The organism is Paenibacillus sp. TY11 (genome assembly GCF_059772165.1).
The window spans coordinates 1-56,626 of sequence record NZ_JCBAIQ010000002.1 but is presented as its reverse complement, the minus strand read 5'-3'; the positions used below and the strand labels follow the sequence as shown (position 1 = coordinate 56,626).

At 47.5% G+C, this 56,626-nt stretch carries 61 protein-coding genes and 1 rRNA gene (1 of these 62 cut by a window edge); 60 read left to right on the top strand and 2 right to left on the bottom strand.

All coding sequences use genetic code 11. The features are described from left to right. From rpsA to hbs, 12 genes are all read left to right on the top strand, one after another. Positions 1-973, top strand: the 3' portion of a protein-coding gene (rpsA, locus tag AC6EJC_RS02400) for a 30S ribosomal protein S1 (protein WP_013371699.1). Its footprint begins 254 nt before the window's first position; only the last 973 of its 1,227 coding nucleotides appear in the window; its start codon lies off the left edge, out of view; the stop codon is at positions 971-973. Between the two features lie 147 nt (positions 974-1,120). Further along, positions 1,121-2,443 (top strand): ribosome biogenesis GTPase Der, encoded by a 1,323-nt coding sequence (gene der, locus AC6EJC_RS02395; RefSeq protein WP_444952570.1) that lies wholly within the window; start codon positions 1,121-1,123, stop codon positions 2,441-2,443. A gap of 11 nt (positions 2,444-2,454) precedes the next feature. Then, positions 2,455-3,063 (top strand): glycerol-3-phosphate 1-O-acyltransferase PlsY, encoded by a 609-nt coding sequence (plsY, locus tag AC6EJC_RS02390; RefSeq protein ID WP_444952569.1) that lies wholly within the window; start codon positions 2,455-2,457, stop codon positions 3,061-3,063. Further along, a complete protein-coding gene (locus AC6EJC_RS02385; RefSeq protein ID WP_444952568.1) occupies positions 3,056-4,096 on the top strand; it encodes an NAD(P)H-dependent glycerol-3-phosphate dehydrogenase in 1,041 nt (346 codons plus the stop codon). The genes plsY and AC6EJC_RS02385 overlap by 8 nt, the downstream gene beginning before the upstream one ends. A 158-nt stretch (positions 4,097-4,254) precedes the next feature. Continuing rightward, positions 4,255-4,530, top strand: a complete 276-nt coding sequence (locus AC6EJC_RS02380; RefSeq protein ID WP_013310741.1) for a stage VI sporulation protein F — start codon at positions 4,255-4,257, stop codon at positions 4,528-4,530. Between the two features lie 178 nt (positions 4,531-4,708). Further along, positions 4,709-5,341, top strand: coding sequence for a hypothetical protein (locus AC6EJC_RS02375; RefSeq protein WP_444952567.1), 633 nt, complete (start codon positions 4,709-4,711; stop codon positions 5,339-5,341). 60 nt (positions 5,342-5,401) lie between these two features. Beyond that, positions 5,402-5,752 carry a 2Fe-2S iron-sulfur cluster-binding protein gene (locus AC6EJC_RS02370; protein WP_444952566.1) on the top strand — a complete coding sequence of 117 codons (351 nt, stop codon included), beginning with the start codon at positions 5,402-5,404 and terminating at the stop codon, positions 5,750-5,752. A gap of 425 nt (positions 5,753-6,177) precedes the next feature. Then, the gene (spoIVA, locus tag AC6EJC_RS02365) at positions 6,178-7,656 is read left to right on the top strand and encodes a stage IV sporulation protein A (protein ID WP_444952565.1); all 1,479 of its coding nucleotides are present in this window, start codon (positions 6,178-6,180) and stop codon (positions 7,654-7,656) included. A 516-nt stretch (positions 7,657-8,172) separates the two neighbouring features. After that, a complete protein-coding gene (locus AC6EJC_RS02360) occupies positions 8,173-9,288 on the top strand; it encodes a sugar ABC transporter substrate-binding protein (protein WP_444952564.1) in 1,116 nt (371 codons plus the stop codon). Between the two features lie 67 nt (positions 9,289-9,355). Then, the gene (locus AC6EJC_RS02355) at positions 9,356-10,873 is read left to right on the top strand and encodes a sugar ABC transporter ATP-binding protein (protein WP_444952563.1); all 1,518 of its coding nucleotides are present in this window, start codon (positions 9,356-9,358) and stop codon (positions 10,871-10,873) included. Further along, complete coding sequence (locus AC6EJC_RS02350; RefSeq protein ID WP_444952562.1) at positions 10,870-11,856, top strand: ABC transporter permease; 987 nt, start codon at positions 10,870-10,872, stop codon at positions 11,854-11,856. The genes AC6EJC_RS02355 and AC6EJC_RS02350 overlap by 4 nt, the downstream gene beginning before the upstream one ends. A gap of 247 nt (positions 11,857-12,103) precedes the next feature. Next, complete coding sequence (hbs, locus tag AC6EJC_RS02345) at positions 12,104-12,376, top strand: non-specific DNA-binding protein Hbs (protein ID WP_013310732.1); 273 nt, start codon at positions 12,104-12,106, stop codon at positions 12,374-12,376. A 71-nt stretch (positions 12,377-12,447) separates the two neighbouring features. Here the strand turns inward: hbs and AC6EJC_RS02340 are convergent, their stop codons facing one another. After that, entirely contained in the window at positions 12,448-12,621 is a 174-nt protein-coding gene (locus AC6EJC_RS02340; RefSeq protein ID WP_444952561.1) for a hypothetical protein, read from the bottom strand. 157 nt (positions 12,622-12,778) lie between these two features. Between AC6EJC_RS02340 and mtrB the strand changes: the two genes are divergently transcribed. The 31 genes from mtrB to AC6EJC_RS02185 all read left to right on the top strand — a co-directional run bounded on the left by mtrB (position 12,779) and on the right by AC6EJC_RS02185 (position 39,127). Further along, the gene (gene mtrB / locus AC6EJC_RS02335) at positions 12,779-13,009 is read left to right on the top strand and encodes a trp RNA-binding attenuation protein MtrB (RefSeq protein ID WP_013310730.1); all 231 of its coding nucleotides are present in this window, start codon (positions 12,779-12,781) and stop codon (positions 13,007-13,009) included. A gap of 98 nt (positions 13,010-13,107) precedes the next feature. Beyond that, the gene (locus tag AC6EJC_RS02330; protein ID WP_444952560.1) at positions 13,108-13,659 is read left to right on the top strand and encodes a hypothetical protein; all 552 of its coding nucleotides are present in this window, start codon (positions 13,108-13,110) and stop codon (positions 13,657-13,659) included. Positions 13,660-13,775: 116 nt separating this feature from the next. Then, positions 13,776-14,645, top strand: coding sequence for a heptaprenyl diphosphate synthase component 1 (locus tag AC6EJC_RS02325; protein ID WP_444952559.1), 870 nt, complete (start codon positions 13,776-13,778; stop codon positions 14,643-14,645). Between the two features lie 9 nt (positions 14,646-14,654). Beyond that, a complete protein-coding gene (locus AC6EJC_RS02320) occupies positions 14,655-15,383 on the top strand; it encodes a demethylmenaquinone methyltransferase (RefSeq protein WP_444952558.1) in 729 nt (242 codons plus the stop codon). Continuing rightward, on the top strand, positions 15,376-16,248 hold the full coding sequence (locus AC6EJC_RS02315) for a UbiA-like polyprenyltransferase (RefSeq protein WP_444952557.1): 873 nt from the start codon (positions 15,376-15,378) through the stop codon (positions 16,246-16,248). The genes AC6EJC_RS02320 and AC6EJC_RS02315 overlap by 8 nt, the downstream gene beginning before the upstream one ends. Continuing rightward, positions 16,248-16,907 carry a UbiX family flavin prenyltransferase gene (locus AC6EJC_RS02310; protein ID WP_444952556.1) on the top strand — a complete coding sequence of 220 codons (660 nt, stop codon included), beginning with the start codon at positions 16,248-16,250 and terminating at the stop codon, positions 16,905-16,907. Before AC6EJC_RS02315 ends, AC6EJC_RS02310 begins: the two co-directional genes overlap by 1 nt. Beyond that, positions 16,864-17,730, top strand: a complete 867-nt coding sequence (locus AC6EJC_RS02305) for a menaquinone biosynthetic enzyme MqnA/MqnD family protein (protein WP_444952555.1) — start codon at positions 16,864-16,866, stop codon at positions 17,728-17,730. Before AC6EJC_RS02310 ends, AC6EJC_RS02305 begins: the two co-directional genes overlap by 44 nt. Then, positions 17,727-18,701, top strand: a complete 975-nt coding sequence (locus AC6EJC_RS02300; RefSeq protein WP_444952554.1) for a polyprenyl synthetase family protein — start codon at positions 17,727-17,729, stop codon at positions 18,699-18,701. The genes AC6EJC_RS02305 and AC6EJC_RS02300 overlap by 4 nt, the downstream gene beginning before the upstream one ends. Before the next feature lie 110 nt (positions 18,702-18,811). Further along, positions 18,812-19,255: a nucleoside-diphosphate kinase gene (gene ndk / locus AC6EJC_RS02295; RefSeq protein ID WP_444952553.1), complete on the top strand. Its 444-nt coding sequence runs from the start codon at positions 18,812-18,814 to the stop codon at positions 19,253-19,255. Positions 19,256-19,285: 30 nt separating this feature from the next. After that, the gene (locus AC6EJC_RS02290) at positions 19,286-20,086 is read left to right on the top strand and encodes a CheR family methyltransferase (protein WP_444952552.1); all 801 of its coding nucleotides are present in this window, start codon (positions 19,286-19,288) and stop codon (positions 20,084-20,086) included. A 231-nt stretch (positions 20,087-20,317) separates the two neighbouring features. Next, positions 20,318-21,487, top strand: a complete 1,170-nt coding sequence (aroC, locus tag AC6EJC_RS02285) for a chorismate synthase (RefSeq protein ID WP_444952551.1) — start codon at positions 20,318-20,320, stop codon at positions 21,485-21,487. 1 nt (position 21,488) lies between these two features. Then, the gene (gene aroB, locus AC6EJC_RS02280) at positions 21,489-22,583 is read left to right on the top strand and encodes a 3-dehydroquinate synthase (protein WP_444952550.1); all 1,095 of its coding nucleotides are present in this window, start codon (positions 21,489-21,491) and stop codon (positions 22,581-22,583) included. Between the two features lie 2 nt (positions 22,584-22,585). Beyond that, complete coding sequence (aroH, locus tag AC6EJC_RS02275) at positions 22,586-22,960, top strand: chorismate mutase (protein ID WP_444952549.1); 375 nt, start codon at positions 22,586-22,588, stop codon at positions 22,958-22,960. Positions 22,961-23,341: 381 nt separating this feature from the next. Further along, a complete protein-coding gene (gene trpE, locus AC6EJC_RS02270) occupies positions 23,342-24,892 on the top strand; it encodes an anthranilate synthase component I (protein ID WP_444952548.1) in 1,551 nt (516 codons plus the stop codon). 34 nt (positions 24,893-24,926) lie between these two features. Next, complete coding sequence (gene trpD / locus AC6EJC_RS02265) at positions 24,927-25,973, top strand: anthranilate phosphoribosyltransferase (protein WP_444952547.1); 1,047 nt, start codon at positions 24,927-24,929, stop codon at positions 25,971-25,973. Continuing rightward, on the top strand, positions 25,963-26,757 hold the full coding sequence (gene trpC, locus AC6EJC_RS02260; protein ID WP_444952546.1) for an indole-3-glycerol phosphate synthase TrpC: 795 nt from the start codon (positions 25,963-25,965) through the stop codon (positions 26,755-26,757). The genes trpD and trpC overlap by 11 nt, the downstream gene beginning before the upstream one ends. Then, on the top strand, positions 26,754-27,425 hold the full coding sequence (locus tag AC6EJC_RS02255; RefSeq protein WP_444952545.1) for a phosphoribosylanthranilate isomerase: 672 nt from the start codon (positions 26,754-26,756) through the stop codon (positions 27,423-27,425). Before trpC ends, AC6EJC_RS02255 begins: the two co-directional genes overlap by 4 nt. Next, a complete protein-coding gene (gene trpB, locus AC6EJC_RS02250) occupies positions 27,422-28,618 on the top strand; it encodes a tryptophan synthase subunit beta (protein WP_013310713.1) in 1,197 nt (398 codons plus the stop codon). The genes AC6EJC_RS02255 and trpB overlap by 4 nt, the downstream gene beginning before the upstream one ends. Beyond that, positions 28,615-29,421 (top strand): tryptophan synthase subunit alpha, encoded by an 807-nt coding sequence (trpA, locus tag AC6EJC_RS02245; protein ID WP_444952544.1) that lies wholly within the window; start codon positions 28,615-28,617, stop codon positions 29,419-29,421. The genes trpB and trpA overlap by 4 nt, the downstream gene beginning before the upstream one ends. A 58-nt stretch (positions 29,422-29,479) precedes the next feature. After that, a complete protein-coding gene (gene hisC, locus AC6EJC_RS02240; RefSeq protein WP_444952543.1) occupies positions 29,480-30,583 on the top strand; it encodes a histidinol-phosphate transaminase in 1,104 nt (367 codons plus the stop codon). A 26-nt stretch (positions 30,584-30,609) separates the two neighbouring features. Continuing rightward, entirely contained in the window at positions 30,610-31,698 is a 1,089-nt protein-coding gene (locus AC6EJC_RS02235) for a prephenate dehydrogenase (protein WP_444952542.1), read from the top strand. Between the two features lie 15 nt (positions 31,699-31,713). Then, positions 31,714-31,911, top strand: a complete 198-nt coding sequence (locus tag AC6EJC_RS02230) for a hypothetical protein (RefSeq protein WP_444952541.1) — start codon at positions 31,714-31,716, stop codon at positions 31,909-31,911. 586 nt (positions 31,912-32,497) lie between these two features. Beyond that, on the top strand, positions 32,498-33,094 hold the full coding sequence (locus tag AC6EJC_RS02225; protein ID WP_013310707.1) for an RNA polymerase sigma factor: 597 nt from the start codon (positions 32,498-32,500) through the stop codon (positions 33,092-33,094). Next, positions 33,091-33,717, top strand: coding sequence for an anti-sigma factor (locus AC6EJC_RS02220; RefSeq protein ID WP_444952540.1), 627 nt, complete (start codon positions 33,091-33,093; stop codon positions 33,715-33,717). Before AC6EJC_RS02225 ends, AC6EJC_RS02220 begins: the two co-directional genes overlap by 4 nt. Before the next feature lie 70 nt (positions 33,718-33,787). Continuing rightward, positions 33,788-34,390 carry a histidine phosphatase family protein gene (locus AC6EJC_RS02215; protein WP_444952539.1) on the top strand — a complete coding sequence of 201 codons (603 nt, stop codon included), beginning with the start codon at positions 33,788-33,790 and terminating at the stop codon, positions 34,388-34,390. Between the two features lie 165 nt (positions 34,391-34,555). After that, positions 34,556-35,674 carry a hypothetical protein gene (locus AC6EJC_RS02210; RefSeq protein ID WP_444952538.1) on the top strand — a complete coding sequence of 373 codons (1,119 nt, stop codon included), beginning with the start codon at positions 34,556-34,558 and terminating at the stop codon, positions 35,672-35,674. A gap of 52 nt (positions 35,675-35,726) precedes the next feature. Beyond that, the gene (locus tag AC6EJC_RS02205) at positions 35,727-36,233 is read left to right on the top strand and encodes a gamma carbonic anhydrase family protein (RefSeq protein ID WP_444952537.1); all 507 of its coding nucleotides are present in this window, start codon (positions 35,727-35,729) and stop codon (positions 36,231-36,233) included. A 22-nt stretch (positions 36,234-36,255) separates the two neighbouring features. Beyond that, complete coding sequence (locus tag AC6EJC_RS02200) at positions 36,256-36,435, top strand: IDEAL domain-containing protein (protein WP_013371655.1); 180 nt, start codon at positions 36,256-36,258, stop codon at positions 36,433-36,435. Positions 36,436-36,609: 174 nt separating this feature from the next. Beyond that, the gene (locus AC6EJC_RS02195; protein ID WP_444952536.1) at positions 36,610-37,257 is read left to right on the top strand and encodes a DUF1405 domain-containing protein; all 648 of its coding nucleotides are present in this window, start codon (positions 36,610-36,612) and stop codon (positions 37,255-37,257) included. A 47-nt stretch (positions 37,258-37,304) separates the two neighbouring features. After that, a complete protein-coding gene (locus AC6EJC_RS02190) occupies positions 37,305-38,201 on the top strand; it encodes a GNAT family N-acetyltransferase (RefSeq protein WP_444952535.1) in 897 nt (298 codons plus the stop codon). Between the two features lie 80 nt (positions 38,202-38,281). Next, positions 38,282-39,127: a sporulation protein YpjB gene (locus tag AC6EJC_RS02185; protein ID WP_444952534.1), complete on the top strand. Its 846-nt coding sequence runs from the start codon at positions 38,282-38,284 to the stop codon at positions 39,125-39,127. A gap of 77 nt (positions 39,128-39,204) precedes the next feature. On the opposite strand, the gene AC6EJC_RS02180 is transcribed toward AC6EJC_RS02185, so the two are convergent. After that, on the bottom strand, positions 39,205-40,074 hold the full coding sequence (locus tag AC6EJC_RS02180; RefSeq protein ID WP_444952533.1) for a YitT family protein: 870 nt from the start codon (positions 40,072-40,074) through the stop codon (positions 39,205-39,207). A gap of 214 nt (positions 40,075-40,288) precedes the next feature. On the opposite strand from AC6EJC_RS02180, the gene AC6EJC_RS02175 reads away from it, so the two are divergent. The 17 genes from AC6EJC_RS02175 to AC6EJC_RS02095 all read left to right on the top strand — a co-directional run. After that, entirely contained in the window at positions 40,289-40,618 is a 330-nt protein-coding gene (locus AC6EJC_RS02175) for a nucleotide pyrophosphohydrolase (RefSeq protein WP_007430805.1), read from the top strand. A 50-nt stretch (positions 40,619-40,668) separates the two neighbouring features. After that, complete coding sequence (locus AC6EJC_RS02170; protein WP_444952532.1) at positions 40,669-41,187, top strand: tetratricopeptide repeat protein; 519 nt, start codon at positions 40,669-40,671, stop codon at positions 41,185-41,187. Positions 41,188-41,218: 31 nt separating this feature from the next. Then, the gene (gene dapB, locus AC6EJC_RS02165) at positions 41,219-42,022 is read left to right on the top strand and encodes a 4-hydroxy-tetrahydrodipicolinate reductase (protein WP_025723092.1); all 804 of its coding nucleotides are present in this window, start codon (positions 41,219-41,221) and stop codon (positions 42,020-42,022) included. 57 nt (positions 42,023-42,079) lie between these two features. Then, complete coding sequence (mgsA, locus tag AC6EJC_RS02160; RefSeq protein ID WP_444952531.1) at positions 42,080-42,517, top strand: methylglyoxal synthase; 438 nt, start codon at positions 42,080-42,082, stop codon at positions 42,515-42,517. Continuing rightward, complete coding sequence (gene bshB1 / locus AC6EJC_RS02155) at positions 42,514-43,206, top strand: bacillithiol biosynthesis deacetylase BshB1 (RefSeq protein WP_444952530.1); 693 nt, start codon at positions 42,514-42,516, stop codon at positions 43,204-43,206. The genes mgsA and bshB1 overlap by 4 nt, the downstream gene beginning before the upstream one ends. Positions 43,207-43,296: 90 nt before the next feature. Beyond that, positions 43,297-44,460, top strand: a complete 1,164-nt coding sequence (gene bshA, locus AC6EJC_RS02150; protein WP_444952529.1) for an N-acetyl-alpha-D-glucosaminyl L-malate synthase BshA — start codon at positions 43,297-43,299, stop codon at positions 44,458-44,460. 55 nt (positions 44,461-44,515) lie between these two features. Beyond that, positions 44,516-45,838: a CCA tRNA nucleotidyltransferase gene (locus AC6EJC_RS02145; RefSeq protein ID WP_444952528.1), complete on the top strand. Its 1,323-nt coding sequence runs from the start codon at positions 44,516-44,518 to the stop codon at positions 45,836-45,838. Further along, positions 45,831-46,805, top strand: coding sequence for a biotin--[acetyl-CoA-carboxylase] ligase (locus AC6EJC_RS02140; protein ID WP_444952527.1), 975 nt, complete (start codon positions 45,831-45,833; stop codon positions 46,803-46,805). The genes AC6EJC_RS02145 and AC6EJC_RS02140 overlap by 8 nt, the downstream gene beginning before the upstream one ends. 347 nt (positions 46,806-47,152) lie before the next feature. Continuing rightward, entirely contained in the window at positions 47,153-48,052 is a 900-nt protein-coding gene (gene panB, locus AC6EJC_RS02135; RefSeq protein WP_444952526.1) for a 3-methyl-2-oxobutanoate hydroxymethyltransferase, read from the top strand. Further along, positions 48,049-48,987 (top strand): pantoate--beta-alanine ligase, encoded by a 939-nt coding sequence (gene panC, locus AC6EJC_RS02130; RefSeq protein ID WP_444952525.1) that lies wholly within the window; start codon positions 48,049-48,051, stop codon positions 48,985-48,987. Before panB ends, panC begins: the two co-directional genes overlap by 4 nt. Beyond that, complete coding sequence (gene panD / locus AC6EJC_RS02125; protein WP_444952524.1) at positions 48,980-49,363, top strand: aspartate 1-decarboxylase; 384 nt, start codon at positions 48,980-48,982, stop codon at positions 49,361-49,363. The genes panC and panD overlap by 8 nt, the downstream gene beginning before the upstream one ends. Positions 49,364-49,445: 82 nt before the next feature. Continuing rightward, positions 49,446-50,093, top strand: coding sequence for a tetratricopeptide repeat protein (locus AC6EJC_RS02120; protein WP_444952523.1), 648 nt, complete (start codon positions 49,446-49,448; stop codon positions 50,091-50,093). A gap of 156 nt (positions 50,094-50,249) precedes the next feature. Continuing rightward, positions 50,250-53,117: an ATP-dependent DNA helicase DinG gene (gene dinG / locus AC6EJC_RS02115; RefSeq protein WP_444952522.1), complete on the top strand. Its 2,868-nt coding sequence runs from the start codon at positions 50,250-50,252 to the stop codon at positions 53,115-53,117. 45 nt (positions 53,118-53,162) lie between these two features. After that, positions 53,163-53,816, top strand: coding sequence for a redox-sensing transcriptional repressor Rex (locus tag AC6EJC_RS02110; protein ID WP_444952521.1), 654 nt, complete (start codon positions 53,163-53,165; stop codon positions 53,814-53,816). After that, on the top strand, positions 53,803-55,104 hold the full coding sequence (locus tag AC6EJC_RS02105) for an amidohydrolase (protein WP_444952520.1): 1,302 nt from the start codon (positions 53,803-53,805) through the stop codon (positions 55,102-55,104). Before AC6EJC_RS02110 ends, AC6EJC_RS02105 begins: the two co-directional genes overlap by 14 nt. 37 nt (positions 55,105-55,141) lie before the next feature. Continuing rightward, positions 55,142-55,666 (top strand): cell wall elongation regulator TseB-like domain-containing protein, encoded by a 525-nt coding sequence (locus AC6EJC_RS02100; RefSeq protein WP_444952519.1) that lies wholly within the window; start codon positions 55,142-55,144, stop codon positions 55,664-55,666. A gap of 845 nt (positions 55,667-56,511) precedes the next feature. After that, positions 56,512-56,626: ribosomal RNA gene (locus AC6EJC_RS02095) — 16S ribosomal RNA — on the top strand; the annotation flags it as partial.

Genomic DNA, 56,626 nt, shown 5'->3' with positions numbered 1-56,626 from the left:
CGATGGCAAGGAAAAACTTGTTCTGTCCAAACGTGCAATCGACAGTGAAAACGCTTGGGAAAAGTTGGAGCAACTGTTCGAAAGCAAAGAAGTATTTGAAGTCGTTGTAAATGATGTCGTTAAAGGCGGCATCGTGGTAGACGTGGGTCTGCGCGGATTCATCCCTGCATCCATGGTAGAACGTCATTTCGTTGAAGATTTCAGCGATTACAAAGGCCGCACATTGCGTGTTGTTGTAAAAGAACTGGATCGTGAAAACAACAAAGTGATTCTTTCTCAAAAAGACGTTCTGGAAGCAGAATTCGAAGCCAACAAGCTTAAAGTAATGGCTGAGCTGAAAGAAGGCCAAGAAATCGTAGGTACGGTTCAACGTCTCACTCAGTTCGGTGCTTTCGTAGATGTTGGCGGCGTGGACGGTCTGGTTCACGTATCTGAAATTGCTTGGACTCATGTCGATAAGCCTTCTGATGCAGTTTCTGAAGGAGATCAAGTAAAAGTAAAAGTCTTGAAAGTAGATCCTGAAAAAGGAAAAATCAGTCTGAGTATGAAAGCTGCACAGCCTGGTCCTTGGGAATCGGCTGCTGGACAATTCAACAACAATGACATCGTAACTGGTGTTGTAAAACGTCTGGTTAACTTCGGTGCATTCGTTGAAATCGCTCCTGGTGTGGAAGGTTTGGTTCATATTTCCCAAATTTCCCACAAACACATTGGAACTCCACAAGAAGTTCTGGAAGAAGGACAAGAAGTGAAAGTTAAAATTCTTGAAATGAATCCTTCCGAAAAACGTGTTAGCCTGAGCATTAAAGAAACTGAGGAAGCTCCTGAAGCTGCTCCAAAAGCAGAAAGAGCACCACGTGCATCTCGCGCGCCTCGTGAGGAACTGAATAATCCTAACGTTTCCCTCAACAATTCCGGTCTGAGCATTACGCTTGGCGAGCGTTTTGGAGATAAGCTGAACAAATTTAAATGAGTTTAAATCAATACATTTTATAATAAGCATAACGTACACCATCGGCGGACCCAGAGGGTTCGCCGATTGTTGTTACGTGACCATATCGCCAATAAGTATGTTTTTTGCTATGATGATAGCGGAAGAATTGACAGGAGGAGTGAATTTATGGCAAGACCCGTTGTGGCTATCGTTGGTCGTCCGAATGTGGGTAAGTCCACTATTTTTAATCGGATTATCGGGGATCGTTTGTCCATCGTGGAAGATAAACCCGGAATCACTCGTGACCGTATATACGGTATATCGGAGTGGAATGGCAAATCCTTCAGTATTATTGACACCGGCGGCATTGAGATTGATGGTGAGGATGTCATTCTGAAATCCATCCGTATGCAGGCCGAACTTGCAATAGAAGAAGCAGATGTTATTGTATTCATGAGCGATGCGAAAGCAGGAATTACGCAGTCGGATGAAGAGGTAGCTCAAATGCTATATCGTTCGGGTAAACCGATCATCGTAGCTGTAAACAAGGTGGACAACCTCAATCGCGCCGATCTGATCTATGAGTTTTATTCTTATGGATTTGGTGATCCAATTCCTGTTTCTGGTAGTCATGGCACAGGGATAGGTGACTTGTTGGATGCAATTACGTCCAATTTGCCTGAGCTAGAAGAAGATCACTATGATGAAGACGTTATTCGTGTCGCTTTGATCGGCCGCCCGAATGTAGGTAAATCTTCACTCGTTAACGCCATTCTGGGAGAAGAACGGGTTATCGTTAGTGACATTGCAGGCACGACGCGCGATGCAATTGATACGCCTTTTGAAAAAGACGGTCAAAAGTATGTACTGATTGATACGGCAGGTATGCGTAAACGTGGTAAGGTATATGAAACGACAGAAAAATATAGTGTAATGCGTGCCATGCGTGCCATTGAGCGTGCAGATGTTGTACTGGTCGTTATTAACGGCGAGGAAGGCATTATTGAGCAGGATAAGCACATTGCTGGCTATGCTTATGAAGCGGGTAAAGCGTCGCTGTTTGTCGTTAACAAATGGGATGTCGTGGACAAGGACGATAAAACGATGCACCAGTTTGAAACGAAAATTCGCGATCACTTTCTGTTCATGACATATGCTCCGATTGTGTTCTTGTCTGCAAAAACGAAGCAACGCCTGCAAAAGCTGCTTCCTGTTGTACAGCATGTGGCACAGCAGCATGCCTTGCGTATTCAGACACATTTACTGAATGATGTGATTTCCGATGCGGTTGCCATCAATCCTCCACCAACAGACAAGGGACGTCGTCTGCGCATTAACTATGTGACCCAGGTTGCTGTTAAGCCGCCTACGATGGTTGTATTCGTAAATGATCCAGAAATAATGCACTTCTCTTATGAGCGTTATCTGGAGAACAAAATTCGCGCCGCCTTCAATTTTGAAGGAACTCCAATTCGTATCTTTACACGGCGCAAGTCTGACGAAAGTTAGGAGCGAATAGGTTGATTTTACAGATCGTTGCCATCGTACTCAGTTACTTGCTTGGCTCTGTCAGCTTTAGTTTGCTGTATGGAAAATTAAAAGGAATCGACATTCGCCAGCATGGAAGCGGCAATGCCGGTGCGACGAATACGCTGCGTGTGCTTGGAAAAGGCCCAGCTATTCTGGTACTGCTGCTGGACGTACTAAAAGGGGTTATTGCAGTGCTGATAGGGCACTGGTTAGGCGGAGAATCATCCTGGGTACCGGGTTTGTGTGGCATTGCGGCGATTGCGGGCCATAACTGGCCGGTATATTTTCACTTCCGCGGAGGAAAAGGGATTGCGACCGCTATTGGTGTATTGGTATCGCTTGCCTTATTGCCCGCATTATATGCCGGAATCATTGCGATACTTGCAATCGTAATGACGCGTTACGTATCCCTAGGATCACTGATTTTTGTCATTTTGACCCCTTGGATATTACTCGTGCTTGGTTATGCATGGCCGTTATTCTGGACGGCTCTAATCATTTGCCTGTTCGCTGTGTGGAGACACCGTACCAACATAGTCAAGCTAGCGCGAGGGAATGAGAATAAGCTTGGCTCCAAAGGAGGAGATCGTCTTGTCTGAGAAAATAGCTGTGCTGGTCGCGGGAAGTTGGGGAACTGCCCTGGCTTCTGTTCTTGCGGCCAATAACAACGATGTCTCTGTCTGGACGAGAAATGAGCAGCAAGCAGCTGAAATCAATGAGAAGCATACGAATGAGCATTATTTACCGGGATCCATTTTGTCTGACCGCATTTCAGCTACAACTGATATGCAGACAGCGGTATCTGGTGCTAAAGCAGTGATAATCGTATCTCCTTCGGCTGCTGCTCGTCAGGTAGCACGTAGTCTGAAAGTTCATTTTACCAAGGATATGTTGGTAGTGCATGCCATTAAAGGCTTTGAAACAGAAACCCTCAAACGTATGTCCACGGTGATCTCGGAAGAACTGGAAATCGCGGAGGGTGATATTGCTGTGCTCTCTGGTCCGAGTCATGCGGAAGAAGTGGTGAGGAAATGTCCTACAACGGTCGTTGTAGCCTCCTCCAATGAGAAGGCTGCACAGGCTGCACAGGGGCTGTTCATGAACTCCTATTTCCGCGTCTATACAAACCGTGATTTGCTCGGTGTGGAACTGTCCGGGGCGCTAAAAAATATTATCGCACTGGGTGCGGGAATGTCAGACGGACTTGGCTTCGGTGATAATGCCAAAGCGGCTTTGTTGACTCGTGGATTGGCTGAGATTACCCGTGCCGGAGTTGAAATGGGAGCTAATCCATTAACCTTTGCCGGGCTAGCTGGCATTGGCGATCTAGTTGTCACTGCAACGAGTCGTCACAGTCGCAACTGGCGTGCAGGGTCATTATTGGGACAGGGCCAACAGCTTGATGCTGTGCTGGAATCTATGGGCATGGTCGTTGAGGGTATTCGTACGACAAAAGCGGCATACGCTATCTCGCAAAAATTAGGCGTTCAGATGCCTATTACAGAGGTGTTGTATGGGGTACTGTTTGAAGGACGTGACGTCCGTAAGGCCGTTGAGGCGCTGATGGGTCGCGATCCTAAGACCGAGATGGAAGTCATGCCGCTTCAAACGTGGGAGCAATGGCATTCCTAAAGGCTTTAAAAAATATAAAGGCTGTCTCATGAGTAGATTTTTCTATGATGAGATAGCCTTTTTTTAGTTAGGCGTTTGGCATGTCTTATGTACGCTTAATCACCTTTTGTCTCCGCCACTCATAGACTGATTTGAGCAATGGCGGAGGAGGGGAGATTGTGAATAAAAACTTTCCGAAAGATGCATTGAAGGCCATTAACAAAAAAGGCGGCAAAAACATATCCGAAAATGCAGTGAAAAAGCTGGCAGGCACGGTAAAGGCGGACACGCTTCAAAGTGAAGCGCAGTTGCGTCAGCTTATAAAGCAGGTGTCTGCGATGGCCAACATTCCGGTGTCGGAAGATACAGTAAGGGATATTGTCGGTGCCGTCAAAAAGAGCGGAATGAATCCTTCCAATATGGAAGCGTTGATGAAAATGATGATGAAAAAATAAAACACTGGCCGCACGCTGGCTAGTTTTATTCACCGTGAACCGGGAAGGTTCGCGGTTTTTTTTATATTTTGAAGCAGGTAACCTCTTTTTCAGTACACAAAATATCGAACTGCGATGTCGAACATGTTATAATGATGCCCATCAGGAAACGGGAAGAAAGAGAGTAAAGGAGGAAACGATGTTGAAGGAGGCAATATCATCAGTGTTAGTAGACAGGCTTCCTCACGATCTGGCAGTTGCGCTGAGTAGCTTGGCTGAGAGTTGGTCAACGGTGTCGGTTCCGTGGATGCTGGGAGGGAGCTGTTCGCTACTTGTGCAAGAAGTTGAACTGGATCGCCTGCCTCGGGACATTGATATTTATGCGGATATTCATGCAGCAAAGCTGCTTCATGCGCACCCCCTGGGTGTGAATATAGACCGGCAGCAGGTTGACCGTAGCGGCTCTTACATTTCATTGCTGAGTCACTATGAGCTGGAGGGATTTCCAGTCGAGTTGGTGGGGGGATTTGAGGTATTATGTGGCGGAGCTTTATACCGCTTAGAGATCGAGCGGCTACTTTGGTCGGCTGGGGTTCAGCTTGAGCTGGGGAGTGCTTCACTACGTCTGATGCCGCTCAGTCATGAGCTGTTATTCAATCTGTCGCGAAATCGACCCGACCGATATAAAGCGATTGCAGATGTCATGAAGCGCGACCCGCAACGTCATATAGTAGTACTGAAGCAGCTACTGGTCAGTAACATCTGGAATGAGGAGCAGTTGGACAAGCTTGCAGAACTTCTGCCTTGGCCAGAGTTGCACTGCATAATCTAGATGAGCAATGAAATATAAGCAGCGTGTGTGTTAAGAAGAAAGACGAATGGAGGACCGTTCATGAATGTGCAGATTACATTCAAGCCGTCAGGCAGGCGCGTACAGGTCGGTCAGGGTACGTCATTGCTCCAGGCTGCCCGTAAAGCAGGTGTATATATTCCCACTCGTTGTGACGGAAAAGCAGCCTGTCTGATGTGTAAGGTACAGATATCACCGGAATGGGCTGAATTTGCAGGCCGTCCCAACGATGCAGAGCAGCGTAAGCTGGGACCTTTACTGGATGAAGGAATACGCTTATCCTGTCAGGCTCGTGTTCAAGGTGATGTGGAGGTAACCATACCGGAGGATCGGCTCAAGGCGGCTATCAGGCGGCAACTGGAGCGACAGGCGATGGATGACGAACTGTGGTAATGTCGATTATATCAGAAGAATAAGAAAACAAAGGATGTTTTCCGACGACTAGAAACAGTCAGGGAAACATCCTTTTTTTTGTTAAGTCTAGTGACGAAGTCATGGGAGAGCCTTGCCCCGCATATATTAGGTGAGTGGACCCAAACGTAAAATATCGTTTCTGCAGTGATCGCTGTGACGTAATCTATTTTTCAAAAAACTAAACATATTTTACGGAGGGGATACATATGATGGTATCAGTCCAAATGCATGTACGAGTTTACGCCGTTTCGCCGATTCCATCAGTCTCCTGAATCTCGGCGGCGGACGACTTCCGGGCATTTTAAAGGCTGTTCTGCCGCATCTGGGATCAAGCAGTTGGTTGAACACGAAGCGGATGCTCTTTAAGCATTTTTCCTTCGGAGACTTTTGAGGAGGGGATTTCATTGGAGAAAGTGGACATTTTTAAAGACATTGCCGAACGCACCGGAGGAGACATTTATCTTGGGGTCGTCGGCGCAGTCCGAACAGGAAAATCAACGTTTATCAAGCGGTTTATGGAGACGATTGTACTGCCAAACATTACAAGTGAGGCGGACCGTGCCCGTGCTGTAGACGAGTTGCCGCAAAGTGCGGCAGGGAAGACGATCATGACGACGGAACCTAAATTCGTACCGAATAATGCCGTCCAGATCAAAGTAACGGAAGGACTGGACGTGAATGTACGTCTGGTTGATTGTGTAGGATACGCAGTAGAAGGAGCAAAAGGTTACGAGGATGAAAATGGCCCAAGGATGATCTCCACGCCATGGTTCGAAGAACCAATTCCTTTTCAGGAAGCGGCGGAAATTGGTACACGCAAGGTTATTCAGGAGCATTCGACGCTCGGTGTGGTAGTTACCACAGACGGCACCATTGCTGAAATCCCGCGTAGCTCTTATGTAGAGTCGGAGGAACGCGTCATTGAGGAGTTGAAGGAAGTTGGCAAGCCATTTGTTTTGGTTATCAACTCCACGCATCCGCGTAGCGATGAAACACTCCAACTTCGTAGTGAGCTGGCTGCCAAGTATGATATTCCAGTCATGACACTCAGTGCGGCGACCATGACGGAAGATGATGTTACAGGCGTACTTCGTGAAGTATTGTATGAATTTCCGGTGCACGAGGTGAATGTGAACCTGCCGAGCTGGGTCATGGTACTGAACGAAGAGCACTGGCTGCGTAGTAATTATGAAAATTCCGTTCGCGATACGGTTAAAGATATTCGACGCCTGCGTGATGTAGATCGGGTGGTCGGCCAGTTTATGGAATATGAATTCATCGACAGGGCCGGATTGAGCGGGATGAACATGGGGCAGGGCGTAGCTGAGATTGATCTGTATGCGCCCGATGAGCTGTATGACCAGATTTTGGTTGAAGTCGTCGGGGTAGAGATTCGCGGCAAGGATCATTTGCTGCAAATGATGCAGGATTTTGCCCACGCTAAACGGGAATATGACCGATTTGCCGAGGCGCTGGAAATGGTCAAGACAACGGGATATGGCATTGCTGCTCCGTCGCTGGCCGAGATGGCCCTGGACGAACCGCAGTTGATTCGTCAGGGCACAAGGTTTGGTGTGCGGCTCAAAGCGACGGCACCTTCCATTCACATGATCCGTGTCGATGTGGAATCGGAATTTGCTCCGATTATTGGGACGGAGAAGCAAAGTGAGGAGCTTGTGCGCTATCTGATGCAGGATTTTGAGAATGATCCAATCAAAATTTGGGAGTCAGACATTTTCGGACGTTCGCTGCATTCCATTGTGCGTGAAGGTATTCAGGGCAAGATCGCCATGATGCCGGACAATGCACGCTACAAGCTTCAGGAAACGCTGGGTCGCATTATCAATGAAGGCTCCGGTGGTCTCATTGCTATTATTCTTTAAGCGTAATCAAATGAAAAGGGGCAAGAAAAATACCGTGGAGAGCAGACTGCTCTCTACGGTTCGCAGAAAATAAAGTATTAGACTAACCCCCAAAACGAGACAGCGGCAGCTAAGGACGAGAAAATAATGTCCTAGACTGCCGCTGTTTTATTGAACGAACGTTTCTCGTTAGCGGAAAGTAGTTTTTATTGCAGTGATTTGATATCTAAGGTATGGGTGACGATCATTGCCGGAAACGGCAAATACTCATGATCTGGTGCGCTTGCTCCAGCGCCTTTAAAAAGACACCTTTATACAGCAACCGTTTCCCGGAATTCAATCGGGGACGGTTGTTTAATTTTTTCTAAAATCTATTTAGATTATAAAACGAAATTTAATCCCAATTGTCGTGTTTTGTCATATAAAGTCGGAAATTTCCCTATATTTCATAAAACCTATTTACATACTTGGTTTAACGCGATATATTAAGTATCAAATTTGAATCATATTGTGGATTGAACGAGGGGGAACAAAATCATGAATATCCAAAAAGAGCTCCAAAAAAACAAGAAGGTAGGGCTGGGTGCCATCATGCTACTCGTGCTGGTTTTGCTGGTCACTGCATGCGGCGCGCCGAAAACAGAGAGCGGCGCTCAAGGGACAAGCACTGAGGGAACGAACACAGCAGACGGAAAAACGGATAGTTTAAGTCTAAAGGGTAAACGGGTTGCGTTGATCATGGAGTTTAACACGGGCACGTTCTCGCAGCAGTATGTTCAAGGTGTGGAAGAGGAAGTTAAGAAATTTGGTGGTACGCTGACCAAGTTTGTGGCAGATAACGATAAGGCTAAAATGGCTTCTCTGCTTGATAGTGCGATTAACCAGCAGTTTGATGTCATTTTGACTGATCACGGTGATGCGTTGCTTGAGACAGGACTGAAAAAAGCAATTTCCCGCAATATTCCGGTTATCGTATTCGATGCTGCGGTCAATGTTCCGGGCGCGGTAGTGCTCTCACAGGATGACCAAAGCATGGCTGAGCTGACGCTGGAGCAAATGAAAAAGGATATCGGTGGCAAAGGCAACATTGTGAAAGTATGGGTTGCAGGGTTTGCACCGATGGAACGTCGTCAGGTTGCTTATGATGCATTTTTGAAATCCAATCCGGATATTAAAGAAATTGCGACTTTTGGTTCGGCTCAGAATCCTGCTTTGGATACGCAAGCCAAAATGGAAGCTGTGTTAAAGCAATATCCTAAGGGCGAAATTACAGCAGTCTGGACGGCTTGGGATGAATTTGCCAAAGGTGCAGCCCGTGCGATACAACAAGCTGGACGTACGGAAATTAAAGTCTACGGCATTGATATGAGCGATGAAGATTTGCAAATGATTCAGGACCCTAAAAATCCTTGGGTGGCTTCAGCAGCCGTAGATCCAACAGATATCGGGCGTGTACAAGTGCGCTATGCATACCAGAAGCTGCACGGAGATAACCCAGAGGAGAAAGTCGTACTGAAGGCGGTATATGTGCAACGCGAAGAGTTGCCGGATAAGCAAATTTCCACATCCGAGTTGTCTCAATATGTGAAAGGGTGGGGCGAGAGTGAGCAAGGCTACAAGGATTGGATGAAGGAATATGAAACGTCCAAATAAAATTGATGCACTATGCAAAGGCGCGCTTCGGCGCGCTTTTATCATAAGCAGGCGTGAGGGGGGCACCATGAGTTCACAAGTATATACATTGGAGATGAAGAAAATCAGCAAACAGTTTGCTGGTGTAGATGCGCTGCGAGCCGTGGATTTTACGGTGCAGGGTGGCGAAATTCATGCTCTGCTGGGCGCCAACGGCGCAGGTAAAAGCACATTGATGAAAATTTTGTCCGGTGCGTATCGTTCCGATCAGGGAGCTATCGTAGTTGGTGGCAAGGAACTGAAGATTAGTTCGCCGTGGGAGGCCAAAAGAGCCGGAATTCACTGTGTGTATCAGGAGGTCGATTCGGCGCTTGTGCCTCAGTTAACTGTCGCTGAAAACATTGTAATGGACGATTTGTCTGCACCTGATGGTCGATGGTGGGCTGCACCGGCTTCCATGCGCAGACGAGCACGTGAGGCATTAGCACGTCTGGAGGTTGATATAGATGTACGACGATACGTGTCTGAATTGACGTTGGCAGAAAAACAGCTTGTACTTATCGCACGTATGCTGACACAGCAAGCGAATACCATCATTTTTGATGAGCCTACGGCTCCGCTCAGCGAGGAAGAAACGCGGCGTTTGTTTCGCACAATCCATACACTCAAGGATGAGGGGGTTGCATGTATCCTCATCACGCACCGATTGCCTGAGGTCATCAAACACAGTGACCGTGTTACGGTGATGCGTGATGGTGAGCGCGTGTTCACGGGGCCTGCCTCTGATTTAAGTGTAGGAGACATCGTTACGCATATGCTTGGGAAAACATTTGAAGAGGAATTTCCAAAAACAGAGGTACCTATTGGTGAAACGGTATTGGAAGCGAGAGGGCTCCGCAAGGGCTTACGAGTTCACGGCGTTGATTTACAGGTCAGACGCGGCGAAATTCTCTCTATTGTGGGCTTGGTCGGTGCGGGCAAGACGGAGCTGTCACGACTTCTTACAGGAGCAGACAAGCCGGATAAGGGGGAGCTGACCTTTAAAGGTCGCTCCATTCGTTTGAGAGAGCCTGCGGACGCAGTAGCTCAAGGAATTGTGTCCATACCCGAGGAGCGGCGTAAGCAGGGTGTGCTGATTGAGGAGAGTGTGGAACGAAACCTAAGTCTTCCGCTCTTGGGCAAGCTGAGTGTCCTTGGCTTCATCAGTCGGCATAAAGAACGTAATAACGGTAATGGGATTGTCGCCTCTCTCGGTATTAAGACGCCATCGCTGCGCCAAAATGTTAAATATTTGAGTGGTGGGAATCAGCAAAAGGTTGCGATAGGGAAATGGCTTCATTCCGGAGCGGATGTATTTGTTTTTGACGAGCCAACCAAGGGTGTGGATATAGGGGCAAAAAGTGATATTTTCCGTATCATTGGTGAGTTGGCAGCGCAAGGAAAAGCGATCATTTATTTAACCTGTGAATTTGCTGAAGGGATTGGCATTGGTGATCGAATTGCAGTGATGTATGATGGCAAAATTATAAAGGAATTTGCGCGGGGCGAAGTGGAACAGGAACAGCTTCTGTTGTATGCCAGCGGCGGTGAAGAGGTGCACTCATGAAGGAAAAATGGTTAAACGTCTCATTTCGTTACGGTGCCGTAGTTGTCATTTTAGGTGTGTTGGCGTTTTTTTCATCCACATTACCTTATTTCTGGACGTATGATAATTTAATGGACATTCTTGGCTCGATTGCCATTGTGACTTTTGTTGCCATTGGTGTGACGTTGTCACTTATCGTGGACGGTTTTGACCTGTCGGTTGGAGCTACGGTATCTTTGACGACAGTCGTTTCAGCTTCTTTGATGGTCTGGTATGAACAGCCTGTTGCGGTGGTCATTATTGTGTCTCTGGTCGTCGGGGCTTTGGTTGGACTATTGAATTCATTATTGATCATTAAACTGCGTATCCCCGATTTGCTCGCAACTCTAGCAATCATGTATATTGTAAGTGGGATTCACAAAACGTACGCACAGGGCTATACCATATACAATCATATGCAGTTTCCCGATGGCAGCAAGGCGCCGGGGGAGATATCTCCTGCATTTCTTTTGCTGGGGCAAGGTAAATGGTTGGGTATCCCGATTTCGGTTATTTTACTGTTGCTGGCTGTGGCGGCGGTGCATGTTTTCTTGACCTACACGAAGCATGGGCGTCAAATGTATGTAACTGGTGGGAACGAGGAAGCTGCTCGTCTGTCGGGCATACGGGTAAAAAAAGTCCGTACACTGGCCTATGTTGCTTCAGGTGTATTTGCGGCGATTGCCGGTATTTTGTATGCCTCGCGAGTAGGCTCGGGCCAAATTGACGCTGGTTCCCCCTTGCTCATGGAGGCGGTAGCTGCAGTTTTCGTCGGTTTTTCGGTCTTTGGTGCCGGTAAACCCAATGTCATTGGTACATTTATTGGTGCGGTGTTGATCGGCGTGTTGGTTAATGGACTGACGATGATGAATGTGCAATATTTTGCCCATGATATTGTCAAGGGAGTAGTGCTGGTGCTTGCGCTGGCCGTTACTTTTTACGTGTTAAACCGTCGTCGTACTTGAAATTGTCTGTGGACTGTATTACTATAAACCTTGTTCCACGCAAGAAGGGTGCCATAAAACGCCAGTTTCGGCCTATATTGCGGAGGTTAGGTATATTCTATGTATATTTAACGACGAAACGGAAACAGATGATAACATTATGGAAGGCAGTATGCCGCCCGGGTTATTTTATACAGGCGACTTCATATCGGTCAATAACACCGATAACCTTAATGCTGGACTACACTTGAATTGGGAGGTGAATATTATGAATAAAACGGATTTGATCAATCAGGTTTCTGAAAGCACTGAATTGTCCAAAAAGGACGTAACCAAAGCAATCGATGCTGTATTTGAGGCAATCTCTGGAGCGCTGCAAAGTGGAGACAAGGTGCAACTGGTAGGTTTCGGGAACTTTGAGGTTCGTGAACGTTCCGCACGTAAAGGACGTAACCCGCAAACAGGAGAAGAAATCGAAATCCCTGCGAGCAAAATTCCGGCATTTAAACCGGGTAAAGCGCTCAAAGACGGAATTAAATAAGATTTCTTACATATTCCCATTGCGCTGGAAAGACCGTGAATTTGATTCACGGCCTTTTCTTTTTGTCCTGTTTACTTCGTGGTAGAGGTGCTATGGATTGAAGAAGAGGAAGTTGTCCTGCCGTTCCGCGAGGCATAAGCGATCAGCACTAGGGGTTCACCTGTCAGCTCGGCAAATTCATGCTCCAACTGTTGAAGCCTTTCGATCTGGGCAGGACTGAGATTAGCGGGACGATAGTTTTTCATCAGAGTTGCTCCTTTCGTTAACGGATGGGGCTGCACGGATAGTATGGCTCGGGACGCGCTAATTGTTGCAGGTAGCGCGGGAAGCATGTGGTTGACAAAACAAGCTTGAATCTCCATCATAAAAAGTATAGCTTCGGCTCTCAGGGAGGAAAAGGACATGGAAGATAACGTGACGGGTAGTAGTGAGTACGTCGTAATTAAAGCGAAAAGCAACGGATGTCAGGTTTTTGGTCTGACCAGAGGTCAGGATACACGCCTGCATCATTCAGAAAAATTGGACAAGGGCGAGGTACTGATCGTCCAATTTACGGATCATACTTCTGCCATTAAAATTCGCGGCAAGGCCGTTGTGATGACCAAGCACGGGGTTGTAGATACGGAGGATTAAAATGCAGGCATAGCCTGCTTTTTTTTGTTGTACAATGAGAGTGAGGACCTTTACCGTAGCAAACCCACATTATGGGGTAGAGGTCAGGGGAGGCTCTGATGAAACCTTGGATTGTACTCGGTGGCTCCATTCTTATAACCACCGCAGTAGCTGTATTGCTGCCGTCCTTACAGGTGCTGGACTCGGGAACCGCAGCAGTTCGTGAGACACAGGCGACGATTTCGACCCAGCAACGGGTGTTGCTGACGGATGACAATCTGGTGGATACGCTGAACGAGCTTCCATTGACCACACCGATTGTAAGCGTAAGCTGGGAACATTCAGTCCTGACCCTGGATGTCAAGCTGTCCAAGGAAGAGACCACACCGCTAGAGATTTATCAAAACATGGCAGAGCTTGCCGCTTTTAGCTTTTACGGAACGACGAATGTGCGGCAATTGCTGCTTCGGGTGGTGACGCAGGACGAATGGTCAGGAGAACGTCATTTGCTGCTGGCATCCGATATACGCCGGAACGAGTGGACGAACGAGGCATTGGAACAGCTGAGAAGCCGGGAAGGCGCGGAATTGCCAGAGGATTTGAAATCCCGCTTCCGCGTTACAGTAACGCCCATGTGGCAAAACAGGTTTAACGGTGTATATACAGACTAGATGTTTCTGCCGCTGGACCTACAGTACTTTAGTCGCGAATCATTTTAAATTGTGATATAATATAAGGCATTGCAATTATTTGAGTATACCAGAAAGTCATGGCTCGGAGGCTTAGGATGAAACCGTATCGCGTACCCCAATTAGCAAGGAAATATGTGGAATACGACATGATTCAACAACATACGGAAATGCCGGCTTTTCCTGACAGCCGTACCCGTTTGCTGTTTGTGTTTTTGAACCGGAATGCGCAGGAGCTGCATGCCAGTGAGGACGAACTGTACGCATTGGTTACCTCACTTGTGCAGATGGGGCTAGATACGCATGATATGATTGATACTTTATCCGGTATACGGAGCCCGGAGGAGATGCGTTCCAGACAGCTGAAAGTGTTAGCCGGGGACTATTTCAGCAGCCGTTTTTATCAGCTGCTCGCACTGGCAGGCCGGATCACAGCCATTTCAAAGCTGAGTGATGCTGTATGTGAGGTGAACGCAGGGAAAATGAGTCTGTACTGGGGAATGAAGCATTTCCGATTGGATGCAGCTCAGTATTTATCTCAGATGGTTCGTTTTAAAAAGGAGCTTTTTTTATCATTTACTTCACTTGTAGCAGAACAGGATCAGGAAGTTTGGAAGCAGCTTCTCAACGAATTTGCCCTCTGTGATACGCTAGTGGAAGAATGGGACAAGCGGGCAGAACCGGACAAGTCCCGTTTCGGATATATGTTCTGGCATGTTCACGGTAACGGGGACCGGAATGAGCAGGCGGAGCTTTCAGAGAGTGGTACTGACACTGAAGCATGGCGTAAGCTTGTTCTGAAATACAAAGCCGAGGATGCGATACTGGACAAGCTTCGCACGGCTGTTACACACATCCGGCAGATCCTGTCAGATGATCAAAATACGGGGATCGAGGAATTTGAATGCATGCTTGAGCCTTTCCTGAAGCTGCTAAATAGTCCGCACCCGGTTGTGAGGGAAGGTTAGGTGAACGTCATGGGATCAAGCGACACCAAGCCGAAAGAGCAATTCGTTCATGGCGTGTTTGAAAGTATAGCAAGCAAATACGATTTGATGAACGATATACTGAGCTTTCGCAGACATAAGGCTTGGCGGAAATTTACGATGAAAAAAATGAACATGCATCGCGGCGATACGGCAATCGATCTTTGCTGTGGGACATGTGACTGGACGCTTGCGATGGCGCGTGCAAGTGAAAGTGGTCACATCGTAGGACTGGATTTTAGTCAGAACATGCTTAATGTTGGCGAGCGTAAGATTACATCAGAATCCCGCGAAAAGCAAATTAAGCTTGTTCGGGGCAACGCGATGGAACTACCCTTTGAAGACAATTCATTTGATTATGCGACGATTGGTTTCGGTCTGCGCAACGTGCCTGATCTTCGCCGCGTGTTACAGGAGATGCAACGAGTCGTCAAACCTGGCGGGCAGGTCGTATGTCTGGAATTGTCCAAACCTACTTGGCAGCCGTTCAAGGGAATTTACTACACATATTTTCAACACATCTTGCCCATGCTCGGCAAATTGTTCGCCAAACGTTATGAGCAGTACAAATGGCTCCCTGATTCGTTGGCGCTTTTTCCAGGAAGGGATGAGCTGGCTGGTATCTTCCGTGAAGTCGGATTGAAGGATGTTCAGGCTCATTCTCTCACCGGAGGCATTGCGGCATTGCATATTGGAATCAAGGAGAGTCAGCATGTTTAAGAAAATTGCTATTTTTTTGGAAATGATTAAAATTGAACATACGTTATTTGCGCTCCCATTTGCATTCATGGGGGCTGTATTAGGGTCAGTTGTCGTAACAGGCAACCTTCCCTCATGGCCGCAGATCGGCTGGATTCTGCTGGCTATGGTTGGTGCGCGTAGCGCAGCTTTCGGCTTCAATCGTATGATTGACCGAGTGATTGACGGAAAAAATCCACGCACTGCAGGACGTGCCATCCCGGCGGGGCTGCTCAAATCGAGCGAAGTGGTGATTTTTATTATCGTCAGTTTGGTGTTGTTATTCTGGGCATCATTCAAATTAAGTCCGCTGGCGTTCAAGTTGTTCCCGCTGGCCTTTTTTATGCTTGTTTTTTACTCTTACACCAAGCGCTTCACTTGGCTTTGCCATATTGTACTCGGTCTAACAATTGGTTTGGCGCCGCTAGGCGCGTGGGTTGCAGTAACGGGACAAATGGATTTGACTGCTATCGTATTATATCTCACAATTGCATTTTGGACGGCTGGATTTGATGTCATTTATGCTTGTCAGGATATTGATTTTGACCAGAACGAGGGAGTTTATTCTATTCCTGCCCGTTTTGGTGTAGCAGGGGCGCTAAACATCGCTCGGGCATTCCATGTCATTACGGCGATCGGATTTATTGTGCTGTTCTTTATTGCAGATTTAAGCTGGTGGTATCTGGCGGGCATGATTATTTCATATATTATTTTATTTTATGAGCACTATATCGTATCTCCGAAAGATCTGAGTCGTTTGCAGACGGCATTCTTTACAATGAACGGTGTACTTAGCATTGTCGTATTTGCTTTTACATTGATTGATTTGGTGGTGCGTCAATACTAATGAATAATCAGGTGAGCGACCATCAAGGCAAACGAATCGTTATTGGCATTACAGGCGCGAGCGGAAGCATTTATGGTGTACGACTGGTAGAGACACTGCTGGACTTGCAATACACAGTTCACCTGATCGTTTCCAATGCTGGCTGGCGGGTACTGAAAGAGGAGCTGGGCTGGAATGTGACTGACCGGGAAGGGGCTTTGAATGATAAATTCGGAGGCCGTCCCGGTTCTCTTGTATACCATCCGTTCACAGATATCGGAGCTTCGATTGCGAGTGGCTCCTTTCTAGTGGATGCGATGATTATCATGCCTTGCTCAATGGGGACGTTGTCTGCAGTAGCGCACGGTTCGTCCGATAATCTCATGGCGCGTGCAGCGGATGTGATGATGAAGGAAGGTCGTCCGCTGATCCTTGTGCCTCGTGAGACGCCTCTACATGCCATTCATTTGGAAAATATGCTTAAGCTTGCGAGACTCGGCGTCAAAATGATTCCGGCTATGCCGGCTTTTTACTTTCATCCGAAGACGCTGGATGATATTGTGCTGTTCCTCGTAGGCAAAGTATTGGACAGCTTGCGTATAGAACATCAACTGTTTACGAGATGGGGGGATTCCGATGCCGACACCGGACACCAAGACAATCACAATCGGAAAAATTAAATATACAAACGCTTGGCCTATTTTTCATTATTTTAATCCTTCTGAGCTTCTCCATTCTGCGGAGATGGTTTCTAAAGTTCCGGCTGAATTGAATCGAGGTATGCTGAATGGGAGTTTGGATATCAGTGCGATGTCCTCCTTTGCGTATGCATCAGGTGCTGAGGAAATGCTATTGTTGCCGGATTTATCCGTCAGTGCAGACGGTCCTGTGCAATCCATTTTACTATTTTCACGCAAGCCGCTAAACGAAATCAAAAACGGAACAATTGCACTGACGAATACGTCTGCTACATCCGTGAATTTGTTGAAAATTTTGATGCAAAAGGCATGGGAAGGCCAGCCTTCCTATTTTGACTGTGAACCGGATCTTGACTTAATGTTGGAACAGGCAGATGCAGGGCTACTGATTGGAGATCACGCGATCAAGGCATCTTGGCGAAGTGAAGGTCTGTATGTAACGGACCTCGGCGAAGAGTGGAAACGCTGGACGGGGTACAGTATGACTTTTGCTGTATGGGCAGTACGACGTGCTGTTGCTGCTCAGAATCCCGCTGCGGTGGCTGAAATTGCGAGTGCGTTCCGCGCAAGCAAGCAACGCAGTCTGTCGGACCTGACGTCTGTTATTTCTGAAGCTTGCAAGGAAATTGGAGGTCTGCGAGATTATTGGGAGCGCTACTTTACTAATCTGTGTTATGATTTTGGAGAGAAGCAACAACAAGGTTTAGAGCTTTATTTTCAGTATGCGCATGAACTGGGATTGCTTGACCGACGAGTGAAGCCGCTTCTCTGGAGTGACAATACGCTGACACGGGTGAAAGAATGAAACGATTGGATTTGTTCGGTTTATTAAAGAAGGATATGAACTTCATAGAAGAAGAGTTGTACCGCAGTATCGACAGTACGGAGCCGTTGATTAATGATACGTCGCTTCATCTGCTTAAAGCAGGGGGCAAGCGTTTGCGTCCCGTATTTGTATTGCTGGGAGGCAAGTTTGGAGAATACGATCTGGACAAGCTCAAGCGCATAGCGGTACCTCTGGAACTGATTCATTCTGCCTCTCTCGTTCACGATGATGTGATTGACGATGCGGAAATGAGACGCGGTCAACCCACCGTGAAGTCCAAATGGGACAATCGGGTGGCTATGTACACCGGAGACTACATATACGCACGTGCGCTCTCTATTGCTGCTGGACTGCCGAATCCCGACATTCACCGGGTACTGTCTAAGGCGCTGGTGCAGATGTCCATTGGTGAAATGGAACAAATCCGCGATTTTTTTAATGTGGATCAGAGTGTGCGTAATTATTTGCTTCGCATACGGCGCAAAACGGCATTGTTGATTGCGGTTAGTTGCCAGTTGGGAGCTATGGCTGCAGGGGCAAGGGAAAGAGTCAATTCCCTGTTGTACAGCTATGGCTATAACGTAGGTATGGCATTTCAAATTCAGGATGATTTGCTCGATCTGTGTGGCACGGAAAAAAAGATCGGCAAGCCGCCGGGCAGCGATATGAGACAGGGGAATATTACGCTTCCGGTTATTTATGCGCTCGAACAGCCTGAGCTGCGCGCCGATCTGCTGGCTGAAATCCGCCGCATTCAGGATGGGGACGGGCAAGGAGATGCACGTAAAGCGGTGGATATGATCAAAAAAAGTGAAGGAATCACTAAAGCAGAAATTCTCGCCGACCGATATATTAATAAAGCGCTGAACGCGCTGGACTTACTTCCAGATGTCAAAACAAAAAAGACGCTACGCGATATTGCTCATTTTGTAACACGCCGCTCCTACTAAAGTTGTGTTTTGGGTTTGCTGTGACAAAATACTTTAACCGTTTCCAACCTTTCTGTTACAATACAGATTAGTACTGTATAAATACATTAGATTGGATTGGGAGTGAGCCGATGGATCGTACGTTTTTGATGGTTAAACCGGATGGTGTACAACGCGGACTGATTGGACGTATCATCAGTCGTCTGGAAGACAAAGGCTTCAAAATGACGGCTGGCAAGCTTGTGCAAGTATCTAGAGAACAGGCGGAACGGCATTATGCGGAGCATGTGGGCAAGCCTTTTTTTGAAGAGCTTGTAGGTTTTATCACATCAGGCCCTGTATTTGCCATGGTTTGGGAAGGGGATAACATCGTTACGCTTTCCCGCTTGTTGATCGGTAAAACACAAGTAACCGAAGCTCTTCCGGGCACAATTCGGGGAGACTTTGCTGCTCATACACCGTTTAACCTCATTCATGGTTCAGATTCACCGGAGAGTGCGGAGCGTGAGATTGCAAATTTTTTCACGCGGGAAGAATCGATTCGGTATGAAAAAAGTGTGGCAACCTGGATGTAAGTTTAATTACGTATGAAGAAGGATGGTAGCATGACGGATATGGAACTGGGTCAGACGGACCCCGATTACACAGCGTTTATCCGCAAAATCAAGGACAGTACAGGTATTGATCTTGCACAATACAAAGAAGCACAGATGAAAAGGCGGTTAACGACGCTTCGCAACAAAAACGGGTTTCCCAGTTTTGTTTCTTTTTATGATGCCATGATGAAGGAAAAACCTTTATTTTATGAATTTCTGGATCGTATGACGATCAATGTTTCGGAATTTTGGCGAAATCCCAATCGGTGGGAAGTGCTGCGGGATACAATTTTGCCACAGCTGCTTGTGGGGAAGCAGAAGCTTAAGCTGTGGAGTGCGGCCTGCTCGACTGGTGAAGAGCCTTATAGCCTGGCTATGGTTCTCGATGGTAGAGGGATCTTGGGGAATTGCTCCATAACAGCTTCCGACATTGATGATGGTGCATTGGCTAAAGCCAAGGAAGGCAAATATTTGGAACGTTCGCTCAAGGATGTGCCTGAGCAGGTAGCTAGCAAATATTTTAAGCCGGATGGCGCAATGTTTCGGATTGATGACCGTTTGAAACAGGCCGTTAAATTTCAAAAGCAAAACTTGCTGCTGGATCGGTTTGAGGATGGCTATGATCTTATTATCTGTCGTAATGTTATGATTTATTTTACAGAAGAGGCCAAGCATAAGTTGTACCAAAAGTTTGCAGCCAGTCTTCGTCCCGGCGGTGTGTTATTTGTCGGTAGTACAGAGCAAATCTTTTCTCCTAACCAATATGGTCTGGAATCGACGGAAACCTTTTTTTATCGCAAAAAAGCATAAGCCTGCACATATCATCCGTAGTTTCGTAGAAAGTTATTTTTTATCATTGAGTACATGAATGGTTGGCTTAGCAGTAACGCACGTCCTTTGGCCCCTTTGGCTAAGGGGCGTGTTTTTGTTTATCTGCATAGACGTGGCTTTTCTTGTCAAAGAAAGGTGCGTATACTATAATGAAGCACAGTTAAAGATTTTAGCGATGCACAGTTTAACAGTTTAAAGGGGGAACGCGTCATGAGTTTACGTTATCTAACCGCGGGGGAAACGCATGGTCCCCAGCTAACTGCCATTGTAGAGGGTATGCCGAGCAATTTAAAATTGGATTTTGAGGAATTGAATTTTCAGCTGCACCGTCGTCAGAAAGGATATGGACGGGGTCGGCGTATGCAGATTGAAAAAGATACGGCGAAGATTGCTGGAGGCGTGCGTCACGGTTATACCACGGGTGCACCGATTGCGCTGGTTGTGGAAAATAACGATTGGAAGCACTGGCAGAACATTATGAATATTGAGCCTATTGAAGGCAGTGATGAAGAAAAGCGTCGGGTTCACCGGCCACGTCCGGGTCATGCGGATTTGAATGGTGGAATGAAATACAACCTGAAGGATCTTCGTAACGTACTGGAGCGCTCCAGTGCGCGTGAAACAGCAATTCGTGTGGCATGCGGCGGTTTGGCCCGTCAATTGCTGGCTGAGCTTGGAATCAAGGTGGCAGGTCAGGTTATCCGAATTGGGGAAATCGAAGCTCCTTACCGCGATTTGCCGATTGACGAGCTGATTGCCGTGACAGAAGCCTCTTCGGTGAGAGTAACCGATCCAGAAACCGAAAAGAAAATGGAAGCGTACATTGACCTGATCAAGCAAGAAGGTGATTCAGTCGGTGGGGTAGTGGAATGTATCGTGGAAGGTGTTCCGATTGGTCTGGGCAGTCATGTACAGTATGATCGGAAGCTGGATGCACGTATTGCACAAGGAGTCATGTCGATTAATGCTTTTAAAGGCGTGGAAATCGGCATCGGCTTTGAAGCAGGAGAGTTACGCGGTTCACAGGTGCATGACGAGATTCTGTATGATGAGGAACGTGGATATCACCGTCGTACCAATCGTTTGGGCGGTTTTGAGGGTGGTATGACGAATGGAATGCCAGTTGTGGTTCGTGGCGTAATGAAGCCGATCCCAACACTGTACAAACCGCTGCAAAGCGTCGACATTGATACGAAGGAAGCGTTCACCGCACAGGTTGAGCGTTCGGATGCATGTGCAGTGCCAGCGGCAAGCGTAGTCATGGAGCATGTCGTAGCTTGGGAGATTGCGAAAGCTTTGCTTGAAAAATTCGGCGGGGATTCGATTGAAGAGATCCGTGCGAATATTGCATCCTACGAAGAACAACTGGGACGGTACTAAGATGAGTACGCTGACGGTACAACTTGGGGAACGTTCTTATCCCATTCATATCGGACGTGGGCTGTTACATCGAGCCGGAGAGTTGTTGAAGAAACGAGGGATTGCGCAAAAAAGTCCATTGTTGATTGTTTCTGACGAACATACAGCGGGATTCTACTTGGCAACACTGGAGAACAATCTTCAGGTATCCGGCTATAAGACGGTATCCTTTGTCGTTAAGCCAGGTGAAACCTCCAAGTCGCTTGCTGTATTTGAGCAGGTAATAACAGCAGCCATTGAGGGCGGTTTGGATCGCAATTCAGCTGTTATCGCACTTGGTGGTGGTGTGGTGGGTGATTTGGCCGGATTTGTAGCAGCCTCTTTTATGAGAGGCGTCAAGTTTGTACAGATCCCAACCACGATCCTTGCCCATGATAGTAGCGTGGGCGGTAAGGTTGGCATCAATCATCCTTTGGCAAAAAATATGATAGGAGCCTTCCACCAACCAGAACTCGTGCTGTATGACGTAGATACGTTGTCAACATTACCTCCTCGTGAGGTATCCGCCGGGCTCGCTGAAATGATCAAGCACGGCTTGATCTGGGATGCTGATTTCGCCCAGTGGTGCCGTGACCATGCGGCTGATTTGCTTGCGCTGGATGCGACAGCCCTAGAGTACGGACTGGAGAAGGGATGTTCCATAAAAGCCGAAGTCGTGTCGCGCGATGAACGAGAAAATGATTTACGTGCTATTTTAAACTTAGGCCATACGATTGGTCATGCGATTGAAGCAATTGCGGGATATGGTGAGTTTTTACACGGGGAAGCCATTTCTATTGGTATGGTCGGCTCTGCACTTCTGGGTGTGAAGCTGGGGGCAGATCCTTCTTTGGTAGACGAAACGAAGGTTATGTTGTCTTCGCTACGGCTACCGACCTCCCTTCCGTCACATCTCGATACAGATCGGCTACTGGACGCGATGATGCATGACAAAAAGTTCAAAGAAGGCAGCATTACTTTTGTCGTCCCACGTAGCATCGGGCACGTGGAGGTTGTGAAAGATATTTCCGTCTCTGACATCCGACAAGTCATTGAACAGTTAAAAGAGGAGGCGTAACGATGTACAATCGGGGAATTCGTGGCGCGACGACCGTAGCGAATAATGAAGAAAACGAAATTTTGGAAGCAACAAGCCAACTACTGGAGGAAATTGTATCCTACAATGAGATTCAGCCGGAGGATATTAGTAATGTATGGATTACGGTGACTCACGACCTAGATACTGCCTTTCCAGCTAAGGCCATCCGTCAGCTTGACGGCTGGGATATGGTTCCGCTCATGTGTGCATTAGAAATTCCTGTGGCAGGTAGTTTGCCCAAGTGCATCCGTTTGATGGTACAGGTGAACACCGATAAATCCCAGCGGGAAATCAAACATGTATATTTGAACGGAGCGCAGACGCTAAGACCGGATCTGGCTTCCCAAGGGAAATAACCGCCCGTTTTTTAAGTTGATGGTTGCCAAAGTAACATCCTATGAGATATAGTGTGTGTAGCAGAGTTGAGTAGAGTTAGCCAGAGCCAGAGTTGAGATGAGAAGAGTGCAGCCTTAGCCAATTCCATATGAGATTACAGAGACCGGCGGTAGCGGGTAAGCTTTTGTCGATGAAGAGATATTCTTCTACAGAGAAGCTTATTTGAGGCAACCCGCGGTTATGCAAAAGGGATGAGTGTATACTTTTTCTATTTGCTGTAGTCATTTTACATATGGTAGCATTCTTATAATTTCAATAACTGACAGCCTCTACCTTCCGGGTAGAGGCTTTTTTATATTCTCTCCTTTGGTTCTGCGCCAATTTGGAAAGGAAGTGATCTCATGTTAACGCCGCATGTGGAGCAAGTGATAACGATGGCGAATGAATTTAACCTGATTCCTGTGTACAAAAAAGTGCTGGCTGATATGGAGACGCCGATTCGGATTTTCCGTCGGTATGCCGAGCGGGACCGTGCCTTTCTGCTAGAGAGTGTAGAGGGAGGCGAACAGTGGGCGCGACATTCATTCATCGGTACAGACCCGTTTCTAATGGTGTCGGGTAAAAAAGGTCGTTTGATTTTGGAACAACACGGTAAACGGCAAATATTAAACGACAAGCCGATTGAAGCGCTCAAAGCGTTGCTTCGCAAATACCGTAGTCCGAAACTGAAAGAAATGCCTCCATTTACAGGCGGGGCTATCGGATTTTTTGGATATGACTTGCTTCAATACTATGAAAAGCTGCCAGAGCATTCGGTAGATGATTTGAATATGGATGATATCCGTTTTATGTTCTGCGATCAAGTGATTGTCTTTGATCATGTGAAACAGCAAATTTTGCTGGTCGGCAATGTTCATGTAGGCGAAGGGTTCCGCGATGAGGACATTCGTGCTGCTTATGCGGATGTGGAACGCAGGTTGGAGGAAACGGCGCAGTATCTGCGCAAGCAGACCCCACCAGAACGATTAGGATCAGCTTCCATTCCGGATGATGTGGAACTGGGTGAGATTCAATCCAATGTGACGAAGGAACAGTTTATATCAAACGTGGAGCAGGCGAAGGAGTATATCCGCTCCGGTGATATTTTTCAGGTTGTACTATCCCAGCGTTTTCACATTGATACAGAGGCCTCTCCTTTACAGGTATACCGCGTGCTGCGCACGATGAACCCGTCGCCATATATGTATTATTTGAAAATGGATGACGAGATCATCGTGGGCACTTCGCCGGAGGCACTCGTCAAGGTGGAAAACGGCCGGGTAGAAACCCGTCCTATTGCAGGAACGAGGCCGCGTGGTGTAACGGAGACAGAAGACGAGGCGCTTGCTGAAGAACTGTTGAAGGATGAAAAAGAGCGTGCAGAGCATCTGATGCTGGTCGATTTGGGAAGAAATGATCTGGGTCGCGTATCACAGTTTGGCACAGTCAAATGCGATACGTTCATGGAGATTGAACGCTATTCCCACGTCATGCACATTGTATCCAATGTGTCGGGTGAGCTACGTGAGGACAAAGATTTCTTTGATGCTTTCCTGTCTTGCCTGCCAGCCGGCACCGTATCGGGGGCTCCAAAGCTACGGGCCATGGAGATTATTGCCGAGCTGGAGCGGGAAGCACGCGGACCCTATGCAGGGGCGATTGGATATTTGGGTTTCTCGGGCAATATGGACGCTTGCATTACGATTCGCACGATTGTATTTAAAAAGAACCGGGCCTATGTCCAGGCAGGCGCTGGAATTGTGTGGGATTCGGTTCCGGAAAGCGAGTATCAGGAGACGGTAAACAAGGCAAAGGCATTGCTGAAAGCAATCCGCACGGCAGAAGCGATGTTCCCGGCAACGACACAGCCCTATAACAGCGTCATCAACCAGGATTATTTGTACACTCCGTAACACACAAAAATCTGATTTTGAGGAGGAGACGACAATGGAACGACATGACATGATGCAAGTGGGGTTAAGCCGAATCATTGAGGGGCAGCATCTTTCGCGTTCGGAGGCCCGTAGCGTGATGGAACAGATTATGAGTGGGAGTGCTACACAGGCGCAAATTGGCGGGCTGCTGACGGCTCTTCGCCTCAAAGGGGAAACGGTAGATGAAATCACTGGTTTTGCCGAGGCTATGCGTAGCTACGCTAGTCCAGTGCAAGCTGAAGAAGGCAGCGGTCGTTTGCTGGACACATGTGGCACTGGAGGTTCGGGTATTCACAAGTTTAATATTTCCACGATATCCGCGATCATCGCAGCTTCGGTTTCTGTACGGGTAGCAAAGCATGGCAACCGTTCTGCAAGTGGCCGTGCCGGGAGCGCTGATGTGCTGGAGGCATTGGGAGTCAACATTCATTTGACGAGTGATCAGGCTAGGTCATGTCTGGACCGAATCGGCATCTGCTTTTTATTCGCACAGCTGTATCATCCGTCTATGAAGCATGCCGCCGCGCCGCGCCGCGAGCTGGGTGTGCGGACGGTATTCAATATGCTTGGTCCTTTGACGAATCCGGCTGGTGCGGATCGGCAGTTGTTGGGCATTTATGACGCCGGAAAAACGCAAGTGATTGCAGAGGTACTGAATCAGCTCGGCTCCAAACGGGCCATGGTTGTCAGTAGTCTGGATGGACTCGATGAAATTAGTATTTCAGCTCCGACACGAGTATCCGAGCTGAAGGACGGAAAGGTTCACACGTTCGAGCTTCATCCGTCGGATCTGGGCTTGCAGACGCATTCTCTCGATCAGGTGCTGGGCGGCGATGCACAGGTTAACGCAGGTATTATACGACGAATTTTGAATGGAGAGCACGGAGCTTATCGGGATGTTGTATTAGCGAATGCAGGAGCGTGCATTTATGTATCAGGCGCAGCAGCTACCCTGACGGACGGAGTAGCACGAGCGGCAGAAGCCATTGACTCTGGACTGGCACTGTCCAAGCTGGATCAATTAATACAGGCAACGGGGGAATATCAATATGTATCTTGATAAAATTGTGGTGACGAAGCGACAAGAAGTGGAGCAGCTTAAGGAGCATTTTCAAATAAATAAAGCTGAACGATTAATTGCTGATTTACCTGCGACGAGAGGATTCGAAAATGCGATCGAGATCGGACGCAACCGTCCGCTCGGACTGATTGCTGAGGTGAAGAAGGCTTCACCGTCCAAAGGGTTGATCCGACCGGATTTTCATCCGGTGGACATTGCACGTGCATATGAGGGAGCAGGAGCCGATTGCATTTCTGTACTGACAGATGTGACGTATTTTCAGGGGAGCCCTGAATATTTACAGCAAATTCGCGATCAGGTGAAGATTCCGCTGCTGCGAAAGGATTTTATCATTGATGAACGGCAAATATATGAAGCTCGTCTGCTGGGAGCGGATGCGGTGCTGTTGATTGCCGCTATACTGGAACCGCGTGTATTAGGCTCCTTTTTACAAATCGCCAAGGACCTGGGGCTGGACGCATTGGTAGAGGTGCATGACAGTGAGGAGCTTAAAGCGGTGCTGGATCTGGGGACAGCAACCTTGATTGGCGTGAACAACCGAAATCTGCGGACATTTGAAACTCGTCTTCAGACGACAGAGGAGCTGATCTCACTGATTCCTAAAGGGGTTACGTTCATCAGTGAGAGCGGCATTGCGGGACCGGAAGATGTAAAGTATCTGCATTCGGTAGGTGCACACGGCATCCTGGTAGGGGAGCATCTGATGCGTAAGAAAGATGTAGGACAGGCTGTAGCCGAATTGATGGACGGGGTTAAAGCATGAACAAAACGGGCGTAAAAATTTGTGGACTTCAAAGCGTTGAAGTGCTAAAATCTATGGTAAACTTACCGGTCGATTATATAGGTTTTGTGTTTGCCGACAGTAAGCGCCGGATTGACGGCGCACAGGCTGGGGAGCTGCTTCGCGTATTGGATGAATGGACCCCAGGCAGCAGACCGCGCAGCGTGGGCGTATTTGTGAACCCTAGTGACGCACTGTTAAATGATGTGATAGAGAAAGCACCATTGGATGTCATTCAGTTGCATGGACAGGAGAGTCCGCAGCGCTGTCGGGAGATCAGGGAGCATTTTGGCACACAGGTATTCAAGGCATGGTCTGTGGACAGTCAAGGGCAGACTGAACGCTCGGCGGACGAATTGGATGCCTATTTCGGGACAATTGACGCTTTACTGCTGGATACATACGATCCCCTTTATGGTGGCGGCTCCGGAAAAACGTTTGCGTGGGATCGAATTCCTGCCTATCAGGCTTGGACCCATCAACATGGAATACCTTTGTTTGTAGCCGGCGGGCTGACTGCCGATAATGCGGAAAAGCTAGTTCATGAGTATCATCCCGATGGGCTGGATGTATCCAGCGGTGTAGAGACGAACGGTTTCAAGGACATTGCAAAAATCACAGCATTCGTAGAAAGGGTGAAGCAGGCATGACACAATTACCTGATAACAACGGACGTTTTGGAACATTTGGAGGACGTTTTGTACCGGAAACGTTGATGAACGCACTGATTGAATTGGAGGAATCCTACCGTAAGTACGCGGATGATCCCGAGTTTAAAGCAGAGTTGAACGGGCTTCTAAAGGACTATTCTGGTCGGGAAACGCCGCTTTATCATGCGGAGCGTCTGAGTCAGCATTTGGGCGGGGCTAAAATTTACTTGAAGCGCGAAGATTTAAATCATACCGGTGCTCACAAAATCAATAATGCATTAGCTCAGGGATTGTTGGCGAAGCGTATGGGTAAACAGAAGGTCATTGCTGAGACAGGCGCAGGACAGCATGGTGTCGCGACAGCGACTGTGGCTGCGTTGCTCGGATTGGAATGCAAGGTGTTTATGGGCGAAGAGGATACTGTTCGCCAGCAGCTAAACGTCTTTCGGATGCAGCTTTTGGGTGCAGAGGTCATTCCGGTGACATCGGGTACACGTACACTTAAGGATGCCGGGAATGAAGCTTTGCGTTACTGGGTCAGCCATGTCCATGATACGTTCTATATTTTGGGTTCAGCTGTCGGCCCGCATCCTTATCCGATGATGGTGCGGGACTTCCAACGTGTGATTGGTGATGAAACACGTCGCCAGATCCTAGAGAAGGAAGGCAGACTTCCGGATGTCATCGTGGCAGCGATCGGTGGCGGAAGCAATGCCATCGGCATGTTTTATCCTTTTATTGAGGATCAGGGTGTCGCTTTGATTGGCGTGGAGGCCGCTGGAAAAGGTGTCGAAACGGAATTCCATGCAGCTACGATGACCAAGGGAACACAAGGGGTCTTCCAAGGCTCTATGAGCTATCTGCTTCAGGATGAGTACGGACAAGTGCAGCCTGCGCATTCCATCTCGGCTGGACTGGATTATCCAGGTGTTGGACCGGAGCATTCATACCTGAAAGATATTGAGCGGGCCAAGTATGTTCCGATTACCGATCAGGAAGCGCTGGATGCGCTTCAGCTTCTCTGCCGTACCGAAGGAATACTTCCTGCATTAGAGTCGGCACATGCAGTTGCACAGGTCGTCAAGCTGGCACCTACCTTGACGGCAGATGATATTATCGTTATTTGTTTGTCTGGACGCGGGGATAAAGATGTGGACTCCATTATCAAGTATTTGGGAGGAAATCCGTCATGAATTTAATTGATCAGGCGTTTGGTCGCCTTAAAAATGAAGGTAAAACGGCATTAATTCCTTTTCTGACGGTAGGCGACCCGGATGTGGATACTACAATAGAGATCATTCGGCAGTTAGAGTCGGCCGGAGCTGACATATTGGAACTGGGTGTACCCTATTCCGACCCGCTGGCTGACGGTCCTGTAATTCAGCGCGCGTCTGAGCGTGCACTGAAACGGCAAATTTCCATCCGCACGTGCATGGAGACAGCTTCTCTGGCTAGGGCGGCAGGTTCAAGCCTGCCTTTTATTCTGTTCACGTATTATAACCCTGTATTACAGATGGGCATGGATGCTTTCTTTGCAGGCATGCAGGAGCACGGTATCAGCGGTCTGATTATTCCGGACCTTCCGCTTGAGGAAGCGGAGGAGCTGGGAGGACGGGCAGCAGAGGTGGGTGTGCATCTGATTCCTCTGGTGGCTCCAACTTCTGAACAGCGGATCGAGCGAATTGTCCGTCAGGCCCGAGGATTTGTATACTGTGTATCTTCGCTGGGTGTAACCGGGGAAAGAGCTTCCTTTTTTGAAGGTATAGAGGGCTTTATCGCACAGGTCAAACGTCATACGGATATTCCGGTAGCGGTGGGCTTTGGCATCTCCACTCGAGAGCAGGTAACTCGGTTTTCAAACATTTGCGATGGAGTTGTGGTCGGCAGTGCTATTGTACGTCAGGTGGAGGAGGCCATTCCATTGCTGGATGATTCTGCGCGCAGGGAAGAAGGTCTTTTGCAAATTCATAATTTTGTGGCACAATTAAAGCAGTAATGGGTGTCAAAATAGAGAGTAATAAATATAGTTCTGATTGGATAGAGGAGGTAGGGGCATGCAACCTAAACCGCATATTGTACATTTGCCAGTATATCAGCCCGGTAAACCGATTGAAGATGTGAAACGTGAGCTGGGACTCGATGAAGTCATCAAGCTCGCCTCGAACGAGAATCCGTACGGTAGTTCTCCCAAAGTATTGCAGGCCATTCAGCAGGAGTTTGCTAACATTAGTGTGTATCCTGACGGAAGCGCGGTAGCTTTGACACAGGCACTGGCTAAACGGACGGGTTTAAAAGAGGAACAGTTTATCTATGGCTGTGGCTCTGACGAAATTATTGCGTTGATTACGCGTGCTTTCCTCCTTCCCGGGGAAGAAAGCATCATGGCCGATCAGACATTTTCTGTATACAAAAGTAACGTGGAAATTGAGGGAGCGGTTGCTGTAGAGGTGCCTTTGCGTGACGGTGTACATGATTTGGATGCTATGCTGTCCCATATCAATGATCGTACGAAAATTATTTGGATTTGTAATCCAAATAACCCGACGGGCACGATTGTACCCGAAGCAGAGCTGATTGCGTTTTTGGACCAAGTACCAAAGCATATCATGGTTGTACTGGATGAAGCCTACGCCGAGTTTGTGACGGATCGCTCGTATCCAGACGGCATTCGTTTGTTGCCAGCGTATGAAAACCTGGTTGTACTGCGCACCTTCTCCAAAATCTATGGGCTTGCTTCGCTGCGCATTGGTTATGGTATGGGAGCCGAGTCAATCATTCGCTTGATAAATCAGGTTCGTGAACCGTTTAATACATCACGGGTAGCACAGGCTGCGGCCATTGCTGCCTTGGAAGATCAGGAATTTGTTCAAGAATGCCGGGATCGTAATGCAGAGGGCAGAGCTTATTTGCAAAATGAGCTGAAGCGTCTGGGACTGGAGTATTTCCCGGCACATGGTAATTTTATTATGCTGGATGTACGTCGTCCATCCGGTGAAGTATTCCAGGAGTTGCTTCGTAAAGGTGTGATTATTCGCGCAGGTCATCACAAATATCCGACATATATTAGGGTGTCGGTTGGATCACAGCCGCAAAATGAGTTGTTTATTCGTGCGCTGGAACAGGTCCTGGGGGCGGAAGCGGCGAAAGTACGCCTATAATTTCCGCAGATGGGATTTGATAATTGATGAAGATTGCCATTTTCGGCGTGGGACTGATTGGTGGGTCCCTCGCACTTTGTTTTAAAGGGAAGCCGGATATTACGGTTGTCGGCCATGCTCATCTCCCTGAACTGATGGAACCGATGTTAAGCCGTGGTGTCGTGGACACCGCGACTCTCTCGGTTGAAGAAGCGGCAGCGGATGCCGATTTTATTTTTTTATGCGTACCTGTGGGCTTACTGGAGCATTATCTCGAACTGTTAAGCAAGCTACCCCTTAAAGCGGGTTGTATTATCACTGATGTAGGCAGCACGAAATCGGCAATCGCCAAAAAAGCAACGGAAATTTCTTTGCGCAACGCTTACTTTATCGGGGGGCATCCGATGGCCGGCTCGGAGCGTTCCGGTGTAAAGGCTGCTTCCGCGTTGCTGTTTGAAAACGCATATTATGTACTCTCCCCGATAGAGGGTGTGCCTGAGGAAGCATACAGTTCGCTGGAACATTTATTAAAATATACGGGTGCTCATGTTGTGCGTGTCCAACCTAATATGCATGATGACATTGTCGGTGCGATTAGCCATCTTCCGCACATTATTGCAGCGGCGCTGGTGAATCAGGTACGAAAGCACAATGATGAAAATCCGTTGTACCGTACATTGGCTGCCGGGGGGTTCCGTGATATTACACGGATAGCCTCTAGTGATCCGGTTGTGTGGCGGGACATCTTGCTGAGCAATCGTGAAGTTTTACTAGGCCTGTTGGAAGAATGGAACGGGCAGATTGAGCGTTTTACCCATTTATTGAGAATACAAGACGGTGAGGGAATCGCTGACGAGTTTTTGACAGCTGGGCACTTCCGCAGTGAACTGCCAGAGCGTCGCAAAGGAGTCATCGTCTCAACGTTTGATCTGTATATTGATGTACCGGATACTCCAGGGATTATCGGACGAATTGCAATGGAACTGGGGAATCACAGCATTAATCTGAGTAATATGCAAATCATTGAAAGTCGGGAGGATGTTCCAGGCATCATGCGGCTTTCCTTCCGTCAAGAGCAGGATTGGGAACGTGCCAAGACCCTGCTTGATTCGATGGGCTATAAAGTGGTGGTATAGAAAGGAAAGTGTGTGTTGGTTAAGAAGACGCTCCGCGATTCATTTGATCTTACGATCGCTGTTGCCTGCGGATTTTCTGAATATATGTTCAAAGGTGAAAATCCGCAGGCAAAGGCGAACGCTACGCTTCTCCAGATTCAAATGAACCTCTGCGCTACGGATCGCCTTAAAAGCACCATACTTTCTGGGAGTGAAGTAGTAGAAAAGATTTAGAGCGGCCGGAGATTCTCTTCGCCTGCTTTTTTGTTATTTAAAAGCTAAAAAAAAGACCACCCGGGTAAAGCCCCGGGTGGTAGCTACTTTCAGTAAAGTAGCTGAGTAGGATAGGAGTGGAGAGAAACCATACTGTACTTTTATTATATGTATACGTTTTCATTTTGTCAATGATTTTTTAAAGCGTTTTCTTTTTATGCAATTATCCTTACTAGTGCATTTAAAATGGAACGTATTTGATGGGTTTGTCATTTTATCTTGAAAAAACTTAAAATTCGTTGAAAAGCTGTATATATGAATCAGTTGCCAGCGTTAGGGAGCCTTTGATGGAAATCGTGGGGATTTTGGACTTTTTTACTGGCGGCCATTTTGTGGTACAATGGGTAAGTCCATTTTGGATGTTGAATATTGTTGGGGATAGCACCGTTAATGTTGGCACTACATAGGGTAAGAAAATAACAAATGTTCCATGATGCTGTTTCATCCATTTGCGCAGAGGGCGCAACTTTTTTTGACCTGTTCGGTATATATAGACAGAATCGGACGGGAAAACAGCACATGTATGGGCGAGGAGGGTCTCACTCGGATGATGACAGATTCCCAGATGATTCAGGAAATCAAACAAGGTAATGTTGAGGTTTATTCAGAATTAATGAGGCGGCACCAACGTAAAATTTTAGCTTTTGTTTATCATATGCTGAAAAGTTCGAACCTGGAAATGATTGCTGAGGACTTATGCTCGGAGACGTTTTATAAAGCGTATCGGAGCCTGCACTCTTTTCGCGAGGTAGACGCATCTTTCTCCACTTGGTTATATACAATTGCACGCAATACGGTGCTAAGTGAGCTTCGTAAGCACCGCAGTGGTCAGGTTCCATTGGAGGAGAGCGGTTATGTACCAGTAGCTCCATCGGATGTAATTCCGGAGCAGGCCGTCCTTCGCGGCGAGAAGGTAGAGATGGTTCGTGAAGCGATCAACAGATTGCCTGAGAAGCAGCGATCTGCGCTGATTTTGCGTGAATATGAGCAATTGGACTATCAGGAGATTGCGACTATTTTAGGACAGACGGTCAGTGCGGTGAAGTCATTGCTTTTCCGGGCAAGAACCAGTGTGAAGACGCAGTTGGAGCCTTATTTTTTTGAGCCTCTCTATGAGGAAAACGAAGGGATGAGCAGCCAATGAAATCCAGGGACGCTGAGGATTTGTTCGCTACAGGCAAAAATGTATCGAAACAAGACTCGGAGCGCAGACGGGCCAAAAGCTCGTCTGCCGGGTGGGAGCATGGTTCGGAAGAAAATGAGTGGAATTTGTCAAAAGAAAGCCGATCCGCTATTCGTGATATTTCCTTTGAAATAACAGATGAACAAGCTGAGGCGATGAATCGCAGGGTCATGGATCGAATTTATGAAGAATCTCCGTGGCTTGTTCCGGGCGAGCATCGACGTGCGCGTGTGAACCCAGCAGCCCGTAAGTATATGTCTGTATGGATCGCCGGCTTCTTGGCCGTATTTTTGTGTAGCTTTTTGTTTTTGAACTGGAATGGAAGCTCCTCTCAGGAAAATCCCCCTCAAGCGGCACCTGTCATGGACACGGGTATTTTACCGACAGGCCTGCTGGAAACTACAAGTACATCTCCACAATATCAATACCACATTAAAGATGTGAATAGTGGCATTATGGACCCGCTGGTTGCAAGGATTGTTCCTACTTACCCGCAATATTGGATGTTGTTGTCTGTATTGGCACTTGCGCTTGCTTTATTTTCTCTGGGCTGGATCCATCGGGCGAGAAGGGTTAGAAATTAGCAGGACAGCTGGGCTCCAATATGAATTCATATCAATGCCTGAATAACAAAACAGCGGAGGAAACGACACGATGCTTATTGGCTTAATCAGACATGGATTGACGGATTGGAATGCGGTAGGTAAAATCCAAGGCCACAGTGATATTCCGTTGAATGAGGAAGGGCGTCGGCAGGCACGCTTGCTGGCAGAACGATTAAAGGAAGAGCCTTATCATTGGGACGGACTTATTACAAGTAGTCTCTCCAGAGCGAAAGAGACGGGGGATATTATTGCTTCTGCTCTGCATCTCCCGTTGCTGGAACCTGACGATCGACTAAGAGAACGTGCTTATGGTCAGGTTGAGGGCATGACACAGACCGAACGTGAAGAGAAGTGGGGAGTCAACTGGCATCTGTTAGATCTAGGGCAGGAGAGCGATGAGAATCTTCAGCTTCGCGGGCTAGCTTTTATGGAGGCCATTTGGACAGAAAATCGGGACAAGAATCTGCTGGTCGTTTCCCATGGTGGTTTTTTAGCTAATTTGTATAAGGCTCTGTACCAGGAAAAATTCACGGAACGAATTGGCAATTTGTCACTAAGTGTACTCCAGCGTGAGGATACGGATTGGGCACCACTTCTGTATAATTGCACGAAGCATTTGCAAGAGAAAAGTGACTGTAACTCAAAAAGTTAGTGAAAGACCACGGCTTCTACTCATCGTAGGAATCGTGGTCTTTTTGTTTTTTAATTATACCTTTGCAAAAAAATAGGTTTAGAGTCTGAACATTCCGTCAAAGCTGTGGGTACAACAGGTAAGAATCATTTCCGGATGACAGTCCAGTGACGAGGCGATGGAACAATGAATCTGGCGGATATGCTGACATTTGCGGATATTGTGCATTTGAACAGAATCGCGGTGTATTACGATTGTGACTGTAAACCCAATTCCAAGCATGAATTGATCCAGGGGATTTTGACGAAGCTCGGCAGTAGTAGTTTTTTTGAGATGCAGGTCAAGGAGCTGCGGTTGTCAGAGGTAAGGTTTCTGAACGCGCTGCTGTTCGATGACCGACCTTATTTCAGTATGGAGGAATTGATTGCGATTGCCAAACAGTCTGTCGAGGAGGACGGAAATCCTGGTGAGCGACCACGGGACATTGTGACCCGCCTTCGTTCTAGTGGCTGGTTGTTCAACGGTTCGACGCACAATACGAGGTATTTATACCAAATTCCGTTGGACATGAAGGAGCGCTTTCGCCGCGTTATGGTACATGACTTCCAAAACGGAATGACCCGGGTAAGTGAACCGTCGTCGTACCGGGATGAAGGGCATCTACTGGCGGAGGATTTACGGCTTTTCCTTCAATACATGGGGCAGCATGAGGTTCCACTAAATCCCGAGGGCGCCTGGTACCGTCGCCATCAGCAGCAGCTGATGGAGCATTTCCACATTGCGGAGCCGCTTCTGGGTAAAGGAGGATGGCGTTTCGGGTATGGCTCCTCTTTTAAGTTTTATCCGGATCGAATGGCACTACTGTATGATTATGCCCGTCACTCCAAGTACATTGAGGAGAAGGGGGACCAGGTTGTGCTGACGGCAAAGGGTGAGGCGCACCAGGAGCACCAGGAGCACACAATCGAGGACGAAATGATACAGCTATTCAGGTTTTGGTTAAGATTGTATAAAGGAGCCGTACCCAATCTGCTTTCTCTAGTCTACTGGATTGGAGAATGTGCCAGGCCGTGGACGTCCTCAGAGTCGCTTTTTGTACATATCGGCCCGCTGATCCGACCGTTTTACTACGATACGCCCCGTTCGGTCTTTGATCAGAGGATTATACGAATGATGCTTCACTTGGGTATGCTTCGTCAGGGTGAGCATTCAACGGGACCATCTGTACAAATGACGGCCTGGGGGCTGAAGTTGGCGGGAGAGTACCGCATTGGGCGGAACGACTCGGGTATACGGCTCCATTGACAAGCAGCACACATGTTGATAGAATTTCACCCAAAATGAGAGGGTGAAGTTGATGCTGGTTCACTATAACGGAAACATGCCACAGCTCCATTCATCTGTCTATGTGGCAGAAGGAGCAAAAATTGTCGGAAAAGTAACGATCGGTCAAGATTCCTCTGTATGGTTTAATGCCGTGCTGCGCGGGGATATGGCACCTATCGTCATCGGTGAACGCTGCAATATTCAGGACGGTGTCGTGGGACATGTGAACACGGATCAGCCCCTGTTGCTGGCGGATGACATTTCGGTAGGACATGCTGCAATTATCCACGGCTGTACGGTAGGCAAAGGCACTTTAATCGGTATGGGGGCCATTGTACTCAACGGAGCGGAGCTTGGTGAATATGCTTTAATAGGAGCAGGGTCGGTCGTTACGGAAAATACCAAAATACCACCCTATACTCTTTCTCTCGGTACACCTGCCAAAGTGGTGCGAGAATTGACAGATGCAGATTTGCAGCGGATGTCAAGAACGACACTCAGCTATGTGACAAAAGGAAAAGAATATAGGATCTCTTAAACTCATGTTGGAGGTGCATCCTATGGATAAAATGAAGGTTACTTATGAAGTAATGTTGGGCCTGTCTGCTGAAATGGTTTTGGACGAGGCATTACGTAAACACCGGAGTGAAAAACTCTACAAGGATATTGATGAGGCGCTAGCCTCCGGAGATGAAGTAGCTTTTCGTCATCTTACGGATGAGCTGAAAGCAATGAGTTAGAACGATTTTAGGAAGCTTAAGTTGGACATTTCAGACAAATCGTCAGTTCGAGATTATAATCATCAAACCTGACCGTAGCGCGGTCAGGTTTTTTTGATACGCTTGGATATGATATAGTCTTTGTAGGATAGAGCCTGTACAAGGCATCTGTCGTATGAACGGAGGATGAAGGACGTGTCGTTATCTTATTTGTGGAGCCGGTCGTTCTTGACGAGCCGGCCTTTTTTATGGCTGCTGTTCTGGTGTAATCTGGTTGGAACGGTGTATGGGTACATATGGTATGGGGGGCAGTTGGAATATACACTAAACTATCACCCGATGTGGCAGATTGTATTTGTGCCTGATAGTCCGACGGCCAGTCTGTTTTTTACGATTTCTATAGCATTTTTGCTCTATCCTCCACGTCTCAAGAGCTTGAAGGTCATTCGTCAGATCATGGAGGCGTTGGCTGTCGTCACGAGTGTAAAGTACGGCATCTGGGCTTCAGCTATTATTTTTTGGGGAGTTGCGCAGGGTGGACATATGATATGGCAGGATTGGATGCTGGTGGCATCTCACACGGCAATGGCGGTCGAAGCGTTGCTGTTCGTGCGTTTTTTCACCTGTAAATGGACTGCTTTATGCTTAGCCGCTCTTTGGACACTGTTAAATGATACGATGGATTATACATTTGGTATATACCCGTATTTACCAAAAACGCTAACGGATGATGTACCGCAAGTGCGAGCTTTTACCTATATGCTGACCCTTGTCAGTATTATAGCGGCATGGCTTGCCATGTTTGTGCGCAATCGAATGGCATCTTCTGATCATTCCTTATGAATTCCATGAAGAAACAGCAGAATGGGACTAGAAGTGGAGAAATAGAGATGAACATTGTTATAAACCAAAAAGAATATATATTTAAAAAAGGAATTCGTAATGATCATAAAATAAGAAGGAGCTTTAATCAATTAGCTGAACAAAGTTTTGGTTTTGATTTTGAAGCTTGGTATCAATTAGGATTTTGGAATGAAAAATATATACCTTATGTACTTTTAAATGGGGAAGCTGTTGTGGCTAATGTATCTGTAAGTCTGATGGATTTTTATTTGTCGGGTGAAATGAGAAAGTACATCCAAATCGGAACTGTAATGACGGATGCTAACTATAGGAATCAAGGTTTGAGTCGTTTTTTAATAGAACGTGTACTAGAAGATTGGCATAGCAACTGTGATGCTATGTATTTGTTCGCGAAGGATAGTGTGAAGGATTTTTATCCTAAATTTGGGTTTGTTTCGGCCCAAGAGTATCAATTGAATCGGGACGTAACCACAAACAAGCTGGACATTAAAGTTGAAAAATTGAACATGGAAGAGCAGTCAGATTTAAAGTTACTGAAAAATAAAAGCGCTGACTTAAATCCGTATTCACTTTTTGCTACGGAAAGCAGTGAGTGGTTGGTCTTATTCTATGGCATCTCGTTTTTTAAAAATAAATTTTTGTATATACCTCAATACAACACAATTGTGGTTGCAGATTTTGAAGGGGATACGATGAACTGTTACGATATTTATGGAACCGGCGAAATCCCTATGGACAGGATACTGTCAGCAGTAATGAAAAAAGAGACGAAGAAGGTTGTTTTTGGTTTTACTCCAAAAGAACAGGAAGGCTGTGAAATTTCTCTATTGAAACAGGAAGATACCACGCTATTTTATAAAACTAAAGATCAAAACATATGTAAAGGAAATAAACGGATGTTTCCTATTTTGTCCCGGGCATAACCTGGCTTAAAACGATTCTCCCTAAAGCAAGTTCTAGTCCCGGTAACCTTGCCATACAGTAAGGTGAGGAGGGATGTCCCATGATTAGGGGTCAGGCGTTTCAGGTTATGATACGTATTGTTTCGAGTGTTGTTTTATTTATGGTCCTGCTGCTGTCCATCTGTGTCCCTCCAGGTATGGCAGAAGCACGTGACCATTCAAAACCCGTAGGGAATACAAAGGAAATTGAGGAACTGGATCATGCAGCCGCGATACTGTACCGGGACGTGATGGACGGGAACATTGAAAAAGCGCGCGCGGATGTAACCGAGGTGAGCCAATGGTTCAGCACCGGACAGGTACAGGCAGCGCTAACTGTAGAGGCCATTCATGCTTTATCCGGCAGCATCCTTGAGGTGCAGCAAGCTACACAGTCCGTGCAAGCATCACCGGATGAGTGGGTGAAAGCTGCGGCAAATTTACGACTTGCGACAGATGCGCTTGCACATCCGCGCCAGCCCTTATGGCAGCAGTATTATAAGATATTAAAAGAAGATGTTAGTGGCTTGAACAGCCAGTTTGCTAAAGGTAACATGAAGGGTTTTAAAGCTGGAGCCGCAGTGCTGGAGGACCACTATGAGACGATCCGTACAGCAGCATTGATTCATGGCAGAACAAGCGAGGTCGTACGGGCTGATTCATGGATTTCCTACGTCAAAGGATTGGGGGATCAGCAAAATGCAGATGCCTCAGCGATTAGAGGGGCATTGGAGCAGGGAAACCCAACATTTAATGCCTTGTTTGGACGTGAAAAAGACGCCACTGCACTGGCGCCATTTATTCCGCGTGAAAGTGAGCGCCGGGCAGAATTGGCAATCGGCATGATTATTCTGCTGGCGCTGGCCTATGTGGGTTACCGTAAATATCGAGCTGCTTTCTCTAGGTAACGATGAAAAGTTCGAACATTCGCGTCTTTGGCTGCTGAGCCATCCATATATGTTAGTCCATCGCCCGGATTTCCGGGCTATTCCTCTTTGAACCCCTCTCCATGTACATCGTGTACATCCTGTATGATGATAAACGCCCGTGGATCAACCGATTTAACAATTTGGTGCAAACGTCGTATTTCCTGACGGGACACGACACAATAGGCAACATGCTTGGCCTGCTTGGAAAATGCACCTACAGCCGGAATAATTGTAACTCCGCGATCCATGTCCCTAGTAATAATATCCGCAATGTCCATCGTATGGTCGCTGATAATCATAAAGGCTCTGGCGGAATAGGCCCCTTCTTGTATAAAATCAATAATCTTGGACGCGATGAACACAGCGACAAGTGTATATAGAATTTTTTCTTTTGGTATGTAAAGTAGTGAAGCACCGATAATGACAATGTCAATCACCAGCAGAATCCTTCCCATACTCCAGCCAAACTTTCGGTTTAAAATACGCGCGATAATATCCGAGCCACCCGTGGTACCGCCAAAGCGGAACACAATACCTAACCCGGCCCCAATCGTAACCCCGGCATATAATGAAGAAAGTATAAAATCGTGTTCAGTCTGAAAGGTCCCCATCCATCCGAGATGAATCATTTTTTCAAACAACCACAGAAAAAAAGTGAGCGACCCGATACCGACCCCTGTATATAGAATTTGCTTGCCGCCAAGCATTTTCCATCCAATTAAAAATAGAGGAATGTTCAGAAGCAAAGTGGAAAGAGAAGGTGAAATTGAAAAAGCATAATTGAGCAGCAGGGTGATACCTGTAATACCGCCTTCCATCAGTTTACTGGGTATAATAAAATAAAGCAGACCGAATGCATAGATGGCGGTGCCGAGCACAATGGATAAAATCATTTTAAGCTGTTCCATGGACTTGGATATCTTCATGTGATCCCTCGCAGTAGCAGTTTAAGGATGAACGACTTCATGCTGATTTTGCTAAATCGCAGATCCTTATGTTTAGTATACCTTTTTACGGTAGCTTTAAAAGAATGATGACTGCAAGTTGGGGTTGTAAGTTCACAATTAAAAAAAATTTGTTTTAAAATGGGCTTTACGATAACATATGAATAAACCTGCACATGGGGGGATTGCGTGTTTCATGGAAAAATCGTTAGATGAAATTCAACGTGAGGTAGACCAGTATATATCTCAATTTAAGGAAGGGTATTTCAGCCCCTTGGCGATGTTAGCCCGGATGTCTGAGGAAGTCGGGGAACTGGCGAGGGAAGTGAATCACTCCTTTGGCGAGAAACCGAAAAAAACGGATGAGGCGGACAATTCCATTGAGCTGGAGCTGGGGGACATTTTGTTCATCACAGTTTGTTTTGCGAACTCACTAGGTATAAATTTGACCGAGGCTCATGATAAGGTCATGCATAAATTTAACACGCGTGACGCGAATCGCTGGACCAAAAAGGACACCGATTAGGCGCTTTGTACATATGCTGTACCAAACCGGTTACCCGGAGGTGCAGTGTCATGAAGGCGGAGGAATACGTTCAGAAAGCTTATCAGTGCATTTTGCAGAACGATTTTGAGCAGGCCGTGGAATGGTTTGAAAAAGCGATTTCAGCCCAACCTGATCATGCGGAGCATTATTTCAGGTGCTCGGTTACCTATGCTCGCAGTGGACGTTTGGAGCAGGCCCTCGAATATGCAGAGCATGCGGTTCGTCTGGCTCCACAGCAGGATGAATATGTTCTTCATCTGCATGCGCAGGAAGCCAGACAATATACGGAGAAGGCCAGAAAAATGCTGGATGTCGACAGAGCTACGCCACAGTTGCGTCGAGATGCGATCTTGCTGCTGGAACGGGCAATTGCCCTTGATCCGTTATGTGGTGACGCTTTTTTGCTGCTTGCATTGATTTATGACGAATTGAATGAATATAAGCTGGCTGTGCAGGCTGCTCGTGAGGCGGCTGCGCTGTTTCCTCACAATGTACAACTTGCCAACCTCATGAAGAAGTTATGCCAGCAGATGAATGAACAGATCTAGCACAAATTGATGCATAAGGAGTTGTAGGGATATGTCAGAACCAATAAAAGTGGCTGTCGTAGGAGCAGCAGGGCGTATGGGCCGTGAGGTTGTCAAATTGGTTCTTCAGGATGAGGAACTACAGCTTGTGGCCGCAGTGAACAGAACACACGCCGGCAGTGATGCCGGCCTTCTGGTCGGACTACCGGAAGCGGGCATCGCTATTGTGGAGGATGTGGAGCAGGCTTTGCTGGAGAGTCGAGCGGATGTCATGGTCGATTTTACGGGGCCGCGTTTTGCGTACGCACATACAGCGCTTGCTATCAAGCATGGAGTTCGTCCGGTTATCGGAACGACAGGGTTTACCCCTGAACAGATTGATGAACTGGACAAGCAGTGTCGTGAGCAACAAATTGGTGGTCTGATCGCACCTAACTTTTCGATTGGAGTCATTTTGATGATGCGTTTTGCGGCTCAGGCAGCGAAATACTTCCCACATCTGGAAATCATCGAATATCATGGTGACCAAAAATTGGACGCGCCATCGGGCACAGCCATTAAGACCGCAGAGCTGATCGCCGAGCAGCGTCAGGAGCTACGACAGGGCAACCCGGAAGAGGAAGAAACGTTAGAAGGATCACGCGGCGGTTACTATCAAGGGTTTCGTATCCACAGTGTCCGTCTTCCTGGTGTGTTCGCGCAGCAGGAGGTTATATTCGGAGGGTTTGGACAATCTCTGAAAATTCGTCAGGACTCTTACGAACGGGCTGGCTATATGCCTGGTGTCAAAATCGGCATTCAGAAGGTCATGGAGCAGCCAGGGCTTGTATATGGTTTTGAGCATTACATTGATTAAGAATAATGCGAATGAATTGACGAATGGAATTATAGAATGAGGCAGGAGGAATTTCGAATGTTAAAGATTGCATTTATAGCGCATGACCGCAAAAAGGATGAAATGGTTAATTTTATAACGGCATATGAGCATGTTTTTACAGATCACCAATTGTATTCAACAGGCACAACAGGTCTGCGCATTATGGATCAAACAAAGCTTCAAATTCACCGTTTCATGTCAGGGCCGCTTGGAGGAGATCAGCAAATCGGGGCTATGGTTGCGCAAAATGATATGGACTTGATTATATTCTTACGTGATCCGCTAATGGCACAGCCGCATGAGCCGGACATTAGCGCCTTGTTACGCCTGTGTGACGTGCAGGGGATTCCTTTAGCAACCAACGTTGCAACTGCTGAAATACTGGTCAAAGCGCTAGACCGTGGCGATTTTGCTTGGCGTGAGCTGGTACATAAATATAAACCGGGCATTGACCAGCAGGGTGATCTAAAATGACGCTGGACATCCTGATTTTCGGAGCCCATGCCGACGATGCAGAAATAGGAATGGGAGGCACGATTGCCAAGCATACAGCCGCTGGTTTAAAGGTAGGCGTGTGCGATTTGACGCGGGCTGAAATGTCATCCAATGGTGATGTGGATACTCGTATGGCAGAAGCTGAACACGCTTCGAAAGTGCTCGGGCTTGCCGTGCGGACGAATTTGGGTCTGCCTGATCGTGGATTATATGTGACTCCTGAGCATGTAGCTGCAGTTACAGCAGAAATTCGGCGCCATGCACCCAAAGTCGTATTTGCCCCTTATTGGGAGGATCGGCATCCAGACCATGTCATGTGCAGCAAGCTGGTGGAGGAAGCGGTGTTTAACGCCAAGTTGCGACGTTTTATGCCAAAAAGTCCTGCAGTACAAGTGGAGCAATTATATTTTTATTTTATTAATGATATTGGCAGAACGGACTTGATCGTGGATATCACCGAGCATTATGAAGCCAAGGAACGGTCGTTGTTGAGTTATGCTTCGCAATTTCAGGCCGCACCGGGGAAGGATACGGTATCCACACCATTAAATCAGGGATATGTGGAACGTGTAAAAGCTCGAGACTCGTTGTTGGGTCAGCGCAAACTGATTTCGTATGCGGAAGGCTTTGCGTCCAAAACGCCTTATCTGGTTAAGCTATTCACATAAGAATTCTATACTTGAGCATTTTGCAGAATGCAGAAATAAATTGGAATAAAAGTAAAAGTTATCACTGATGGACGGAAGGAGGCAGCTAGCTTGAATGACAAACTGAAAATTGGAATTACCTGTTATCCGTCGCTGGGTGGCTCCGGCGTAGTGGCTACTGAGCTGGGCAAGTTGCTGGCAGAAAAAGGGCATGAGGTCCATTTTATTGCCAATAGCATTCCGTTCAGATTAGGCGGGGCGTTTCAGAAGAATATTTTTTATCATGAGGTTGAAGTTAACGATTATTACGTGTTTAGATATCCGCCCTATGACTTGTCACTTGCGACAAAAATGGCCCAGGTGGCTCAAATGAAGAATTTGGATGTACTTCATGTTCATTATGCCGTACCGCATGCGGTATGCGCTTATTTGGCGAAGGAAATGGTGGGCGATCATTTAAAGGTGGTAACCACTTTGCATGGTACGGACATTACAGTGTTGGCACAGGATGAATCGTTGAAGGACCTGATTCGGCTGGCTATTAACAAAAGTGACGCTGTAACAGCGGTTTCCAAGGATTTGATTCGGGAGACGATAGATGCGTTGGAAATTACACGGCCTATTGATTTGACCTACAACTTTGTAGATAAACGGGTATATTATCCACGAGATGCCGCTGCGCTAAGGAGAGATTTTGCCCAACCGCATGAAAAAATTATGATGCATATTTCCAATTTCCGTCCTGTCAAAAGGGTGGGAGATGTACTGGATATATTTGAAAGAGTGCAGCGGAAAGTACCTGCGAAGCTGCTGCTGGTGGGGGAAGGACCGGATCTTCCAAAAATTCGTTGCAAAATCGAGAATTTAGGTCTGCAGGATAAGGTCTTCTTTTTGGGCAAACAGGATCAGATAGCAGAAGTGATTTCTATGGCGGATGTGCTGCTGCTTCCCTCGGAAAAAGAAAGTTTTGGTCTGGTTGCGCTGGAAGCAATGGCCTGTGGAGTGCCAACAATCGGTTCTCAGGCAGGGGGAATACCTGAACTCGTTGTGCATGGGAGTACGGGGTATCTTGCTGAAATCGGTAATACCGAGGCGATGGCTGAATATGCAGTAGAGCTGTTATCCGATGAAGCGATGGCGGAACGTTTCCGTGAAGCGTGTCTGACACGCGCCCGAACCGTTTTCTGTGATGAGCTGATTACTCGTCAATATGAAGAGATATATTACCGTGTGTTGGGACGCGAGGTGCCGGATCTTAAACCGATCAGCGTTTAAGGGGGCGGACTCGCGTCCGTTTTTTATATTGAATACTTGCAAAGGGGGAAACCCTGTGAATACAAATAATTGGCAATATGCTGATCAAAAGATGGCTCTTCATGGCAGAGAGGTCATACATACACTAACAGCAGCAGGCCACGAAGCTTATTGGGTCGGTGGCTGTGTGCGGGATGAGCTATTAGGACGAGCTATTCATGATATGGATTTGACCACTTCGGCTGAGCCTGAACAGGTCATAGCGCTATTCCCTCACGTCATTCCGACAGGGATTCAGCATGGGACGGTTACGGTCATGCAGGACGGTTATGCGTTTGAGGTGACCACTTTTCGTACGGAAAGTGGTTATGCTGATCACCGCCGTCCAACGGAAGTTGCCTTCGTGAAGGATATTCGTGAGGATCTGATGCGACGGGATTTCACCATGAACGCGATTGCGATGGCTGAACATGGGGAGCGGGTGGACCCATTTGGAGGAGAAGCCGATTTGCGAGCCGCTCTCGTTCGTTGTGTGGGCCGAGCCGAGGAACGCTTTGAGGAGGACGGGTTGCGGATGCTTCGTTGTATCCGTTTTGCCTCCGTGTTTCAGTTCCGTGTTGCTTACAACACCTGGAAAGGTATGATTCGGCGCAGAAAGGGACTTCGTTACATAGCCATGGAACGTGTGCGGGTCGAGCTGGAAAAGATGCTGGCGGGGCCAGACCCATTGCGTGGGTTGGAGATGCTAGGCCGTAGCGGATTGCTGGCCTGTACGAAGGTTCCAGTTCCCTGGGAACAGTGTGAAGCTCAGGCGCTCAAGGGGATCGTGCAACTGCCAGAAGAACTACGGTGGGGCCTGCTCCTAATGTCTTGTAGACTTAGCTCAGAGGCAGCGGACGAGCTATTAAGAGCTTGGACCTTCTCCAACGCTGTACGTCTACGGCTGGTTCATTTGCTGGAATGGGAGACCGAGTTAATCCACAGCGCTGCTGTCATAGCTGGCGACTCCGTTCCGGGGGAGTCTGACAGTATCAACGATGAGGCGCTGCGTCGTAGCTGGATTCGACTGTTAATTAAGCTAGGAAAGGATACAGCTTCAGACTGGCTTGAGCTTTACAAGACACTGCCTGCTTCGTTCCGCGGTTTACCGCCATGGGTAGAAAAGCGTGTGGCGAAAATAGCCGAACTGGCAAGCACGTGGACAAAGCAGGCTGTAGTCGTTCGTATCAAAGATTTAAATATTACAGGAAATGAACTGGTTCAGGCGATGAATCGACCAGGCGGACCTTGGCTGGGACAGATGATGGAACGGCTTTTACAAGCTGTCGCCTGCGGAGATATCCCTAATGAAACAGAAACATTGCTTCAGGAAGCGAAACGGGTGGTAAGTAATGAATAATCATGAAAGATTGTTAGGCATACTGGAGGAAGGTTCATCCGATTACGTGTCTGGGGAGGAAATCAGCCGACGCCTCTCAGTTAGCCGCACAGCGGTATGGAAGCAGATCAACAAACTGCGGGAGTTGGGCTACAGTATTGATGCCTCCTCTCGTCGGGGCTATCGGTTGATATCCCGACCGGATCGGCTGGAAGTCTCCAAATTGGCTTATATGTTAAATACTCAATCGTTTGGCCAGCGTATCGTTGTACTGGATTCGACGGTCTCCACTCAGCAAGATGCCATGCGTTTGGCAGAAGAGGGTGCGCCAGAGGGGGCAGTAGTGCTTGCGGAGGAACAAACGGCAGGTCGAGGGCGTTTGGGGCGGAAGTGGTATTCACCTCGTGGCAAAGGTGTCTGGATGAGCATTGTGTTGCGCCCCACCCAGCCCTTGGCCTTTACCCCCCAGCTAACGTTGCTTACAGGTGTGGCGGTGTGTAGGGCTATTCGTCGGCTGACGGGTGTGGAGGCTGGCATCAAATGGCCAAACGATCTGCTTATTCATGGTCGCAAAGTATCCGGTATTCTGCTGGAATCTGCAACAGAGGATCAACGGGTTCGCTACTGTATTGCAGGTATTGGCATTGATGTAAATTTGAATGTAGAAGATTACCCAGAAGAGTTATCTCAGGTGGGAACGTCCTTGAAAATAGAAGCAGGGCGTGAAATTGACCGTACTGCACTGATTGCCGCAGTGCTGGAAGAGATGGAACAGCTAAGTAAGCTGTATGCGGAGCAGGGGTTCCAGCCTATAGCCATGCTGTGGGAGGCGTTGTCCGTGACTATGAACCGCAGTGTACGGGCACATACTGGACAAGGGATAGCGGTGGAAGGTACAGCCGTTGGGTTGGACCCTTCTGGGGCATTAGTGGTAGAAACGGATCAGGGAGAGCAAATTCAGATCATTTCAGGGGATATACAATTGTAGAATCGACCCTAGCTATGAAATACGAACGCAATCGTTCTGTTCCCTGTGCAAAACTTCACGTGAAAAAGCTGGTGTTTTTTGTTATACTGTGCAGGAGGCGGCATCGGACGGTCCGAGCTGCACTCCAGGGGCACATGCTCTACTTTAGCAAGTTTGTAAGACCATCATAACTTCATTTGAAGGTTACGTTGGATTCTGCTCTGAGCCGAACAGGACCGAGACAGAAGGGACGATCTCAAAATGAGTGTCTTTTTTGGCTGTTCGGACCTTTTGATGACGCAGATGTACAGGCGTTCATAAAAAGGTTATTTTTTGTGCCAAAAAAAGATGGAAGGGAGCCATTCGCAATGGCAGGAAAACAAGCACTGAATGTTGTGAAAATGAAAAAAATGAAGCAGGAGGGTATTCCGCTCAGTATGCTGACAGCCTATGATTATCCATCGGCTAAAATAGCCGAGGAGGCGGGAATTGACATGATTCTCGTGGGTGACTCGCTGGGTAACGTAGTTCTCGGTTACGATTCAACCATCCCTGTAACCTTGGATGATATGGTGTATCATTCCCGGGCAGTCGCAAGAGGCGCGGAGCATACATTTATCGTAGCGGACATGCCTTTCATGACATATCACGGCAGCGTATCGGAAAGTCTTCAGGGCATCCGCCGTCTGATGCAGGAAGGACATGCGCATGCTGTTAAATTGGAGGGCGGAGCGGAAATTGCCGACGTCGTAAAAGCAACTGTTCAGGCAGGTGTACCTGTACTGGGACATATCGGGCTTACTCCGCAGTCGGTTAATCAGATTGGCGGATATCGCATTCAAGGCAAGGACGAAGTGGACGCACGCCGGTTGATGGCGGATGCCAAGGCGCTGGAGCAGGCGGGTGCCTTTGGCGTTGTATTGGAACTGGTGACTGAGGAAGTGGCAACTGCGATTTCTAAAGAACTTTCCATTCCGACCATTGGCATCGGTGCTGGACGTGGATGTGACGGTCAGGTGCTTGTTTATCACGATCTGATTCAATACGCATCGCCTTATTACAGCAAACGCTTTGTTAAAACCTATGCCGATGTAGGCGGCTTGATCCGCAGCAGCATTGAGCAGTATGTGAGCGATGTGAAGGGGCGGGCATTTCCGGCCGCAGAGCATGTGTTCAGCGCGGACGACCGCGTTGTGGAATCCCTGTACGGTAAAGCAAAAGGACAGGCACAGGAACAAGCTAAGGAAAAGGTGGAATCTCAGTCATGATCATCGTAAGAGAAGTGGCCCAGCTGCGAAAGGTTATTGCTGAACGTCGGCAGCTTGGGACAAACGGAGCAAAAACGGTACACGGTTCTGCCTCTTTACAGCAACATAAAGTCGGCTTTGTACCAACAATGGGATACCTGCATGAAGGACATGCGAGCTTGATGCACAAGGCGCGTGAAATGGCAGATACGGTGGTGCTTAGCATTTTCGTAAATCCGATTCAATTTGGACCCAACGAAGATCTGGACAGCTATCCCCGCGATGAAGCTCGTGATTTGGAGGTAGCGCGGCGCGAGGGCGTGGATATTGTATTTTTGCCAACTGTAGCAGAAATGTATCCGCAGCCAACCCAAACCAAAATTCGCGTATCCGCTTTGACGGACCGCTTATGCGGCGCTTCCCGTCCAGGACATTTTGATGGTGTAACTACGGTGGTAGCCAAGCTTTTTAACATGGTAGGTCCTGATTTGGCCTTCTTTGGAATGAAGGACGCGCAGCAGGTTGCTGTGCTCCAGCAGATGGTGACTGATCTCAATATGGATGTGACCATCGTACCTTGCCCCATCGTCAGAGAGGCCGATGGTTTGGCCCTCAGCTCCCGTAATGTGTATTTAAGCGCGGAACAGCGTGAGCAGGCGTTGGTGCTGTCCCAGTCACTGCGCAAGGTGCGTGAAGTGAGCGAAGATGTTGTACAGAACACATTTACGATCCGTCAGTTACATCAAATGGTGGAGTCCACCATTACTTCCTCGCCCTTGGCGGACATTGACTACATTGAAATATTAACTTTTCCCGGTCTGGAGCCCCTTCGTCCCGAGCAGCGGCTATGTGATGTTCAGGAAGACGTCATTGTAGCGCTGGCTGTGAAATTTGGGAATACTCGACTGATTGACAATATAAGATTACAGAAAGCGGAGGTGCTTTCCCATGTTTAGAACCATGATGAAATCCAAAATTCACCGGGCAACGGTTACGGAAGCCAACCTTAATTATGTGGGGAGTATTACCATAGATGAGGATCTTATGGAAACATCGGATCTGCTGGAGAATGAAAAAGTTCAAATTGTAAACAATAACAATGGAGCTCGACTGGAAACCTATGTTATCCCCGGACCGCGTGGTAGCGGCGTGATTTGTCTCAACGGTGCAGCAGCGCGTTTGGTGCAGCCTGGTGATACGGTCATTATTATTTCCTACGCTTCTATGTCGAATGAAGAGGCAAAAACATACAAACCGACTGTGGTATTTGTTGATGAACATAATAAACCAGCCCAAACGTTGAACAAGGAAGTACACGCGACGATCATGTAATGAATGGGAGTGCGGATGAAACCCGTCCTTTAAGCGAAAAATGTGAGTGTATTAATCCATCTTTCGTAAGGGCGGGATGCACATGTTCCAGCATGTATTCGCAGAAATGAACAGCATGTTAGATGATATCGTGAAGCATTACCCATCAGCCCAGGGCTCCCGCAGGCAGGAGCTGCTACAGCACTGGAGTCTGCTGCGGAGAATGAGTGACGGAATTATGGATGAGTGGCTGGCCTTTGAGGAAAAAATGGTTTGCCTGCGTGCGGCCGGCTTTTCCACAGAGTCCGGTATGTCTGACACAGAGCTTTCTGAAAAGGAACTGCCTGAAAAGGAGCTGCCGGCTTTTAGCCGGGGGCAAGGGTATTACCGATTACTTATGTACCCTGAGGCAATCCAACAATTTGAGCAGGTGCTACAGCATTTTCCAAACAGCTGGCAGAGTCGCATGTATATGGGAATGGCATATTTTCAATTGGATGATCCAGTGGAGGCTGTATGCCATTTTCAGAAGGTGCTGCACCTGACTGAGCGGCCAGGACTAAAGGCTGTTATCTATAATGCGCTAGGCTGTCTGATGGCAAAGCAGGCCGACGTAGAGGAGGCGCAAAAATGTTTTGCTCTCGCGCATCAGTTCGATCCTGCGTTGCCCGAGCCGTTGCACAATATGGAAGCCTGTTTGTCCGGTGCCGAAAAGCTTCGATACGACAGCTCTATGATGACCTGGATGTAGTTGTCAGACACCGAGTAAGACGATGCATGCCCACCTCCTTAGGCGGCGTGTGCATCGTCTTTTTTGGCTGTCTTAATTTCCAAACAGGCGATCTTCTGCTATGCTATTATACAGAGTTATTATTTTTGTATGTGTCACAAGAAAGGATTAAGTTGAATGAAATTTGCGGTATTGGATTTTGAAACGACAGGCACCCAGTCCGCGGATGACATCATTCAAGTCGGACTTGCAATTATAGATCATGATAACAGCATTTCCCGTGTTTACGGCTCTTATGTGAACCCTGGCAGATCTATTCCACCTTTTATCACCGGGTTGACCGGAATTACAGACGATGACGTCAAGGATGCTCCTGCACTCGAAGAAATGATGATGGAGCTCGTGCCTATGCTGGACGATGTCGTGCTGGTCGGTCATAATGTGGCGTTTGATTTTAATTTTTTGCAAAACGCTCTGGATCGGTGCGGCTACTTGCCGTTTAGCGGAAGAATTTTGGATACGATGGATTTTCTAAAAATTATGTTTCCATCACTATCATCTTATCAGCTGGGTTTTGTTTCTTCTGAGTTCGGGCTGGCGCATGACCGCCCTCATCAAGCAGACAGCGACGCGTTGGCTACGGCTGAGGTGTTTTTAAAGTGTCTGGGTGAGCTTCAAGCGTTGCCTCTGATAACTATACAGCGGCTCAGCGATTTGTTCGCAGAGGAAGGCAGTGACCTTGGATGGTTTCTTGACGGGGTGCGTGAAGAGAAAGAGCTTGATCCTATTCAGGATTTGGAGGGACATCAGTTTTTTCGTCAGCTTGCACTGAAAGTGGAAGATTGGACGGATCTGGCTGCTCCGCGTAGAGAAGATGACCCGAATCCACTATCAGGCGTTTCCTTTGAGGAGTACATGGATGATGTGCGGGACAATTTGCGTTCATCCTTGAGCCAATATGAGGAGCGCGAGGCGCAGATACAAATGATTGAGGGTGTAAATCAGGCACTGAGTGAAGACAAGCATCTGCTAATCGAGGCAGGTACAGGAACAGGCAAGTCCCTCGGTTATTTGCTCCCATCGCTGTATCACAGTGTGAAAAAAGGACAGCGAGTCATGGTAAGTACACATACAATCAACCTGCAGGAGCAATTACGCGAGCGCGATATTCCGATGCTGACCAAGGTGATTCCGTTCCCGTTTCGGGCTGCCATTTTTAAGGGTCGGGGACATTATTTGTGTCTGCGCAAGTTTGAACATAAAATAAACAGAAGAGACTTCGCGACACCAAAGGAAGATTTAGTTACAGCGGCTCAGATGATCGTCTGGCTGACGCTGACGGAAACCGGTGATGATGAGGAACTGAATCTGAGCAACCGTGGCGGGGATTTTTGGGAAACGGTGGCCAGTGATTCCGAGTCCTGTCTTGGTCGTTCTTGCCCATGGTTTCGCAAATGCTATTATCATCGTGCACGTCACGAAGCAGGAATAGCGGATGTGGTTATTACGAATCACTCCAAGTTGTTCACGGACGTCAAAGCAAGTCATCAGCTGTTGCCCAGCTATGAACATCTGGTGATTGATGAAGCCCATCATCTGGAGGAAGTAGCTGGTAAGCACTTGGGAATGCATATGAAATATTTCACACTCGTGCATACACTGACGCGACTGTTCAAAGACAGCAAGAACGGCCAACTGCCTTCACTTCGTCAACAGTTGGCAAAATCGGGCCATGAGAAGTCGACGGATTGGGCCTCAACCATTGACCAGCTGTATCCACTCGTGTTGGAGGTTAAGGAAACTTGGGACCTGCTAAGCGACAAGCTTTTTGGCATGTTACCGGAGCGAAGTGATGCGACACCGGGTGAAACAGGGCAGTTTTCTTCCCGGCTCAAACCGTCGGCCAAGCCTGGGAAGTGGGATCAGGCGGCGGCGTTGGAAAATCAGCTTTATGTAACGATGAGCGAAATTTTGCGCAAGGGCGATAAGCTGATGCTGGACGTCAAGGAAGAGCATGACGATTATGCGGCTGATAGCCTTATTACAGATATTACGGGTCTGCTCAAGGATTTGGCGGGGATCAGGGAAAATTTGCGCTTCTTTATGCGTCTCGATGATGAAACAACCGTATACTGGCTTGAAGCGAGTGGGCAATTCCGTAGTAAATCATTGCAATTTTATGCGGTGCCCGTCGATGTGAGCCGCCAGTTGAAAGAAATGTTTTTTGACAAAAAAAGAAGCATTATTTTGACGTCTGCTACTTTATCGGTAGATAAATCATTTCAGTACATGACTGATCAGCTCGGCTTGCAGGAGGCCGCAGATCAAGGGCGGCTGATGACTTCGCAGCTCCCGTCACCCTTTAATTACAGGGATCAGGTGTTGCTGGTCATTCCACGGGATTTCCCGAGTGTAAAGGGCAGTGTAGGAGATGCACATTTTGTAGATATGCTCGTTAACTCTCTAGGAGCGACTGCTCAGGCGACGCGGGGGAGAATGCTCGTTCTGTTTACTTCCTATCGGATGCTCCGGCAAGTGTATGAGCCGCTCAAAGAGGCGTTAGCATCCAGCGATATTACCGTGTTGGGACAAGGTGTGGACAGTGGGAGTCGCAGTAAGCTAACCCGCCGTTTTCAGGAAGCCAAGGCTTCTGTATTGCTGGGAACCAGCAGTTTCTGGGAAGGCGTCGATATTCCGGGGAAGGCTCTGACTTGTCTGGCCATCGTCCGCTTGCCGTTTCAACCGCCGAATCACCCGTTGCTGGAGGCAAAAAGCGAGTTGCTCCAGCAGCAGAAAAAGAATCCATTTATGAAGCTGTCTGTACCACAAGCGGTCATTCGCTTCAAACAGGGATTTGGGCGGTTGGTACGTACAGCGAGCGACCACGGGGTCGTCATCGTTTACGATACGCGCGTGATCGAATCCTATTACGGAAAGCACTTTTTGTACTCGTTACCGGGACCAAAAATGGAGCATATGCCATCGGAGCAAATGGTGCCCCGCATCGCTGAATGGCTCCAATCCGCCCCGGAGACAGAGGCATAACGGACGGACACCTAAGCATGTCCGTTACAATTAGGGGGAGCAAGTATGAAATCAGATAAAATTTCAGAAGCTGTCGTACGGAGGTTACCCGTATATTTACGTTATCTGAATGCACTGCACAAACGGGAGGTGGCTACGGTCTCTTCTCAAGAGTTGGGACAGAGGTTAGATTTGAATCCGGCCCAAATCCGGAAAGATCTCGCCTATTTTGGAGATTTTGGTCGGAAGGGTATCGGCTATGATGTTACTTATCTTATTGAGAAAATACGCCATATCCTGAAAATCGACCAGCAAATTAATGTGGTATTGGTCGGAGCGGGTAATCTGGGGCAAGCCCTTTCGAATTATAACGCTTATTTAAAAGACAATATGAAGATTGTAGCGGTATTTGATTCGTTTCCGGATAAAGTTGGAACCAAGATCAATACGTTGGTCGTTCAACCAATGGATGAATTGGAAGCAACTGTTAAGGAAAAAAACATTCGAATCGGGATTATTACCGTACCTGATTTTGAAGCACAGCACGTGGCTGACAGGCTTATTGAGAGTGGAATTGGAGCAATCCTGAACTTTGCACCCACTACTCTTAAGGCACCGGCCAATATTCGGATACATGCCACAGATTTTACAACGGATTTGCTAAGCCTCGCTTATTATTTAGAGGACGGAAAGGAAGAAACACAATATGACAGTGAATAAATGGATAATTAAAAACGGCTCTTTTGCCGTAAATAGACCGGAAGCTGGGGTAATCCATGGTTATATGATTGTGGAGGATAGCCGTATTACTTACATTGGTGAGACTTTGCCTGCGGGTGAGGAAGAGACGGAAGCGATTGACGGTAAGGGACTGCTGTTTTTACCTGGCCTGATTAATACACATGGTCATGCGGCGATGTCTCTGCTACGTGGGTATGGGGACGATCTAGCTCTTCAAATATGGCTTCAGGAAAAAATGTGGCCTATGGAAGCCAAGTTTACATCTACGGATGTGTACTGGGGTACATCCTTGTCTGTGCTGGAGATGCTGAAAGGTGGCACAACGACCTTCCTGGACATGTACGATCATATGGATGAGGTGGCTCGTGTAGCTGAAGAGTCAGGTATTCGTGCAAGTCTGATGCGTGGAGCAATTGGATTATGTTCGGAGGAAGAACAGCGGATCAAGCTGGCTGAGGCCGTGACTTTTGCGCGTAACTGGCATGGTAAGGCAGACGGCCGTATTACAACGATGATGTCTCCACATGCGCCATACACATGTCCGCCTGCGTTTATTGAAAAATTCGTACAAGCTGCGCATGATCTGGATTTACCGTTGCATACGCACATGTCTGAGACGATTGCCGAAGTTGAGCAAAACGTACGCGACTACGGTTTGCGTCCGGTTGCACACTTGGATCAGCTTGGCTTTTTCTCCCGTCCTTCGCTTGTTGCCCATGGCGTTCATTTGAACGACGAAGAAATAGCTTTACTGGCTGAACGTGGTGTAGCGGTTTCGCATAATCCAGGAAGCAACTTAAAGCTGGCAAGTGGTGTGGCAAGAGTGCCTGAATTGCTGCGTGCAGGTGTTACCGTTTCTCTCGGAACAGATGGTCCTGCCAGCAATAATAATCTGGATATGTTTGAGGAAATGCGTCTGGCGGCACTCATTCACAAAGGAGTATCCGGTGACCCTACGGCAGTTCCTGCGAATGAGGCGCTGCGTCTGGCAACGGAGTACGGCGCAAAGTCGATTGGTTTAAAAGAGGTAGGAGCGCTGGCAGCAGGCAACAAGGCTGATTTTATCGCGCTGGATCTGAATCAGGCACATTTCTTGCCGCGTACAGATCTTATTTCCCATGCCGTATACTCTGCAAGCGCCAAAGATGTGGCTCATGTGTGGGTAGACGGTCGTCAGGTTGTGAAAAACGGTGAGTGCCTGACTATGGACGAGGAACGCATCAAACATGAGGCACAAGCCGCCTTTGAAGGGCTGCTGTCGCGCTAATTCAGGTGTCACATCCCCTTAGAGAGGAAGCACAGGTTTGAAAAATAAGAAAAAATGGATAGCGGTCGCCATTTTGGCCGTGATACTGATCCTGGTCAGCATCTTCTGGTATTATTCCTATGTTACTCAAGACCAGGTGGCTGAGAAAAATGCCGCTATCATTAAGGCTAAGCAATCGGGTGGTCTGGTCAGCACGACTGAGACATGGAAGTCAGTGTGGGATCAGGTATATTGGGTGGTTCAAGGGAAAAACGCACAGAATGAAAATATAATGGTATGGGTTCCTTTTCAAAAAGTGGAGGGACAACCTAATGTACCTGCCGCAGATAATAGCGGTGTTCATACCGAGCTGCTGAAAAACGGAGTCGACGAGCAAAAAATGACGGCGATAATTCAGCAGCAGCTTCCGGGTGTAGAAATTGTAAGTCTCCAGCCGAGTGTGTTCAATGGCGAATATGTATGGCAGCTGTTTTACGATGATGGAAGTCATCATTACTATACCTTTTACCGTTTCTCAGATGGGGGAGCGACGGGTGTAAAGTATACTTTGCCCAATAACTGAGGTGATGGCAGGTCCAGATTCCAATTATATGACAGTCCAATTCCCACTGATCGACGGCGGTATGACGTTCCTTTAAATAAGGTAATAAGCCTCTTTATTACAAAGCGTAGGGCTTTATGCCGTATAGGAACTATAATCCGTATGATTGTTTACACATAAAAAGTAAATAGCAAAACAAAAAGCCGTAAACACGATAAAATTCGTATTTACGGCTTTTTTTACTACCGCTCGCGAAGCTTGGCTGAAAGCTAGCATTCAACCTTTGCGCACCTTGGGTTCGATCCATAGCTTTTCTGGCCTAGAGTCTTTTCAGTTTATCAAAAGGAACAAATTGCATTTATAATTTATTCGGCATACGTGTTAAATTAATAGTCCAGCCGATAAAGGCTGACTACAAACGGTCAAACAAAAATCAGAGATTTTTTATGAGTTTGAACAACCTGGAATTATTTAAATGTTGATTTGATCGGTTTAAAATGATATATTATTGCTCCGGTCCGAAAATCATTATTGAATAATAAGGCTCGGGTGACTCAGCTGGAATTATTTACAGGTTGATTCGATTAGATGAAAATGTTATATTATTATTCTGGCTTAAAAGAAGCCGAATGAAAAATTGATCTTTGAAAACTGAACAACGAGTGAGTAATGATTTTGCTTGCAAAATCAACTGCTGAAATTCTAGTACAAGCCGTCAGGCTGTATAAAATGGAAGCAAACAAGAGATATTTTTTATCTCGTCAGTTTCAAAATGAGCTTATCGCTCTTTCTATATTGTTTCATCTTTGGTTCTTCTTAATGGAGCGGATGAAGATGAAACAGGTTGACGTTACTTTGTAACGTCTTTAATGGAGAGTTTGATCCTGGCTCAGGACGAACGCTGGCGGCGTGCCTAATACATGCAAGTCGAGCGGGGTTATGTAGAAGCTTGCTTCTACATAACCTAGCGGCGGACGGGTG

What these genes read in the sequence shown, in the direction of transcription:
- der (WP_444952570.1), top strand. Translation starts at nt 1,121, where the DNA reads ATGGCAAGACCCGTTGTGGCTATCGTTGGTCGTCCGAATGTGGGTAAG.
- AC6EJC_RS02375 (WP_444952567.1), top strand. Translation starts at nt 4,709, where the DNA reads ATGTTGAAGGAGGCAATATCATCAGTGTTAGTAGACAGGCTTCCTCAC.
- AC6EJC_RS02370 (WP_444952566.1), top strand. Translation starts at nt 5,402, where the DNA reads ATGAATGTGCAGATTACATTCAAGCCGTCAGGCAGGCGCGTACAGGTC.
- AC6EJC_RS02360 (WP_444952564.1), top strand. Translation starts at nt 8,173, where the DNA reads ATGAATATCCAAAAAGAGCTCCAAAAAAACAAGAAGGTAGGGCTGGGT.
- AC6EJC_RS02355 (WP_444952563.1), top strand. Translation starts at nt 9,356, where the DNA reads ATGAGTTCACAAGTATATACATTGGAGATGAAGAAAATCAGCAAACAG.
- AC6EJC_RS02350 (WP_444952562.1), top strand. Translation starts at nt 10,870, where the DNA reads ATGAAGGAAAAATGGTTAAACGTCTCATTTCGTTACGGTGCCGTAGTT.
- hbs (WP_013310732.1), top strand. Translation starts at nt 12,104, where the DNA reads ATGAATAAAACGGATTTGATCAATCAGGTTTCTGAAAGCACTGAATTG.
- AC6EJC_RS02340 (WP_444952561.1), bottom strand. Translation starts at nt 12,621, where the DNA reads ATGAAAAACTATCGTCCCGCTAATCTCAGTCCTGCCCAGATCGAAAGG.
- mtrB (WP_013310730.1), top strand. Translation starts at nt 12,779, where the DNA reads ATGGAAGATAACGTGACGGGTAGTAGTGAGTACGTCGTAATTAAAGCG.
- AC6EJC_RS02330 (WP_444952560.1), top strand. Translation starts at nt 13,108, where the DNA reads ATGAAACCTTGGATTGTACTCGGTGGCTCCATTCTTATAACCACCGCA.
- AC6EJC_RS02325 (WP_444952559.1), top strand. Translation starts at nt 13,776, where the DNA reads ATGAAACCGTATCGCGTACCCCAATTAGCAAGGAAATATGTGGAATAC.
- AC6EJC_RS02320 (WP_444952558.1), top strand. Translation starts at nt 14,655, where the DNA reads ATGGGATCAAGCGACACCAAGCCGAAAGAGCAATTCGTTCATGGCGTG.
- AC6EJC_RS02315 (WP_444952557.1), top strand. Translation starts at nt 15,376, where the DNA reads ATGTTTAAGAAAATTGCTATTTTTTTGGAAATGATTAAAATTGAACAT.
- AC6EJC_RS02310 (WP_444952556.1), top strand. Translation starts at nt 16,248, where the DNA reads ATGAATAATCAGGTGAGCGACCATCAAGGCAAACGAATCGTTATTGGC.
- AC6EJC_RS02305 (WP_444952555.1), top strand. Translation starts at nt 16,864, where the DNA reads ATGCCGACACCGGACACCAAGACAATCACAATCGGAAAAATTAAATAT.
- AC6EJC_RS02300 (WP_444952554.1), top strand. Translation starts at nt 17,727, where the DNA reads ATGAAACGATTGGATTTGTTCGGTTTATTAAAGAAGGATATGAACTTC.
- ndk (WP_444952553.1), top strand. Translation starts at nt 18,812, where the DNA reads ATGGATCGTACGTTTTTGATGGTTAAACCGGATGGTGTACAACGCGGA.
- AC6EJC_RS02290 (WP_444952552.1), top strand. Translation starts at nt 19,286, where the DNA reads ATGACGGATATGGAACTGGGTCAGACGGACCCCGATTACACAGCGTTT.
- aroC (WP_444952551.1), top strand. Translation starts at nt 20,318, where the DNA reads ATGAGTTTACGTTATCTAACCGCGGGGGAAACGCATGGTCCCCAGCTA.
- aroB (WP_444952550.1), top strand. Translation starts at nt 21,489, where the DNA reads ATGAGTACGCTGACGGTACAACTTGGGGAACGTTCTTATCCCATTCAT.
- aroH (WP_444952549.1), top strand. Translation starts at nt 22,586, where the DNA reads ATGTACAATCGGGGAATTCGTGGCGCGACGACCGTAGCGAATAATGAA.
- trpE (WP_444952548.1), top strand. Translation starts at nt 23,342, where the DNA reads ATGTTAACGCCGCATGTGGAGCAAGTGATAACGATGGCGAATGAATTT.
- trpD (WP_444952547.1), top strand. Translation starts at nt 24,927, where the DNA reads ATGGAACGACATGACATGATGCAAGTGGGGTTAAGCCGAATCATTGAG.
- trpC (WP_444952546.1), top strand. Translation starts at nt 25,963, where the DNA reads ATGTATCTTGATAAAATTGTGGTGACGAAGCGACAAGAAGTGGAGCAG.
- AC6EJC_RS02255 (WP_444952545.1), top strand. Translation starts at nt 26,754, where the DNA reads ATGAACAAAACGGGCGTAAAAATTTGTGGACTTCAAAGCGTTGAAGTG.
- trpB (WP_013310713.1), top strand. Translation starts at nt 27,422, where the DNA reads ATGACACAATTACCTGATAACAACGGACGTTTTGGAACATTTGGAGGA.
- trpA (WP_444952544.1), top strand. Translation starts at nt 28,615, where the DNA reads ATGAATTTAATTGATCAGGCGTTTGGTCGCCTTAAAAATGAAGGTAAA.
- hisC (WP_444952543.1), top strand. Translation starts at nt 29,480, where the DNA reads ATGCAACCTAAACCGCATATTGTACATTTGCCAGTATATCAGCCCGGT.
- AC6EJC_RS02235 (WP_444952542.1), top strand. Translation starts at nt 30,610, where the DNA reads ATGAAGATTGCCATTTTCGGCGTGGGACTGATTGGTGGGTCCCTCGCA.
- AC6EJC_RS02225 (WP_013310707.1), top strand. Translation starts at nt 32,498, where the DNA reads ATGATGACAGATTCCCAGATGATTCAGGAAATCAAACAAGGTAATGTT.
- AC6EJC_RS02220 (WP_444952540.1), top strand. Translation starts at nt 33,091, where the DNA reads ATGAAATCCAGGGACGCTGAGGATTTGTTCGCTACAGGCAAAAATGTA.
- AC6EJC_RS02215 (WP_444952539.1), top strand. Translation starts at nt 33,788, where the DNA reads ATGCTTATTGGCTTAATCAGACATGGATTGACGGATTGGAATGCGGTA.
- AC6EJC_RS02210 (WP_444952538.1), top strand. Translation starts at nt 34,556, where the DNA reads ATGAATCTGGCGGATATGCTGACATTTGCGGATATTGTGCATTTGAAC.
- AC6EJC_RS02205 (WP_444952537.1), top strand. Translation starts at nt 35,727, where the DNA reads ATGCTGGTTCACTATAACGGAAACATGCCACAGCTCCATTCATCTGTC.
- AC6EJC_RS02200 (WP_013371655.1), top strand. Translation starts at nt 36,256, where the DNA reads ATGGATAAAATGAAGGTTACTTATGAAGTAATGTTGGGCCTGTCTGCT.
- AC6EJC_RS02190 (WP_444952535.1), top strand. Translation starts at nt 37,305, where the DNA reads ATGAACATTGTTATAAACCAAAAAGAATATATATTTAAAAAAGGAATT.
- AC6EJC_RS02185 (WP_444952534.1), top strand. Translation starts at nt 38,282, where the DNA reads ATGATTAGGGGTCAGGCGTTTCAGGTTATGATACGTATTGTTTCGAGT.
- AC6EJC_RS02180 (WP_444952533.1), bottom strand. Translation starts at nt 40,074, where the DNA reads ATGAAGATATCCAAGTCCATGGAACAGCTTAAAATGATTTTATCCATT.
- AC6EJC_RS02175 (WP_007430805.1), top strand. Translation starts at nt 40,289, where the DNA reads ATGGAAAAATCGTTAGATGAAATTCAACGTGAGGTAGACCAGTATATA.
- AC6EJC_RS02170 (WP_444952532.1), top strand. Translation starts at nt 40,669, where the DNA reads ATGAAGGCGGAGGAATACGTTCAGAAAGCTTATCAGTGCATTTTGCAG.
- dapB (WP_025723092.1), top strand. Translation starts at nt 41,219, where the DNA reads ATGTCAGAACCAATAAAAGTGGCTGTCGTAGGAGCAGCAGGGCGTATG.
- mgsA (WP_444952531.1), top strand. Translation starts at nt 42,080, where the DNA reads ATGTTAAAGATTGCATTTATAGCGCATGACCGCAAAAAGGATGAAATG.
- bshB1 (WP_444952530.1), top strand. Translation starts at nt 42,514, where the DNA reads ATGACGCTGGACATCCTGATTTTCGGAGCCCATGCCGACGATGCAGAA.
- AC6EJC_RS02140 (WP_444952527.1), top strand. Translation starts at nt 45,831, where the DNA reads ATGAATAATCATGAAAGATTGTTAGGCATACTGGAGGAAGGTTCATCC.
- panB (WP_444952526.1), top strand. Translation starts at nt 47,153, where the DNA reads ATGGCAGGAAAACAAGCACTGAATGTTGTGAAAATGAAAAAAATGAAG.
- panC (WP_444952525.1), top strand. Translation starts at nt 48,049, where the DNA reads ATGATCATCGTAAGAGAAGTGGCCCAGCTGCGAAAGGTTATTGCTGAA.
- panD (WP_444952524.1), top strand. Translation starts at nt 48,980, where the DNA reads ATGTTTAGAACCATGATGAAATCCAAAATTCACCGGGCAACGGTTACG.
- AC6EJC_RS02120 (WP_444952523.1), top strand. Translation starts at nt 49,446, where the DNA reads ATGTTCCAGCATGTATTCGCAGAAATGAACAGCATGTTAGATGATATC.
- dinG (WP_444952522.1), top strand. Translation starts at nt 50,250, where the DNA reads ATGAAATTTGCGGTATTGGATTTTGAAACGACAGGCACCCAGTCCGCG.
- AC6EJC_RS02110 (WP_444952521.1), top strand. Translation starts at nt 53,163, where the DNA reads ATGAAATCAGATAAAATTTCAGAAGCTGTCGTACGGAGGTTACCCGTA.
- AC6EJC_RS02105 (WP_444952520.1), top strand. Translation starts at nt 53,803, where the DNA reads ATGACAGTGAATAAATGGATAATTAAAAACGGCTCTTTTGCCGTAAAT.